General features: G+C 41.7%; 35 protein-coding genes, 1 tRNA gene and 1 pseudogene (1 of these 37 only partly in view). 10 read left to right on the top strand and 27 right to left on the bottom strand.

What is annotated here, in order from left to right; all coding sequences use genetic code 11:
* The 17 genes and pseudogenes from E4635_RS11455 to mraZ all read right to left on the bottom strand — a co-directional run.
* A pseudogene (locus E4635_RS11455) lies at positions 1–6,327 on the bottom strand (DUF11 domain-containing protein); the annotation flags it as partial.
* A gap of 11 nt (positions 6,328–6,338) precedes the next feature.
* Positions 6,339–7,079, bottom strand: coding sequence for a hypothetical protein (locus tag E4635_RS11450; RefSeq protein ID WP_135526821.1), 741 nt, complete (start codon positions 7,077–7,079; stop codon positions 6,339–6,341).
* A gap of 804 nt (positions 7,080–7,883) precedes the next feature.
* Positions 7,884–7,957, bottom strand: a tRNA-Arg gene (locus tag E4635_RS11445).
* Between the two features lie 48 nt (positions 7,958–8,005).
* Positions 8,006–8,455 (bottom strand): GatB/YqeY domain-containing protein, encoded by a 450-nt coding sequence (locus E4635_RS11440; protein WP_135526820.1) that lies wholly within the window; start codon positions 8,453–8,455, stop codon positions 8,006–8,008.
* 159 nt (positions 8,456–8,614) lie between these two features.
* Complete coding sequence (gene ftsZ, locus E4635_RS11435; protein WP_135526819.1) at positions 8,615–10,573, bottom strand: cell division protein FtsZ; 1,959 nt, start codon at positions 10,571–10,573, stop codon at positions 8,615–8,617.
* A gap of 42 nt (positions 10,574–10,615) precedes the next feature.
* Positions 10,616–11,989 carry a cell division protein FtsA gene (ftsA, locus tag E4635_RS11430; RefSeq protein ID WP_135526818.1) on the bottom strand — a complete coding sequence of 458 codons (1,374 nt, stop codon included), beginning with the start codon at positions 11,987–11,989 and terminating at the stop codon, positions 10,616–10,618.
* 6 nt (positions 11,990–11,995) lie between these two features.
* Positions 11,996–12,718, bottom strand: a complete 723-nt coding sequence (locus tag E4635_RS11425) for a cell division protein FtsQ/DivIB (RefSeq protein WP_135526817.1) — start codon at positions 12,716–12,718, stop codon at positions 11,996–11,998.
* Positions 12,708–14,054, bottom strand: coding sequence for a UDP-N-acetylmuramate--L-alanine ligase (murC, locus tag E4635_RS11420; protein ID WP_135526816.1), 1,347 nt, complete (start codon positions 14,052–14,054; stop codon positions 12,708–12,710). The genes E4635_RS11425 and murC overlap by 11 nt, the downstream gene beginning before the upstream one ends.
* A 5-nt stretch (positions 14,055–14,059) precedes the next feature.
* On the bottom strand, positions 14,060–15,154 hold the full coding sequence (murG, locus tag E4635_RS11415; protein WP_135526837.1) for an undecaprenyldiphospho-muramoylpentapeptide beta-N-acetylglucosaminyltransferase: 1,095 nt from the start codon (positions 15,152–15,154) through the stop codon (positions 14,060–14,062).
* 8 nt (positions 15,155–15,162) lie between these two features.
* Positions 15,163–16,452 carry an FtsW/RodA/SpoVE family cell cycle protein gene (locus tag E4635_RS11410; protein WP_135526815.1) on the bottom strand — a complete coding sequence of 430 codons (1,290 nt, stop codon included), beginning with the start codon at positions 16,450–16,452 and terminating at the stop codon, positions 15,163–15,165.
* Between the two features lie 26 nt (positions 16,453–16,478).
* Positions 16,479–17,810 carry a UDP-N-acetylmuramoyl-L-alanine--D-glutamate ligase gene (gene murD / locus E4635_RS11405; protein WP_135526814.1) on the bottom strand — a complete coding sequence of 444 codons (1,332 nt, stop codon included), beginning with the start codon at positions 17,808–17,810 and terminating at the stop codon, positions 16,479–16,481.
* 3 nt (positions 17,811–17,813) lie between these two features.
* Positions 17,814–19,046: a phospho-N-acetylmuramoyl-pentapeptide-transferase gene (gene mraY / locus E4635_RS11400; protein WP_135526813.1), complete on the bottom strand. Its 1,233-nt coding sequence runs from the start codon at positions 19,044–19,046 to the stop codon at positions 17,814–17,816.
* 8 nt (positions 19,047–19,054) lie between these two features.
* The gene (locus E4635_RS11395; protein WP_135526812.1) at positions 19,055–20,515 is read right to left on the bottom strand and encodes a UDP-N-acetylmuramoyl-L-alanyl-D-glutamate--2,6-diaminopimelate ligase; all 1,461 of its coding nucleotides are present in this window, start codon (positions 20,513–20,515) and stop codon (positions 19,055–19,057) included.
* The gene (locus tag E4635_RS11390) at positions 20,515–22,524 is read right to left on the bottom strand and encodes a penicillin-binding protein (RefSeq protein WP_135526811.1); all 2,010 of its coding nucleotides are present in this window, start codon (positions 22,522–22,524) and stop codon (positions 20,515–20,517) included. The genes E4635_RS11395 and E4635_RS11390 overlap by 1 nt, the downstream gene beginning before the upstream one ends.
* Positions 22,515–22,856 (bottom strand): FtsL-like putative cell division protein, encoded by a 342-nt coding sequence (locus tag E4635_RS11385; protein ID WP_135526836.1) that lies wholly within the window; start codon positions 22,854–22,856, stop codon positions 22,515–22,517. The genes E4635_RS11390 and E4635_RS11385 overlap by 10 nt, the downstream gene beginning before the upstream one ends.
* Positions 22,856–23,764 (bottom strand): 16S rRNA (cytosine(1402)-N(4))-methyltransferase RsmH, encoded by a 909-nt coding sequence (rsmH, locus tag E4635_RS11380; RefSeq protein WP_169630256.1) that lies wholly within the window; start codon positions 23,762–23,764, stop codon positions 22,856–22,858. The genes E4635_RS11385 and rsmH overlap by 1 nt, the downstream gene beginning before the upstream one ends.
* The gene (mraZ, locus tag E4635_RS11375) at positions 23,739–24,212 is read right to left on the bottom strand and encodes a division/cell wall cluster transcriptional repressor MraZ (RefSeq protein WP_135526809.1); all 474 of its coding nucleotides are present in this window, start codon (positions 24,210–24,212) and stop codon (positions 23,739–23,741) included. The genes rsmH and mraZ overlap by 26 nt, the downstream gene beginning before the upstream one ends.
* A 386-nt stretch (positions 24,213–24,598) precedes the next feature.
* On the opposite strand from mraZ, the gene E4635_RS11370 reads away from it, so the two are divergent.
* Positions 24,599–25,360, top strand: coding sequence for an alpha/beta fold hydrolase (locus E4635_RS11370; RefSeq protein WP_135526808.1), 762 nt, complete (start codon positions 24,599–24,601; stop codon positions 25,358–25,360).
* Positions 25,361–25,381: 21 nt separating this feature from the next.
* Complete coding sequence (gene yihA, locus E4635_RS11365) at positions 25,382–26,002, top strand: ribosome biogenesis GTP-binding protein YihA/YsxC (protein ID WP_135526807.1); 621 nt, start codon at positions 25,382–25,384, stop codon at positions 26,000–26,002.
* A gap of 47 nt (positions 26,003–26,049) precedes the next feature.
* On the opposite strand, the gene gldC is transcribed toward yihA, so the two are convergent.
* Both gldC and gldB read right to left on the bottom strand, forming a co-directional pair.
* On the bottom strand, positions 26,050–26,385 hold the full coding sequence (gldC, locus tag E4635_RS11360) for a gliding motility protein GldC (RefSeq protein WP_169630255.1): 336 nt from the start codon (positions 26,383–26,385) through the stop codon (positions 26,050–26,052).
* Positions 26,385–27,341, bottom strand: a complete 957-nt coding sequence (gene gldB / locus E4635_RS11355; RefSeq protein ID WP_135526806.1) for a gliding motility lipoprotein GldB — start codon at positions 27,339–27,341, stop codon at positions 26,385–26,387. The genes gldC and gldB overlap by 1 nt, the downstream gene beginning before the upstream one ends.
* 98 nt (positions 27,342–27,439) lie before the next feature.
* Here gldB and nadE point away from each other — a divergent pair, with 98 nt between their 5' ends.
* Both nadE and E4635_RS11345 read left to right on the top strand, forming a co-directional pair.
* Positions 27,440–28,246 carry an NAD(+) synthase gene (gene nadE, locus E4635_RS11350; protein WP_135526805.1) on the top strand — a complete coding sequence of 269 codons (807 nt, stop codon included), beginning with the start codon at positions 27,440–27,442 and terminating at the stop codon, positions 28,244–28,246.
* A gap of 85 nt (positions 28,247–28,331) precedes the next feature.
* Complete coding sequence (locus E4635_RS11345) at positions 28,332–28,961, top strand: response regulator transcription factor (protein ID WP_135526804.1); 630 nt, start codon at positions 28,332–28,334, stop codon at positions 28,959–28,961.
* Here E4635_RS11345 and dnaG read toward each other — a convergent pair.
* From dnaG to E4635_RS11310, 7 genes are all read right to left on the bottom strand, one after another.
* Positions 28,958–30,949 carry a DNA primase gene (gene dnaG, locus E4635_RS11340; RefSeq protein WP_135526803.1) on the bottom strand — a complete coding sequence of 664 codons (1,992 nt, stop codon included), beginning with the start codon at positions 30,947–30,949 and terminating at the stop codon, positions 28,958–28,960. The two genes, E4635_RS11345 and dnaG, sit on opposite strands and share 4 nt — an antisense overlap.
* A 132-nt stretch (positions 30,950–31,081) precedes the next feature.
* A complete protein-coding gene (locus E4635_RS11335) occupies positions 31,082–32,323 on the bottom strand; it encodes a hypothetical protein (protein ID WP_135526802.1) in 1,242 nt (413 codons plus the stop codon).
* A 178-nt stretch (positions 32,324–32,501) separates the two neighbouring features.
* A complete protein-coding gene (locus tag E4635_RS11330; RefSeq protein ID WP_135526801.1) occupies positions 32,502–33,770 on the bottom strand; it encodes a hypothetical protein in 1,269 nt (422 codons plus the stop codon).
* A 236-nt stretch (positions 33,771–34,006) separates the two neighbouring features.
* Positions 34,007–35,050: a hypothetical protein gene (locus E4635_RS11325; RefSeq protein WP_135526800.1), complete on the bottom strand. Its 1,044-nt coding sequence runs from the start codon at positions 35,048–35,050 to the stop codon at positions 34,007–34,009.
* 34 nt (positions 35,051–35,084) lie between these two features.
* Positions 35,085–35,756, bottom strand: a complete 672-nt coding sequence (locus tag E4635_RS11320; protein ID WP_135526799.1) for a hypothetical protein — start codon at positions 35,754–35,756, stop codon at positions 35,085–35,087.
* A complete protein-coding gene (locus E4635_RS11315) occupies positions 35,743–36,303 on the bottom strand; it encodes an RNA polymerase sigma factor (RefSeq protein ID WP_135526798.1) in 561 nt (186 codons plus the stop codon). Before E4635_RS11315 ends, E4635_RS11320 begins: the two co-directional genes overlap by 14 nt.
* Positions 36,304–36,456: 153 nt before the next feature.
* Positions 36,457–37,437, bottom strand: a complete 981-nt coding sequence (locus tag E4635_RS11310; protein WP_135526797.1) for a polyprenyl synthetase family protein — start codon at positions 37,435–37,437, stop codon at positions 36,457–36,459.
* A gap of 128 nt (positions 37,438–37,565) precedes the next feature.
* On the opposite strand from E4635_RS11310, the gene E4635_RS11305 reads away from it, so the two are divergent.
* From E4635_RS11305 to E4635_RS11280, 6 genes are all read left to right on the top strand, one after another.
* Complete coding sequence (locus tag E4635_RS11305; RefSeq protein WP_135526796.1) at positions 37,566–38,393, top strand: hypothetical protein; 828 nt, start codon at positions 37,566–37,568, stop codon at positions 38,391–38,393.
* Between the two features lie 172 nt (positions 38,394–38,565).
* Positions 38,566–39,450, top strand: a complete 885-nt coding sequence (locus E4635_RS11300) for a hypothetical protein (RefSeq protein ID WP_135526795.1) — start codon at positions 38,566–38,568, stop codon at positions 39,448–39,450.
* Between the two features lie 221 nt (positions 39,451–39,671).
* Complete coding sequence (locus E4635_RS11295; RefSeq protein ID WP_135526794.1) at positions 39,672–40,112, top strand: hypothetical protein; 441 nt, start codon at positions 39,672–39,674, stop codon at positions 40,110–40,112.
* 129 nt (positions 40,113–40,241) lie between these two features.
* Positions 40,242–40,763, top strand: coding sequence for a hypothetical protein (locus tag E4635_RS11290; RefSeq protein ID WP_246020756.1), 522 nt, complete (start codon positions 40,242–40,244; stop codon positions 40,761–40,763).
* On the top strand, positions 40,736–41,524 hold the full coding sequence (locus tag E4635_RS11285) for a sensor histidine kinase (protein WP_135526792.1): 789 nt from the start codon (positions 40,736–40,738) through the stop codon (positions 41,522–41,524). The genes E4635_RS11290 and E4635_RS11285 overlap by 28 nt, the downstream gene beginning before the upstream one ends.
* A gap of 3 nt (positions 41,525–41,527) precedes the next feature.
* Positions 41,528–42,166: a response regulator transcription factor gene (locus E4635_RS11280; protein ID WP_135526791.1), complete on the top strand. Its 639-nt coding sequence runs from the start codon at positions 41,528–41,530 to the stop codon at positions 42,164–42,166.
* A 1-nt stretch (position 42,167) separates the two neighbouring features.
* Here E4635_RS11280 and rlmN read toward each other — a convergent pair whose 3' ends face one another.
* Positions 42,168–42,355, bottom strand: partial view of a 23S rRNA (adenine(2503)-C(2))-methyltransferase RlmN gene (gene rlmN / locus E4635_RS11275; RefSeq protein ID WP_135526790.1) — the end only. The gene runs 856 nt beyond the window's last position; 188 of the gene's 1,044 nt are visible here — the last part of the coding sequence; its start codon lies off the right edge, out of view — the gene reads right to left on this strand; the stop codon is at positions 42,168–42,170.

The following is a 42,355-nucleotide window of genomic DNA, read 5'->3' as shown; positions in this document are numbered from 1 at the left end:
CGGGTTTCCGTTTAGGGTGTCGTTGCCGATCACACTGCCTGGAAGGATCGTCACTGCCGAGCCGGAGCTTACCGTCACAGCTGGATCGATTACTGCATCAATCACATTATTCACAATCACCGTTGCGGTAGCCGTATCGCAGTTCGCAGGAACAATAGAAAGTCCTGTCGCCGGATCTGCTTCGCACAGTTGGTACGTGATAACATAGGTTCCTGATGGTGTATTTGCTGCTACAGAAACAATTCCGTCAGCATCCACACTTAGTGGGCCTGCCGCTGCCGGAGTGACATTCGTGTTGGCAATCGTTACCGGATTTCCGTTTAGGGTGTCGTTGCCGATCACACTGCCTGGAACGATCGTCACTGCCGAGCCGGAGCTTACCGTCACAGCCGGATCAATCACTGCATCGATTACATTATTCACAATCACCGTTGCGGTAGCCGTATCACAATTCGCAGGAACAACTGAAAGTCCTGTCGCCGGATCTGCTTCGCACAGTTGGTACGTGATAACATAGGTTCCTGATGGTGTATTCGCTGCTACAGAAATAACACCGTCAGCATCCACACTTAGTGGGCCTGCCGCTGCCGGAGTGACATTCGTGTTGGCAATCGTTACCGGATTTCCGTTTAGGGTATCGTTGCCGATCACACTGCCTGGAAGGATCGTCACTGCCGAGCCGGAGCTTACCGTTACAGCTGGATCAATCACTGCATCAATCACATTATTGACAATCACCGTTGCAGTAGCCGTATCACAATTCGCCGGAACTATTGAAAGTCCTGTTGCCGGATCTGCTTCGCACAGTTGGTACGTGATAACATAGGTTCCTGATGGTGTGTTCGCTGCTACAGAAACAATTCCGTCAGCATCCACGCTTAGTGGGCCTGCCGCTGCTGGGGTTACATTTGTATTGGTAGTCGTTACCGGGTTTCCGTTTAGGGTGTCGTTGCCGATCACACTGCCTGGAAGGATCGTCACTGCCGAGCCGGAGCTTACCGTCACAGCTGGATCAATCACTGCATCAATTACATTATTGACAATCACTGTTGCGGTAGCCGTATCACAATTCGCAGGAACAACTGAAAGTCCTGTCGCCGGATCTGCTTCGCACAGTTGGTAGGTAATGACATAAGTTCCTGATGGTGTGTTTGCTGCTACAGAGATAACGCCGTCAGCATCCACACTTAGTGGGCCTGCCGCTGCTGGGGTTACATTCGTATTAGTAATCGTTACCGGGTTTCCGTTTAGGGTGTCGTTGCCGATCACACTGCCTGGAAGGATGGTCACTGCCGAGCCGGAGCTTACCGTCACAGCCGGATCAATTACTGCATCAATCACATTATTCACAATCACCGTTGCGGTAGCCGTATCGCAGTTCGCAGGAACTATTGAAACTCCTGTCGCCGGATCTGCTTCGCACAATTGATATGTAATGATATAAGTACCTGATGGTGTGTTTGCTGCCACAGAAACAATTCCGTCAGCATCCACGCTTAGTGGGCCTGCCGCTGCTGGGGTTACATTTGTATTGGTAGTCGTTACAGGATTTCCGTTTAGGGTGTCGTTGCCGATCACACTGCCTGGAAGGATCGTCACTGCCGAGCCGGAGCTTACCGTCACAGCTGGATCAATCACTGCATCAATTACATTATTGACAATCACCGTAGCGGTAGCCGTATCACAGTTCGCCGGAACTATTGAAAGTCCTGTCGCCGGATCTGCTTCGCACAATTGGTACGTGATAATATAGGTTCCTGATGGTGTATTTGCTGCTACAGAAACAATTCCGTCAGCATCCACGCTTAGTGGGCCTGCCGCTGCTGGAGTGACATTCGTGTTGGTAATCGTTACCGGGTTTCCGTTTAGGGTATCGTTGCCGATCACACTGCCTGGAAGGATCGTCACTGCCGAGCCGGAGCTTACCGTCACAGCTGGATCAATCACTGCATCAATTACATTATTGACAATCACCGTAGCGGTAGCCGTATCACAGTTCGCCGGAACTATTGAAAGTCCTGTCGCAGGATCTGCTTCGCACAGTTGATAGGTAATGATATACGTGCCTGATGGTGTATTCGCTGCCACAGAAATAACGCCATCAGCATCCACGCTTAGTGGGCCTGCCGCTGCTGGAGTGACATTCGTGTTGGTAATCGTTACCGGGTTTCCGTTTAGGGTATCGTTGCCGATCACACTGCCTGGAAGGATGGTCACTGCCGAGCCGGAGCTTACCGTTACAGCTGGATCAATCACTGCATCAATTACATTATTGACAATCACTGTTGCGGTAGCCGTATCGCAGTTCGCAGGAACAATAGAAAGTCCTGTCGCAGGATCTGCTTCGCACAGTTGGTACGTGATAACATAAGTTCCTGATGGTGTGTTTGCTGCCACAGAGATAACGCCGTCAGCATCCACGCTTAGTGGACCTGCCGCTGCCGGAGTGACGTTCGTGTTGGTAATCGTTACCGGGTTTCCGTTTAGGGTGTCGTTGCCGATCACACTGCCTGGAAGGATCGTCACTGCCGAGCCGGAGCTTACCGTCACAGCTGGATCAATCACTGCATCGATTATACTTATTGGTGCTGTTGTTGCTGTAGAGGTATTGTTACCAGGGGTCGGATCAATCTCTGTCCCTGTAATGGTTGCTGTATTGGCGTATGGTCCTGCTGCGTTTACGCTTGCCACGATGGTAATAGTCGCCGTAGCACCATTGGCCAAAGTACCGATGCTCCAGTTCGGAGCCGTCCAGGTACCTGTGGATGGGGTCGCGCTTACAAAGGTATACCCTGCCGGAAGCACATCGTTCACGCTCACGCCCGTAGCATTGCTCGGTCCTGCATTGGAAGCCGTTAGGGTGAAGGTTACATTACTGCCCACGTTCGGGGTTGGGTTGCTTACTGTTTTCACAATGGCAAGGTTGGCCTGTGCTACAGGGACCGGGGTCACCGTAGAGGTATTGTTGCCAGGGGTCGGATCAATTTCGCTTCCTGTAATCGTTGCCGTATTGGCATAAGGTCCCGCTGCGTTTACGCTTGCCACGATGGTAATAGTCGCCGTAGCACCATTGGCCAAAGTACCGATACTCCAGTTCGGGGCTGTCCAGGTACCTGTGGATGGGGTCGCGCTTACAAAGGTATACCCTGCCGGAAGCACATCGTTCACGCTCACCCCCGTAGCATTGCTCGGTCCCGCATTGGAAGCCGTTAGGGTGAAGGTTACATTGCTGCCCACGTTCGGGGTTGGGTTGCTCACTGTTTTGACAATGGCAAGGTTTGCCTGTGCTACAGGGACCGGGGTCACCGTAGAGGTATTGTTACCAGGGGTCGGATCAATTTCGCTTCCTGTAATCGTTGCCGTATTGGCATAAGGTCCCGCTGCGTTTACGCTTGCCACAATGGTAATAGTCGCCGTAGCACCATTGGCCAAAGTACCGATACTCCAGTTCGGAGCCGTCCAGGTACCTGTGGATGGGGTCGCACTTACAAAGGTATACCCTGCCGGAAGCACATCGTTCACGCTCACGCCCGTAGCATTGCTCGGTCCCGCATTGGAAGCCGTTAGGGTGAAGGTTACATTGCTGCCCACGTTAGGGGTTGGGTTGCTCACTGTTTTGACAATGGCAAGGTTGGCCTGTGCTACAGGGACCGGGGTCACCGTAGAGGTATTGTTGCCAGGGGTCGGATCATTTTCTGTCCCTGTGATGGTTGCCGTATTGGCATAAGGCCCTGCTGCGTTTACGCTTGCCACAATGGTGAGGGTTGCCGTAGCACCATTGGCCAAAGTACCGATACTCCAGTTCGGGGCCGTCCACGTACCTGTAGATGGGGTCGCGCTTACAAAGGTATACCCTGCCGGAAGCACATCGTTCACGCTCACGCCCGTAGCATTGCTCGGTCCCGCATTGGAAGCCGTTAGGGTGAAGGTCACATTGCTGCCCACGTTAGGGGTTGGGTTGCTTACTGTTTTGGTAATCGATAAATTCGATTGAACCACTGGAGTTACTGTTGATGTATTATTACCAGGAGTAGGATCAGTTTCTGCTCCTGTAACAGTTGCCGTATTCGCATAAGAACCCGTTGATCTAACTGTCGCTACAATAGTTAAAGTAGCACTTCCGCCATTGGCTAAATTGCCGATAGTCCAGTTCGGAGCTGTCCAGGTTCCTGTAGATGGAGTGGCACTTACAAACGTATAGCCTGCCGGTAAGACATCATTCACTACAACACTCGTAGCATTACTTGGTCCTGCATTTCCTACTGTAATAGTAAAAGTCACATTGCTTCCTACACTTGGATTCGGATTGCTTACAGTTTTAGTTACTGATAGATTGGATTGAACAACCGGGGTAACTGTAGAAGTGTTATTGGCATTATTAGAATCCGGTTCCACACCAGAAATAGTTGCAGTATTAGCATATGTGCCCGTAGCTCTTACCGTAGCAACAATAGTCAAAGTAGCACTCGCACCATTAGCCATATTACCGATGGTCCAGTTCGGAGCCGTCCAGGTGCCTGTAGATGGGGTCGCGCTTACAAAGGTATAACCTGCAGGCAAGACATCATTAACAGAAACACCATATGTATTATAAGGGCCGTTATTTGTTGCAGTAATCGTAAAAGTCACATTGCTACCAACGCTTGGATTTGGATTACTCACAGTTTTTACAACCTGAAGGTCTTCTGAACAATATTCCGTTACAAAATTTCTTGTTACCACTGAAGAACCTCCACAAGCGGTAGGCAAAGTATATCGAACTACAACAGTCCCCAAGCCGGTAAAATTCAATAAATTACCCACTAAAGTTCCAGGTCCGCTCAAAACTACCAAGGTTCCTCCGGCTGGCGAAGGCTCCAATAATACGGAAGATCCTGCACAATAATTTGAAGTAGGACCGGTTCCTGTGGAAATAGGCTGGATGATAGGAATGGATTCCGCTCCGCAAATTTGTACCGGAGCTGTGGAGAATGTATAAGATGCTTCGTTCCCGGATCCCGTACTACCGCTTCCCATACTTCCGTTGATCCTGTGTCCAACATATCCAAAATTAGGATCACAGTTTTTGACCACCATTGAGGTGTGTCCTCCTGTTTCGACCGTTAATATAGCATCTGCCGCGGCCAGTCCTCCTGGCATAACCGGATCAGAAGGATTTGCTGCCGTACCGATACAGTTGTTGTCATTCGAACCAAAAGCGTACATATTCCTGGTCGTATTGATAACATTAACAAATGCAAATTGCCCATCGTGTTCTTGCGGGCTTATCCATTTAATATCGCTCATGACAGGATTTCCGGCAGAAGGATATGTGGGCTGAACCCAAGCCAACCTGCTGATGGTTGTACGATCTCCCAATTGTCTGGTACCGTTTTCTCCCAAAGAGTACAAATTCCCATTGGTTGCCAACACATAATAAGAATGGTTGGATGTAGCGGTATTCATGGTAGCACCGATCATTTTTGTCGTGATACCAACTGGCAAAGTCATTTGTGTCGCTCTGGTCTGCGCCGCGATACCTGCTGTATTGTTTCCTCTGTATACATTGGTACCCCAAGTATATACTGTTCCGTCGGATTTTAATGCCATTAAAGCTCCGGCAGCACCTCTGCAGACTACTACATTGGTAAGAAACGGGTTTCCTACTGCATCTGTGGTAACACGAGACCATGTTGTAGCATTCCCTCCCGCTCCATTGGCCCGTACATTAGCATTTTGCGAAAGCACCCAAACATCTCCGCCACAAGTGGTAATGGCAATCGTCTGGTGGGTTACGAACATCATCTTTACATCGCCCGGCACCATTCCTGTAGGCAATCCGTTAGCGTTCCCGCCAATGGTCACTTTTTGGAATACCGTGCTGGAAGTAATGGAGTTGTCCAATACCTGTCCTTCATTAGACCAGGCGTACAAACCATCTGTGGCCAATAATATTCCCTGGCCGGTATTTACGGAATTACTTCCCAACCCCACTTTTAAGGGAGTAGCAGTCCCTAATGCCGGATAATTGGTAGCATTGATGGTTATAGGCGAAAATAAGTTAGTGGCACCGTCATTTGCAATTCTTTCGCCCCAGGTCTGGAATGATCCGTTGGCGGTCCTTACAATTGTGGTGTGGAAACTTGAAATATAGTTATCATATTCGATAGTTGCCGCGTTATTGTTTGAATCTACTCCGAAATTGGATAAATCCGTACTCGCACATCCTACCGGAGGCGTGGCACACTGTGAGTTTGATTTCTGGCTGAATAGGAAAAATATCAAAATCAGACAAAATAATTGCCTGAATTTCAATACGCTATTAACTGCTAAATAATTTTTTATCATAACTGAAATGATTAATGTATTATCTGAGGGAGGTTATAGGTGTGTATTTGATTGTTGAAATCGGAAAAATCAAACATGAGGTAAGATTCTGCGTTTACGATTCCGGATACTTGATAAGTAAGCAATTGTACCCCGTTTTTGATTTCAACATTTTCGGTGGCGGGCTTGGCTTTCATCGAAACTCCGATACCTGCTATAAATAAGCCGGGTGCCGCTAATTTTGTTATGGAATTATCTTTGGTAGAAATCCCTACAGGTACGGTAATGATCAAATTGTCATAATTCCTGCCTCTCTCAATTTTTTCCGAAAAAGCGATTTTTGAGAAATCGAACGTCATTTTTACCGGATTTACCTTAATGAGCATTTTCTCATCAAAGGAAGGATGGTTGCATTCATCACTATGTTTTTTATTTTCGAAGAAACGGATTTCATACTGGCCGGCCTTTTCGAATACATACTCATTGATTTCGCTGCCCCTTAGATTGGCTGTTGTTTTTTCTGCCGTATTGGTTACAGACCATGTTGTCGTATTTTCTACCTTCCCGAAAAATATTTTCTCTCCGAAAGAAATTACCTTATAGAATCTTTCTCCGGCGGGATTAGTATCGGCTTTGCCTAAAACATAATTATTCTGGGCTGTTGCGCCAAAACCTATCATGAGTAACAGGCACAATAAAAAATGCCTGGCGGTTGTTTTCATCGCCGTGATTTTATTTGTACTGCCAACCCAATTGTAATTATTGTATTCCATGCTTGTTTTGTTTTTCAATTGCACCTATTTACGTTGATTCTTGCTTTTTCGTTTTAAGATTTTACTTAAAAGCAATAGGATGTCATGGCATCGCCTAATTAATGTTCAGTTATTTTTTCAAACCCAAAATGTTTGACAAAATTTATTCCTGAAAATTAATGGGGATATGCATCACTATTTAATCGGTCTACTTAAGAATAAAATCGATTTTCACATGTATAATATCCTAAAGGATTTTTAGGTGGAGCTGGCACTCGATTATCATGCAAAATGACTGCGGGGTTTTCAAATCTTTCCCTCATAAAAGTACTTTTACGCATAGGCAGAATTTTAGTTAGTGAGTTGTTTATTGTTTTTTCGCAAAAGTATATTAATATTTACTACGGTTTTACCGTAATAATACCCAAAAAACAAAAATCAGGGGAATAATCGATAAAATGCAGATAAAACCGACAAAACACATAAGATTTGGACTACTAAAGGGCAATTTTAACACTAAAAAAAATCAATTTTAGTTCCAAAACCCAAAAATATATCTCCTTAATACTTAGGCAATTGAGAAAAACAACGTCGGAAATGATTTCTTAAATTTAACATTTTAGGTCAAAATCAGTCGAAAAAAAACAAAAAAGAAGCTGGAAATCTATTCAAAAAAGAGTTGGAAAAAGGTCAAAAACTGATCTGATAATACCCTTTTCGGAAGGGCATAACAAAGGGGTAAATCATCGGGTAAACCATACCGAAATAAAAAAATTTTAGCCTTCATCAATCGAATCAGGCTAAAATTTTTCAATGTTATGGAAGTGACCGCGGAGGGGTTCGAACCCCCAACCCTCAGAGCCGAAATCTGATATTCTATCCAGTTGAACTACGCGGTCGAATTATTCCGGAAAATTAGTAAAATATACTTCCGGAATCAAATTTTATTATACTAAAAGTTTTTTAACAATGGCTGAAATTACTTTTCCTTCTGCCTGACCGCCAATTTCAGCAGTAGCCAATCCCATTACTTTTCCCATCGAAGCGATACCAGATGCTCCGGTTTCGGCAATGATTTTAGCAACGATAGCTTCCACTTCGGCTTCTGACAACTGTGCCGGAAGGAATTTTTCAATAACCGCTATCTGTGCCATTTCAGGCTCTGCCAGGTCAGCGCGGTTCTGCTCCATAAAGATAGCAGCACTGTCCTTACGCATTTTAACCAATCGCTGCAGGATTTTGATTCCGTCTGCTTCCGAGATTTCCTCTTTGTTCCCTGACGCGGTCTGTGCCAGTAAAAGTTCGGATTTTATGGCGCGCAACGCTTCTAATGCAACAGTGTCCTTTGCTCTCATGGCGTTTTTCATTTCGTCCATGATCTGTGTTGATAAGCTCATATTGTAACTATTGTTATATTAAATGTTAGATGATAAACTTTGGATAAAAGGGCTAAAATGCCCAAACCCACCCGTTTTTTAAAATCCTCGGCGAAGATAAAAAAATAACCCGAAATAACCATTAGAAATTTCGGGTTATTAAAGTTTCGCTTATGCTAATTAATCTACGTTGTCGTGCAAAAAGGAATTGTTGGAACGCAACTGGACGTCATCGTTACTATCCAATCCCAGCGACATGCGCGATCTGTTATTGTCTATAGGGTTGTTCGAAATATCGATTCCCATTCGTTTGTATGCCGGTTCTTTTTCAAATTCATCCACGCGGGCTGCATTGTTATGGAACTTATAATTGAATTCCTTCATTTTGCGGCGGCGCTCTTCAGCCCTCATTTTTAATGATTCTTCGATAGACATTTCCACCGGGGAAATATCGTTTACCGGATTCTGGGTGGCATATTGCGGCGCTACGTCAACTTTCTTAACCGTTATGTTCAATTCTTCAGGAGTGGTTTCCGCTACAACGGGTTCAGCCTTTTTAGATTCGAATAAATGGTTTTCAATTTCCATATATTCTTCTAACGAATGCTTGATCATGCCATTTTGGGTTACTTCGGTAACCGGAACGAATTCTACCGCTTCGTTTACTTTTATCTCTTTAATTTCGTTCGTAAGATCAAAGATAAGCTTGTCTGCATGAACCGTTTCTTCTGCTTTTTGAATTGGCAAATCGAAGGTCAAAGCAATCTGATCTTGCTCTTTCACTACGAATTGCGGATCGATAACCTCGATTTCTTTTACTTCCGGTGAAGTGAAATAGAAGTCATTGGCATCGATATTTTTTGGAGAAACGATTTCGAAGGTAACATCCAGGTTTTTAATAAGTTCGGTTGTCGGTACCAGATCCATCGCGAAAATCGGCTCTACCATATCCGGGATTTCCTCTTCCAGGGAAAAAACAATTTTCTCTTCCTCTTTCGGGGTTTCGGCCGTTAAAGGTTTTTCTGTTATTCCGTTGGAGGAAAAATCAAATCCTTTGGCTTCAAATGCCTGCGTCAAGTCACGAACAATCCTTTGCTCGTCCTCTAAAGCATGTATTATTTTTTTAGGTTCGGTGTTTACAATTTCGTTTTGCTGTTCTACACAAAAACCGGTAGCAATAATGGTTACTGCGATGGAGTCGCCAAGGGTTTCATCTTCTCCAACCCCCATAATGATGTTGGCATTGAATCCGGCTTCCACCTGGATATGGTCATTGATTTCCCCGATTTCATCGATAGTAATCTCATTAGTACCAGAAACGATAAGCAACAATACGTTTTTGGCACCTGTAATTTTATTATCGTTCAACAATGGAGAATCCAATGCTGAAATAATGGCTTCTTTAGCCCTGTTTTCTCCTTCGGCAACAGCAGAACCCATAATGGCGGTACCCGAATTTGACAGTACCGTTTTAGCATCCTTCAAGTCGATATTCTGCGTGTAGTGGTGGGTAATAACTTCTGCTATACCGCGGGAAGCCGTTGCCAACACTTCGTCGGCTTTGGAAAAACCGGCTTTGAAACCTAAGTTCCCGTATACCTCACGCAACTTGTTATTGTTGATGACGATAAGCGAATCTACTTGTTTCCTTAATTTTTCAACTCCTAACAGAGCCTGTTCCGAACGCACTTTCCCTTCAAACTGGAAAGGGATCGTCACAATCCCAACGGTAAGGATATCTCTTTCTTTGGCCAATTGGGCAATTACCGGCGCAGCTCCTGTTCCGGTCCCACCGCCCATACCGGCTGTAATAAAAACCATTTTCGTATTTCCATCGAGCATTTTTTCGATATCCTCAATACTTTCAATAGCTGATTGCTGTCCTACATTCGGGTTTGCCCCAGCGCCCATTCCTTCGGTCAGGTTAATACCCAACTGGATTTTATTTGGCACAGCGCTGTTTTGCAAAGCCTGTGAATCTGTATTACAAACTACAAAATCCACACCTTTGATACCTTGTTTGAACATGTGGTTAATAGCATTACTACCTCCGCCACCTACTCCAATTACTTTGATTACATTTGATTGGTTCTTTGGTAAATCAAATGAAATGCTTCCAAATTCTGAGTTGCTTTCCATACTATTTGGTTTTTTTTATTGTATTATATTCAACAGCGCAGATTACTCGGCGTTGTCTAAGAAATCTTTAATTTTATCAATATACTTGTCGAAAAAGGACTTGCGAATCGTTTTTTCGGTGCTTCTTGAGTCCGCTTTCACTTCTTCCAGCACTTTTTCCGTTTCCTGTCGGATCACTTCCTGTTCCACAATTACCGGTTTCTGGATCAGGACGGGTTCCGGGATGTAATTATCCTGTGGTACCGCACTTACGGTATTGTTCCGTACACTGTTCATAACCAGACCTACTGCCGTAGCATACAACGGACTTGAAATCTCTTCGCTTGAATTCCCGGCCAAATGCTCGTTCGGATAACCGATACGGGTATCCATACCTGTAATGTATTCGACCAATTGCTTGATATGCTTCAATTGCGAACCGCCACCTGTTAAAACGATGCCGGCGATTAATTTTTTACGCGGGTCTTCATGCCCGTATGCCTTGATTTCGGTATATACCTGCTCGATGATTTCCACCACACGGGCGTGGATTATCTTAGACAGGTTTTTTAATGAAATCTCCTTCGGATCCCTTCCGCGCAATCCCGGAATGGATACGATTTCGTTGTCTTTATTTTCTCCCGGCCAGGCAGAACCAAATTTCACTTTCAATAATTCGGCCTGTTTTTCGATGATGGAACAGCCTTCCTTGATATCTTCCGTAATTACGTTTCCGCCGAAAGGCACAACTGCTGTATGGCGGATGATCCCGTCTTTGAATATGGCCAAATCCGTAGTTCCTCCTCCAATATCGATCAAAGCCACACCGGCCTCTTTTTCTTCCTGGCTTAAAACAGCATCAGCCGAAGCCAATGGCTCCAGCGTTAATCCTGACAAATCCAAGCCCGAACTTTTTATGCAACGCCCTACATTCCTGATGGACGATGCCTGCCCGACAACCACATGGAAACTGCTCTCCAAACGGCCACCGTACATCCCGATAGGCTCTTTTATTTCAGATTGCCCGTCGATTTTAAATTCCTGCGGCAATACATGGATGATTTCCTCGCCAGGCAACATGGCCAATTTCTGGACCTGGTTGATCAATACATCGATATCATGCTCGCTGATTACCTCTTCCGGATTGTTCCTCGAGATATAATCGCTATGTTGTATACTGCGGATATGCTGGCCCGCGATGCCCACTACCACATCTTTGATCTTGTAGCCGGAATCGCTTTCCGCTTCTGCAATTGCTTCCTGGATGGATTGGATGGTCTGTGTGATATTATTTACCACACCTCTGGCCACACCGAGACTTTTAGATTTTCCAACCCCTAAAATTTCTAGCTTTCCATACTCATTTTTCTTGCCTATCATAGCTACAATTTTAGTTGTACCTATATCAAGTCCTACTGCTATATTCTCTCTTTCCATACTATTTTATTTTGTACAAACCACCTGCCTGGTAAATTTCAGGTTGATTTCCTTATATGAATCTATCAAAGTGTCCTGTACAGCTTTTTGAAAAAACGCTTTATAGTTATTAAATTTCCTTTCCATTTGGATGGTTCTTCCAAAATCAATGTCATAACTATAGTTCCTGTTCTTCATAATTATGCTTCCGTCAGGTAAAATCTTAAGCCCGATGATGTTTTTTTTCAAAAAATCATCGTTGTAAATAGCCTGCAAAAGTTCGATACAATTCTTGCTGTAGCGATTGTTAATATCGCCAAAAACAAGCGGAACTCTTGCCGTAAAATTACTTGAAAGAGGCATTTTACCTCCCTTATAATCAATATAAAAGGACGTATTATTGTTAAAAACCCTAGCAATTGGGGTCTTTTGTTTTACTATGGTTTTTAACTTTCCATCAACGCTCACATACACCTCTGAATTATCAATCATGCTGTGTTTATTGATAGTTTGCTCAATATTCTTCAAATCTAGTTCATCTTTTTGGATGACGGAAGTGCCCCCAAAATTTTCTATTAACAACTTATTAACCATCTCATGGGTCACGAACGGGCTGTCGGAATCCAAAAATTCGATAACCGGTTTTGAAATTTTCCTGTGCTCATTTCTTTTGGAAGTAAACGAATACAAAAAAACCACCAATCCTAAAATGGCAATCAGTTGGATGTTTATGATGATATTATTTCGCATCTAACGCTTTTTTTATATCTGAAACCATTTCTCCTATATCACCGGCGCCAATCGTGACAATTACCGGAGCATCCGAAGCCGTAAGGGCTCCGATCAGATCTTCCTTGCGGATCAGTTTCCTGTTCGGGTTGTCCATTTTGTTGAGCAGCCACGCGGAAGTAACCCCTTCTACAGGCAATTCCCTGGCAGGATAGATATCCAGCAGCAAAACTTCATCAAATTGCGATAGGCTTGCTGCAAATTCATCTGCAAAATCCTTCGTCCTGCTGAACAAATGCGGTTGGAAAACAGCCAGTACTTTTTGTCCCGGATACAATTCGGAAACGGCCTGGTATACCGCATTGATTTCTGTCGGATGATGGGCATAGTCATCAATGTAAACAAAATCAGGCTTTCTGATCTGGAATGAAAAACGACGTCTGACCCCTTTGAAGGTTGCTAGTGCTTTAGCGATAGATTCGGTTGGGGTTCCGAAAGTCCTTGCCATCGCTAAAGCCAGCAAAGCATTGGTTAAGTTGTGTTTTCCAGGCAAGCCGAATTTTAGGTCTTTTATATCTTCTGTTGGTGTTTTTACATCAAAAACATACCACCCGTCTATAATCCTGATATTGTATGCGGTAAATTCCGAATCATCATCTGCTCCTACCGTTACACCTTCCAGAGGCAAACCGTTGATGACAAAAAGATGGTCCTTATCTTCTACTTTACCGGCAAATTCTTTAAACGAAGCCTTGATCGCCTGGTCATCTCCGTAAATATCCAGATGATCCGCATCCATTGAAGTGACGCAGGCAATATTAGGATGAAGATGCAGGAAAGAACGGTCGAATTCGTCTGCTTCCACTACGGTAACGGTTTTTCCCGTTCCTATTAAATTGGAATTGTAATTCTCAACGATCCCACCAAGGAAAGAAGTCACATCGGCACCGCTTTCATACAAAATATGCCCTAAAATGCTCGAGGTTGTTGTCTTTCCGTGTGTTCCGGCTACAGCAAAGCAAAATGTATCTTTTGTGATAATCCCTAAAACTTCTGCCCTTTTTTTGACCACATAATCCCTTTCCAGGAAATAATTCCATTCCGAATGCGACCTTGGTACGGCCGGAGTAATGATTACCAGTGTATTTTCGGCAAAATAATCTTTCGGGATCAGGTCGATGCTGTCTTCAAAATGAATCAGGATACCGCTTTCAATCAATTCATTTGTCAAAATCGTAGGCGTTTTGTCATATCCGGACACATTCTTGCCAATAGCCTTGAAATAACGGGCCAGGGCACTCATTCCGATACCTCCGATACCTATAAAATAAACGTTATGTATTTGATTTAAATTCATTCTTCTTATTCAATTAGCTTAACTATTTCGTCAACAATCTGTTTCGTTGCATTGGGCAAAGCCAATTCTTTTATATTCTTGCTTAAATCGTCCTGTTTCCCTTTATCTTTCAGTAAGGATTCGAAAACAATACTGAATTCCGATTCCAATTCCGATTCCTTCAGCAAAATGGCAGCATGTTTGTTAACTACAGCCTGCGCATTTTTGGTCTGGTGGTCTTCCGAAACATTGGGAGACGGTATAAACACAACCGGTTTTCCTACCAGGCACAATTCGGAAACCGAAGAAGCACCTGAGCGTGAGATCACGATATCGGCAGCGGCATACACCAAATCCATCCGGTCTATGAACGACAACACCTGTACGTTTTCTTTGTCTGAAAAATGCTTGAATTCTTCAAAATATAATTTCCCGCATTGCCAGATAACCTGGACATTTTGTAATAACATCCCATCCAATTCTTTGGCAATCAGCTGATTTATCCTTTTAGCACCAAGGCTTCCGCCGAGGACCAGTATTGTTTTTTTGGAGGCATCCAAATTAAAATAGGCTACCGCTTCTTCTCTTTTATCACTTACCGAAATCAAATCCTGGCGCACCGGATTCCCTGTCAGGATCATTTTTTCTTTTGGAAAGAACCGTTCCAGGTTTTCGTAGGCGACACAAATTTTATCTGCCTTTTTGCTCAATAATTTATTGGTGATCCCGGGATACGAATTCTGCTCCTGGATTACTGTAGGGATCCCAAGCATCGAGGCCACCTTTAAAACGGCTCCGCTGGCAAACCCTCCGGTTCCAATAACGGCATCCGGCTTAAATTGTTTTAGTATCCGTAAAGATTTACTCAAACTTGAGAGCAATTTTAACGGGAACATGGCATTTTGCATCGTCAGTTTCCTTTGGATGCCTGCAATCCATAAGCCTTTGATGGGATATCCCGCCTGAGGCACTTTTTGCATTTCCATCTTGTCTTTGGCCCCAACAAAAAGGATATCCGCTTTTGGGAAACGGGCTTTGAGTTCATTGGCAATGGCAATCGCCGGATAAATATGTCCTCCGGTACCGCCTCCGCTGATTAAAAATTTCGGATTCTCTTTCATCATTTCCATTATTTATTCAAAACAGCATTCATTGGATTGACCGCGTGGTCTTCAATTGAATAATTCTCTTCATTAATTTCCCTGTCTTCTTCCAATTGTTTGTCGATCAATTTCTGCAATGCTTCTTCCCTTTGTTGTTTTTCGAGGTTCTCCTGAACAATTTCCTCTTCTTTTTTCGTCACATTCAAAATAATCCCAAGCGCCGCACAGGTCATCCAGATGGAAGTTCCACCGCTACTTATCAGCGGCAGTGTTTGTCCTGTGGTAGGCAGTAATTCTACAGCAACACCCATATTGATAAAGGCCTGGAAGATTATGGGGAAACCCAGTCCCGCCACTATCAGCTTGCCGAATAAAGTGGGCGCCTTATAAGAGGCGATGATGAACCTGATAAAAAGCATCAGGTACAGGAACATTACTGTAAATCCTCCGAAAAGCCCAAATTCCTCGATGATGATGGCAAAAATAAAATCGGAAGAGGATTGCGGCAAAAAGTTCTTTTGGATGCTTTTCCCCGGCCCTAACCCGTAGACTCCTCCGGAGGCTATGGCGATTTTGGCTTTTTCAATCTGGTAATCGTCTTCGCCCGGTTTATCGGAAGCAAAGTTCTCTATACGGCTGATCCAGGTATCCACACGATTGGGGAAAGCATCCGGGAAGGCTTTCACAACCAAAACGAAAAAGGCAAAGGCCACGATACCGAACCCGACAATAATCCCGATATTCTTAATCGGATATTTCCCGATAAACGTTAGCATCAGGACCATAGAAAAAATCAAGGCCGTAGTGGAAAAGTTTGCCGGCAAAATCAGCATCAGGGTAAAGAAAACAGGCGCCCAAAGCTCGAATAGCGATTTTTGGAAAGTCATTTCCTCCAGTTCCGTTTTAGACAAATACCGTGCCACATACAACAACAGTGAAATAGAGGCAAAAGCCGACGGCTGGAACGTAATCCCCAAGAACGGGACTTGTATCCATCTGCTGGCATTCGCCCCCTCAATCATTGTTCCTTTAAGTAGTGTATACACCAATAATATCCAGGCTAATGGCAATAAAATCCTGGATATGCTCCTAAAGTAATGGTATGGTATTTTCTGTACCTGGTACATGATGATGAACCCCATAAGCAGGTGCACAAAATGTTTGATCAGGTATACCAATGTATTTCCCGTCCCGTGCTTAAGATAAGCCAGGTTACTACTTGCGCTGTATACAGGCATAAATGAAAACAACGCCAAAAGCGCCACGAATGACCAGATGACCCTATCTCCTTTAAGATTATGTATTAGCGTTTTCATATTTTCAGATGCGTTTTCTTTATCTTTTATAAATTTTGGACAGCTTGCTTGAACTGTCGCCCTCTGTCTTCATAATTTTCAAACAGGTCAAAACTGGCACAAGCCGGCGATAACAAAACCGTATCCCCTTTTTCCGCGATTTTGTAAGCCTGCCTTACCGCTTCGGTCATAGAACCTACTTCTACCAAAATGTCTACCACATCGGCAAAAGCCTCGATGATTTTTTTATTGTCAATGCCCAGGCAGATAATGGCTTTTACTTTTTCGTTTACCAAAGCCATCAGTTCCGTATAGTCGTTTCCTTTATCGACACCACCAACAATCCAAACAGTCGGCCCGGTCATGCTGTCTAATGCAAAAAAGGTTGCATTTACATTGGTCGCTTTCGAATCATTGATATATTGTACGTTCTGGATTTTCAATACCTTCTCCAAGCGATGCTCTACGCCTTGAAAATCAGACAAGCTCTCACGGATGGTTGCTTTCCTGATTTTTAACAATTGGGCTACCGATGAGGCGGCTAAAGCGTTTTTTACGTTGTGTTTCCCTTCTAGGGATAAGTGTGATGTTGGCATAACAAAGGGGTCGTTGCTGGTATTTATATTGATATTGTTTTCTGTCTCGTAAGCGCCGGTTTCAAATTGTTTTGTCAGTGAAAACGGGATTAATTTTGCTCTTGTCTTGTTGTTTTTCAACCAATTTTTGATGGCCTGGTCGTCGTCGTCATAAATCAGGTAATCGTCCTCGGTCTGATTCATGGTTATCCTGAATTTTGAAGCTATATATTCGTCATAATTGTAATTGTACCTGTCCAGGTGGTCCGGGCTTATATTAGTGATTATCGCAATATGCGGTTTGTAATTTATAATCCCGTCCAGTTGGAAACTGCTTAACTCGAGCACATACACCTCGTGTTTGTCTTCGGAAACCTGCCAGGCAAAACTTTTACCGATATTCCCTGCCAGTCCTACATTCAATCCGCCTTGCTTGAGCAAATGGTAGGTGAGCATGGTGGTGGTGGTTTTTCCGTTGCTTCCGGTAATCCCGACCGTTACGGCATCTGTAAACTGGTTTGTAAATTCAATTTCAGAGATGACAGGAATGTTTTTTTCCTTTAATTTTTTAATGATGGGCGCCTTATCGGGAATCCCAGGGCTTTTCATCACTACATCTGCATTGAGTATCAATTCTTCGGTATGCTGCTCGTCCTCGAACTTGATTTTATGAAGCAGCAATACTTCTTTATAATTGTTTTTTATTTTCCCGAAATCGGAAACAAAAACCTCATATCCTTTTTTCTTACCGAGAATGGCCGTGCCTACACCGCTTTCTCCTCCGCCTAAAACTACTAATCTCATATACTATCTTAGTTTTAAGGTTACAATAGATACAATGGCCAGCAAGATCCCGACGATCCAGAAACGGGTCACGATTTTACTTTCATGATATCCTTTTTTCTGGTAATGATGGTGTAATGGCGACATCAGGAAAATCCTTCTGCCTTCCCCAAATCTTTTTTTGGTGTACTTGAAATACGATACCTGCAGGACAACCGATAGATTTTCGGCCAAAAATATTCCGCAGATTACCGGAATCAGCATTTCTTTACGGACAGCAATGGCCAAAACAGCAATAATCCCACCGATAGTCAAACTTCCCGTATCACCCATAAAAACCGCTGCCGGGTAACTGTTATACCACAAGAACCCAACCAATGCCCCAACAAAAGCAGCAATAAAAACAGTCATTTCCCCAGAGTTGGGAATAAACATAATGTTCAGGTAATTGGAAAAAATAATATTCCCCGAAACAAAAGTGAAAACCCCCAGGGCTATGACCGAAATAGCGGAAGTCCCCGCGGCAAGCCCGTCTATTCCATCTGTAAGGTTGGCTCCGTTTGAAACGGCTGTGATGATAAAAATGACAATAGGAATAAAAATCAGCCAGGCGTAATCCTGGTATCCGTCGCCGGCCCAGGCCAATAATTCGGCATAATCAAATTCGTTGTTTTTAAAGAACGGAATGGTTGTAGCCGTTGATTTTTCTTCCAATGAAACCGGATTGATAGTATTTTGAGTGGCATTTACCACTACGACATTGTTTTTCACTCCTTCCTTGCGAATGGTCACGCCCGGATGGAAATACAAAGTAGCACCCACGATAATCCCCAGGCCAACCTGTCCGATTACCTTGAAGATACCTTTCAGCCCTTGTTTGTCTTTTTTGAATATCTTGATATAATCGTCTATAAACCCGATAGTTCCCATCCAAAGCGTGGTCACAATCAGAAGGATGACATAGATATTGTCCAGTTTTGCCAATAAAACAACCGGCAGTAATGTTGAAAAGATAATAATCAGTCCACCCATGGTAGGTGTACCGGCTTTTTCTACCTGTCCATGAAGGCCGAGTTCCCTAACGGTTTCCCCTACTTGCTGGCGGCGCAGGTAATTAATGACCCGTTTACCAAAAATAGTTGACAACAGCAATGACAATATGATTGCCAAAGCCGATCTGAAAGTGATATACTGAAAAACCCCCGTTCCCGGAACGTCTAAAGTTTTATCTAGATATTCAAATAAGTAGTATAACATATATTTGGTTATTTGTTTAGTTGTTCTAAAATTTCCTTCACGATTTCCATATCATCAAAATCATGGCGGACTCCGTTTATTTCCTGATAGGTTTCATGTCCTTTTCCTGCAATGAGGATGATATCGTTTGGCTGCGCTAACTGGCAAGCTGTTTTTATAGCCTGTTTACGGTCTGTAATGGCTATGTACTTTTTAAAATTAACCGCTGTGATCCCGGCTTCCATTTCGGCGATAATCGTTTCCGGGTCTTCCGTCCTGGGATTATCCGAAGTCAGGATCGCTTTGGTACTCATCTCCGTAGCGATATTGGCCATGATAGGCCTTTTGGTTTTATCCCGGTCGCCACCGCAGCCTACAATCGTAATTAACTGTTCGTTTTTGGTACGGATATCATTGATGGTACTCAACACATTTTCAAGGGCATCCGGAGTATGGGCGTAATCTACGATAGCCGTTATTTTTTTTTTGGAAACAATAAACTGGAACCGGCCGGAAACACTTTCCAGTTCTGATAACAGCCGCAATGCGTCTAATTTTTCGATTCCCAATTCGATGGCAACTGCATAAATAGCCAATAAATTATAGGCATTGAAAGTCCCTATCAGCCGAACCCAAACCTCCTGTTCGTTCACTTTGAGCAACAAACCACTTAGTTGGTTCTCGATAATGACCGCTTTATAATCCGCATATGTTTTTAAAGCATACGTGAGTTTTTTAGCTTTTGTATTCTGAAGCATGACCGTACCATTCTTATCATCGATGTTTGAGATCGCGAACGCGTTTTTAGGCAAACCGTCAAAAAACGATTTTTTCACATCGCGGTATTCTGCAAATGTCGGATGGTAATCCAGGTGGTCGTGTGACAGATTGGTAAAAACCCCGCCGGTAAACTCAAGCCCTTCGGTACGTTTTTGATGGATTCCGTGGGAACTCACTTCCATAAAGCAATAATCACAGCCTGCTTCAATCATTTCATTCAGGTAATAATTGATGGTCAGCGAATCCGGAGTGGTATGCGTCGCCTTGTATTCTATGGTGTCGACCATGATTTTTACCGTAGAAAGCAATCCCACTTTGTACCCCGCTTTTTGGAACAATTGGTATAAAAGGGAAGCAATCGTAGTTTTTCCATTGGTCCCGGTTATCCCAACCAACTGGAGTTTATGTGAAGGATTATCATAAAAATTAGCGGCAAGATGCGCCAATGCTTCATTGGTATCTTTTACTTTTACGTAGGTAACCTGCTCTGATACCTGGTTTGGAAAAGTATCGCAGATGATCACGGAAGCACCTAAAGAAACGGCTTTTTCTATAAAATCATGGCCATTTGAAACCGAACCGCGGATCGCCACAAAAACATCATTCGATGCTACCTTGCGGGAATCAAAATGAATGGCATTCACTTCAACATCTGTTGAGCCGTGAACCGCTTCAATGGCGACTTTGTAAAGTATTTCTTTTAATAGCATTATGATAATTCTAAAATTATAGTATTGTTTTTTACAATGGGCTGCCCGGCCTGGATGGATTGCTTCTGCACTTTTCCAATACCGATGGCTTTTACTTTCATCCCAAGGTTTTCGAGCAATGCCACAGCATCCATGCCTGACATTCCTTTTAAATTAGGAATTGTATTTGGCCTTTTGTTCAATTTGTCGTTGTACGCCACATAATCCTTATCCTGAAGGACATTGTGCTTTTTCAGGTTCTTTACTTCATTGGTGGAAGGCACATCGGTAAAAACTTTTTGTGCGATCCTTTTGAAAACAGGGCCTGCCACATCGGCACCATAATAATTATTTTTGGATGTATTAGGCTTGTGGATCACGACAATGCAGGAATATTTCGGATTATCGGCCGGGAAATACCCCACAAAAGAGGACGCATAATACATATTCATATTTCCATCAGCCCGATTGTAGCCTACTTGCGCTGTTCCCGTTTTTCCTGCCATTGAAAAATCTTTAGAATAGAGCTTCGAACCGGTTCCTTTTTTAACGACATTCTCTAAAACCGCTCTCACTTTTTTCAGCGTTTCTTCCGAACAGATGCTAGGGTTTATAACCTGTTTGTCAAATTTTTTGATAGTCTTGTTCCATTCTTTCACTTCCTGGACAAACATCGGCTTGACCATTTCACCATTATTGGCAACAGCATTATACAAGGTCAATGTTTGCAACGGCGTTACTGAAACCCCATACCCGAAAGCCATCCAGGGTAGGGAAATCCCATTCCAGCCCTTTTGGCCGGGTTGTGGTATTTTAGGAATTCCCTCTCCTTTAAATGGCAACCCAAGAGGTTTATTCAACCCCATACTGTTAATTCTGTCAACGAACTGTTTTGGGTTGTTTTTGTAATTTTCATAAACGGCCTGGACCATTACGGTGTTTGAAGAAACTTCAAATCCCCTTGCCACGGAAACTTTGCCATAACCTCCATCATGCGAATCGCGGACTTTCCTTCCGTAATAAGAAATTATCCCGCCTTTACTGTCATATACTTTGGAAGTATCTATTTTTTCATCATCCAACAATGCAATCAGGTCTACCAACTTGAATGTCGATCCCGGTTCATGGGATTCCTTGACAGCATAATTTTCGGTTTCATAATAAGTTCCGTCATTCGTATCCCTTCCTAAATTTGAAATGGCTTTGACAGCACCCGTTTTGGTCTCCATAACCACAACACAGCCGTGTTCCGCCTCGTAAAGCTCTAATTGTTTCAGCAAGGCATGGTGTGCGATATCCTGGATGTATACATCAATGGTCGATACAATGTCATAACCGTCACGTGGTTCCACTTCATTGTTGTCACGAATGGGTTTCCATTGTCCTTTGGCGATTTTCTGTTTCAGGATTTTACCGTCTTTTCCGTTAAGGTAGTAACCGAAGGCTCCTTCAATACCAACAGGTTTTAAATTCCCGCTTTCGTCATAACGCTCATAACCAATGGTCCTTGCAGCGATTTTACCGATTGGATGCTCACGGACTGTTTTTTGTTCGATGATGATTCCTCCTTTATAAGCTCCTAAATTGAATAATGGAAAACTTTTTACCGTCATGTATTCGGTATAGCTCAAATCGCGGGCTACCAGGAAATACCGGTTTTTATTGGCCCTTGCTTTCCTGAATTCGTTCAGGTACATGCCCGAAGGTTTGTGCAGCAATTTTGAAAGCGAATCCGACAATGCCTTTACATTATCATCGAAATTATCCTTGCTTGGCGCCAAAGCATCAAAACGGATCGTATAATTAGGTATGGAAGTGGCCAGCAAACTTCCGTCGGACGAATATACATTGCCCCTGTTGGCCGGAATCACAAAGTTTTTAACCGAACGCTCTTTGGCTAATTTACGGTAATAGTCGCCCTCAACCCACTGAATATTAGTGAGCTTAACCCCTATTGCCGTTACCATAACCAGGATAACCAAGGCAACAACGTAAACGCGTTTTAAAATATTTCTATTTTCTACTGCCATAGTTTTTCAAAAGCTGTTTTTTCTTTGGTTACTTTTATTTTTTTAGGCGGAACGGAAGAAGGCAAAATCCCTCTCTCTTCCATTTTTTCTGCCACAGTCGATTCCATTTTTATTTTCATCAATTCCGAACGACGGTCTACGAATTCCGAACGCAGTTCCTTCACTTCATTGGTCAGATCGGAAATCTGGTAAATCTTTTTCTCATAACTATGCGTATTGGCAATCATTATTATAGCCAGTAAAATCAAAAAAACAATGAATCTCCAGTTTTTGACTGAGTCCTCATTGACCAAAAATCTTGCTTTTAATATGCTGTAAATTCCGTTCTTCATCATTTCTTTTCAGCTATCCTTAATTTAGCACTCCGGGCCCGGTTGTTGATTTTGATTTCCTGGTCTGACGGGACAATCATTTTTCCTATCAATTTAAACGGCACTTCAAACCGTCCAAAAAAGTCTCGTTCGGGTTCGCCTTCAAACAAACCGTTTTTCATAAACCTCTTCACCAGCCTGTCTTCCAGGGAATGATATGAAATAACGCTCAGCCTTCCTCCTTCATTGAGCACTTCCAATGACTGTTCCAGAAATTCCTTCAACACTTCCATTTCCTGGTTCACCTCGATTCGGATGGCCTGATACATTTGGGCCAAAATTTTATGTGCCTTGTGATTCGGCAAAAACCGGCTCAAAACCTGTTTCAGGTCTTCGGTATTTACAATTGTTTCTTTCTCACGGGCCTCGATAATAACCCTGGCAATGGCGGGAGCGTTGCTCAATTCTCCGTAATCGTAAAAAATACGTTTTAAGTTGGCCTCATCGTATTCATTGACCACTTTAAAAGCGCTCAGCTCGTTTTTTTTGCTCATCCGCATGTCTAGTCCGGCTGCAAAACGGGTGGAAAAACCTCTTTCCGCCACATCGAACTGGTGGGAAGAAACCCCTAAATCTGCCAAAATCCCGTCTACTTTTTTGATACCGTTGAAACGCAGGAACCGTTTGATATACCTGAAATTTTCCTGGATCAAAGTAAACCTTTCATCCGCAAGCGCATTTTCCCAGGCATCTTCATCCTGGTCGAAAGCGAAAAGTTTACCGCCTTCTCCCAGCCTGGATAGTATTTCCTTGGAATGGCCTCCTCCGCCAAATGTCACATCAACATACACACCGTCCGGCTTGATATTCAAACCGTCAACTGTTTCCTTAAGCAAAACCGGATTATGATATTCCATCGTCATCATCATTTATATTTCCCATTACGTCTTCCGCTAAATCCGCAAAATCGACAACACTATCGTCAATTGCTTTTTCATACAGGTCCTTATCCCAAATTTCAATAATATTGACAGCCGAAGACAACACGATATCTTTCGAAACGGAAGCAAAAACAGCCAAATCCTTCGGAATCAGCAATCGCCCAGTGGCATCAATCTCAATTACCCTTACACCTGCCGTGAAACGACGGATGAAATCATTATTTTTCTTTACGAAACGGTTCAGTTTATTGATTTTCCGCATCATCAAGTCCCACTCCTGCATCGGATACAATTCCAGGCACTGTTGAAAAACCGAACGCTTTAATACAAAACCATTTTCCAACGATTCAGCCAATTGCTTCTTCAAAGGGCCAGGCAACATCAGCCTCCCTTTGGAATCAACCTTACATTCGTATGTTCCGACAATGGTATTCAAGCAGTTATGATTTTCGTGTATACTGGACAAATATAAAAAATTATTTACCACATTTTACCACAAATTACCACTTTGTTGATAAGTTTTGCCGTTTTGAAACAAAAAGAATAGCCGGATTAATTTTTTGCTAAATTTATATTTACTGAAATTTTATCAGCCTTTCGGTTTATTTTGGGAATTATTCTTAAAAAAAACACAATTTTTAAGGCAGGATTTAGCTTTCATTCAATAAAATCACCAACCAAAAACTTATTACATCCTGAAAACTAAACAGTTAACTTATCAACACAAAAAACAAAGCTTTTTAAGAAATGAAGGGCAAAAATTCTTATTTCACTTTTTAATTCTATATTTGCGATATAAACGAATAAACAACTGAAAGAACAGTGAATAACTTAAAGAAGGACGGTAAATACGAGTATTTTGAAGCTGGAGAAGGCACTCCAATTATTATTTTGCACGGTTTGATGGGAGGTTTAAGTAATTTTGACGGAGTAGCTGATTATTTTCCCACAAAAGGATATAAGGTAGTGATCCCACAATTGCCGCTATACACACAGAACATACTAAAAACCAATGTAAAAGCTTTTTCAAAATACGTAAAGGATTTCATTACCTATAAAGGTTTTGACCGCGTTATCCTTCTTGGGAATTCGCTTGGAGGGCATATCGCCTTATATTTCACCAAAATGTACCCGGAACGCGTTGCAGGGCTTGTCATTACTGGAAGTTCAGGCCTTTATGAAAGCGCCATGGGGGACAGTTACCCGAAACGAGGCGATTACGAATACATCCGAAAGAAAGCCGAAGATGTTTTTTACAATCCTGAAATTGCCACCAAAGAAATCATCGATGATGTTTACAACACGGTAAACGACCGTATCAAATTAATAAAAACACTGACCATCGCCAAGAGCGCCATCCGCCACAATATGGCGAAGGATTTGCCGAAAATGCATGCGCCGACCGGCATTATCTGGGGAAGGAATGACAAAGTAACACCTCCTGACGTAGCGGAAGAGTTCAATAAACTGTTGCCAAATTCGACCTTATACTGGATTGAAAATTGCGGGCATGCGGCTATGATGGAACATCCTGAGGAATTCAACCGTCTTTTGGAAGAATGGTTAAACAAAGTAGGGCTTTAAGCCTTTTGAAAAAAATAACGAATGAAAATCAATACCGCCGAATTTATTATCAGCAATTCTGATGTAAGTAAATGTCCGAAGGATCCTTTACCGGAATATGCTTTTATAGGAAGGTCAAACGTAGGGAAATCTTCATTGATTAACATGCTGACCAATCATAAAAATTTGGCAAAAACTTCGGGAAGACCTGGAAAAACACAGCTAATCAATCATTTCAAGATCAATTCGAATTGGTTCCTTGTCGATTTGCCGGGATATGGCTACGCCCGTGTTTCCAAAAAAACCAAAGAAACTTTCCAGCAGTTTATCACGGATTATTTCGAAAAAAGAGAACAATTGGTTTGTGCTTTTGTCCTGATAGATATCCGGCTTGAAGCACAGAAAATCGATTTGGAATTCATTAATTACCTGGGCGAAATAGAGTGTCCTTTCTGCATTATTTTTACCAAAGCGGACAAAATCAGCAAAGGGAAAACCGAACAGCATATTGCCGCTTACCGGAAAGCCTTATTGGCCAACAACTGGGAAGAAATGCCACAACATTTTGTAACTTCTTCCACCGAAGGAACCGGAAAAGAGCAGTTATTGGAATACATAGACGACGTCAATACAGAGGTTTTTAAAAGCTACGATGAGTTTTAAAATCTCATTTATCTATACTAAAAAAAGCGTTCTTCCGAACGCTTTTTTTATTTTTTCAATTCCAGTTTTTCAGCAAAATAATCGCAGAAATCCTTCATGGTATCGGTCATCCTTTCATCTGCCGTAGCGCGGTGATAAGTGTCTGCCATCGCTACAAGTGTCTGGTGGAAAAAAACTTTCATTTCATCAACAGGCATGTCTTTGGTCCATAAGTCGATACGCATGGTTTCCTGTGCCTTGCTGTCCCAGATGGAAAGCATCATCGCTTTTGCTTCCTCAGCCTCGACACCGCCATCCTGGGCTGTCCAGCTTAATTTTTCAGGAACACGGTTTTCATCCAGTTCCACAAGGAATTTTATTTCGGAGGTAATTGTATTTGCCATTATTTTTTAGGTTTGTATTTAGATTTTTGAAATATTTCTTTAGCGTCCATGACCATCATTTGCTGCATCGGCACATCATTGTTTTCCATAAAAGAACGCACAATCTGCCAGCCTACCCAAGCGCCAATCCTTCCCGGGGTTTCGTTATCCGACACCAATCCGAATTTTGAAAAAGGAGCCGGCGCAATGAAACGCTGCCCTAATTTCGGGTCGGTGCTGTAGAGCAGTTTTTCTTCTACGAAAAAGCGCCAGACATCCGTATCATGTTCCTCGCACCATTTTATCTGCTCGGGCGTATAGCAGATTTTATCCTCATCTGAATACTCAGGAAGCAATAAATCTTTCATATACAATTGCTTGCCCGCATAAACCATCATCGAAAGCAAATCTTTTTCCGTTGGAGGCTTTACTTTTGTTACCGAAAAACTCTGCACAATATCCGGCAGGATTTGAGATGGCTCAAACGTTTGCTTCATATAATTAGGGTATTCGTAAAATTTATGGTTTTTGCCCAAGTACAATTCCAATGAGATGATAAGCATTTTATCGGTGTAGATGACCTTGTATTCCGTATCCATTTCCTGGATGACCGTCACCACTTTTGGAATCTTTGTCTTTGGGTAATAGTATTTAATGTACCGGAAAACATCTTCAATTCCAGCCTCTTCCTTCTCGAAATTACCGTACTTTTTCTCGACTTCGGCATACAATTCCCGCCAGAGCGGATTGGTCATTTTATTAACCAGGACCGTGTCGGAAATCCCTTCGGGGAAGAAATAAGGATACTCCATTTTGAGTTTGGATAATTGGTTGGGAGGCGTTTCAAAAAAAGCCTTATCGTACCGGTCTACCGTTATTTCGACCGGAATTTCTTCAGCTTTCTCTTGGACTTTACTCTTTTCAGAACAGGAAACGACCGCAAAAGCGACCATTGCAAACAGTAGTATTTTTTTCATTGAATTTTGCTTTATCAAGCCTATATTTACTAAAACGATTTCTGCTTAAAATTATTATTTTTGCAAATATACATTCGTTTTTAAAACATTGAGTTCCCATGCAGAAAATTAGCACCCTTAATACCGAAAAAGTAAACATCCATATTGTAAACTGGCTGAAAACCTATGCCGAAAATGCCAAGGTAAACGGCTTTGTGGTGGGTATTTCGGGCGGGATCGATTCGGCAGTAACCTCTACCCTGTGCGCCCAGACCGGTTTGACGACCCTATGTGTCGAAATGCCGATCCATCAGGCGCAAAGCCACGTAAACAGGGCACAGGAACATATTGCCCAACTTAAAAAACGATTTGGGAATGTTTCAGATGTAAAAGTAGACCTGACTCCTGTTTTTGAAAGCTTTAAAAACGAAGCCCCAACATCGGAAAACGAAACAAAACTGAACTTATCCCTGGCCAATACCCGGGCACGTTTACGGATGACCAGTTTGTATTATGTAGCAGGCATCAACGGTTTGCTTGTGGCCGGAACCGGGAACAAAGTAGAGGATTTCGGGGTTGGTTTTTTTACCAAATATGGTGACGGCGGGGTCGATATAAGCCCTATTGCCGATTTAATGAAAAGCGATGTCAGGGCACTTGCCACGTATCTGGAGGTACCGGAATCGATATTAAAAGCGGCACCTACCGACGGACTGTTTGGCGACGACCGAAGTGACGAAGACCAGTTAGGCGCTAGTTATGAAGAACTTGAGTTTGCCATGAAGGCTTTGGAAGCCGGAAAAACCACAGAAGATTTTACAGGTCGCGAAAAAACCGTCTTCGAAATATACAAACGGCTCAACACAATTAACCAGCACAAAATGAATCCGATCCCGGTTTGCATTATTCCTGAAAAATATAAGTAAATTATTACTTGTTTTACAGCTCGTTATAAAAATATTGCTTATCTTTACTGTTCGTTTTAGTCTAATTATTTTTAAACTTTGAACTATGGTAAAAATAGGTCTTGCTGACAACCATCCTGTTGTACATTACGGCATAAAATCGTACTTTAAAGAACATGCTGACATCTCTTTAGTGGGGATTGTAGATAACTTTGATATGGTAGAAGAAATGCTGAAACGGAAAGAAATAGATATATTACTTTTAGATTTAGAACTCGAAGGACTTTCAAGCATTAACCTTATCAAAGCTTTATTAAAAGATTATCCAAGCCTTAAAATTGTTTTATTCTCCAACCTGAACGAACAGATTTATGCACCAAACGCGATAAAAGCAGGTGTCTCTTCCTTTGTTCAGAAATCAGAAAAACTCGATGTTTTAGCTTCAACTCTTATTAAAGTGAACCGCGGCGCTGTTATTTTCAGTGAAGCTGTGAAAAAGAATATTGCTTTGATTTCAAAACAGGCAAAATCCGAAAGATTGTATCGAAAATTATCCAGCAGGGAAATTGAAGTGCTTCGTTATCTGTCAAACGGAAAGAAAAACAAAGAAGTTGCCGAGGCTTTAAACCTGAATGAAAAAACAATCAGTACTTATAAATTAAGGCTTCTTGCAAAATTAAACGTAACCAACCTGGTAGATTTGGTCAATAAAGCCAAAACCCTGGAAATAGTTTAACTGTAGCGGGACATTACGCGCCCGAGTTTGCCGGAAAAATTATTAATCAGTTTAGAATAATCCATAGCCATGGAAAGATTCTCGGAATTATCAGCATCTGTTTCATTAGAGATAGATGCTTTTATTTCTTCAATTATCTTGTTGACCAAAAACCACCTCAGGGTCAGGATCGTTTCGGAAACATATTGACTTATCGTTTGGTCCTTTTGCTTTACATAAATCTGCTGGGCTTCCCAATTGTGCAAAGCCACCCTTTCATCATCCATTAATATAGTCGTTACTTCCTGGGACAATTCCGGAGAAAGCCGCATTAGGTACTGCTCGGTTTCAAAGCTTTCATTTTCATTGAAATACTGGATCAGGTCATTGTATATTTCCCTGAAAACAGGCGTTGCCAATTCTACCTCATCTTCCTGAAGGCTTAAATAAATACGCTGGAAAACCTTGTATTTATTGATTTCTTTTACCTCATGCAATTCCCCATCATCATTTGCCTTGAGAAGTACATCCTCAAAATCCTCCTCCACACTACCGTACAACAATAATATTTCGATAATTTTCCGCTCCAGTTCGTAAAGCACGTCAACTTTCACATGCACCTGGGCATTTTCATTCTTATGGATTTCAAATGCTTTTTGTTCAGAAACCCTCGCTGTTTTTTCCTTTTTCCCGGCATCGGAAATATCTTTCTGGATGAGCTGTGCCAGGGTATTAAATACCACTTCTTCCGAAATATCCATGATGCGCGAACATTCCTGGACGTAAATTTCACGTTTGATCCGGTCCGGTATTTTAGAAATACTGGTCACCATATCCCTAATGAGCTCGGCTTTTTTTATCGGGTCGTTTTTGGCTTCCTTCATTAATAAAGAAGCTTTGAACTGTATAAAATCCATGGCGTTTTCATCCAGGTACCGCAGTAATTGGTCATGGGGTGTTTTCTTGGCAAAACTATCCGGGTCTTCTCCATCGGGGAAAGTACAAACCTTAACATTCATGCCTTCTTCCAGGATTAAATCGATCCCTCGGACTGAAGCTCTCAATCCTGCAGCATCCCCATCAAAGAGTACCGTAATGTTTTTGGTCAGCCGGTTGATAAGCCGTATCTGGTCTGGCGTAAGGGCCGTTCCTGAGGAAGAAACCACGTTTTCAATCCCGGATTGATGCATTTGGATTACATCGGTGTAACCTTCGCATAAAAAACAATTGTCCAGTTTTGCAATAGATTGCTTGGCATGGAAAATCCCGTAAAGCACTTTACTTTTATGGTAAATCTCGCTTTCGGGAGAATTCAGGTATTTCGCTGCTTTTTTGTCATTTGCCAAAATACGGCCGCCAAAACCCAAAACCCTTCCGGACATGCTTTGGATAGGGAACATTACACGGCCTTTGAACCGGTCCAGGTGCCTTCCGTCTTCGCGCAGGATCGTCAGACCGACCTTTTCCAGGTAATCCAGCTTGTAGCCTTGGCCCAATGCTTCTTTGGTAAAAGCATCCCAAGCTTCCGGGGAATACCCCAAACCGAATTTCTTGATCGTTTCGTTGGTAAAACCTCTTTCCTTAAAATAAGAATAGCCTATCGCCTGGCCTTCGTTAGAATTCAAAAGGGTGCTATTGAAGAATTTCTGGGCAAATTCAGAAACCAGGTACATGCTCTCTTTTTCACTTGCTTCGGCCTTTTCTTCCTGAGACTGTTCTGTTTCCTCTATTTCGATGTTGTATTTTTTAGCCAAATACCGAATGGCTTCCGGATACGAAAAATGCTCGTGTTCCATGATAAAAGCAATGGCATTCCCTCCTTTTCCGGAACTGAAATCCTTCCAGATCTGCTTTACGGGAGAAACCATAAAAGACGGTGATTTTTCATCGGAAAAAGGACTCAGCCCTTTCAGGTTGCTCCCGGCCCGTTTGAGCAATACGAAATCGCCGATAACCTCCTCGACGCGGGCGGTTTCAAATACGGAATCTATGGTTGCTTTTGAAATCAATTGGTACAGATTGAAAATTGGAACGGTTCAAAGATACAAAGTTAGTTGGGATATTATAAAAGGAAAAAGCGCTTAAAAAAGCGCTTTGACATTTCCGTATCCGGCAGAAATCAAATCCGGGGTTGAAGAAATCTATTTCAATCTGAAATCCGGTTTCTTTTTAACATCTTTATTGATGAATAAATTGTTCAAGCCTAAACTTGTCACGTTTAACAATTTATCGTTTTTCATAAACCAGTTGTTTACGCCTTCCACTTTCTGCAATGCTTCATTGGTGAACAATTCCGCGCAGCTGTCTATGGTAGAATTTACAACTTTGATTTTTTTGAAATTATCTCCTTCTAAATATTTGTCATCCAATGCGATAAAACTGGAGAAACCTGCCACAAGGCATTTATCCATCTCCAGGAATGAATCCGTTTTTAAGGAAATCGCTTCTTTGATAAGCCCCATACTGTTCTCCTCATCATTCAACAAGGTTACATTATTCAACTTGATGAGCGTTTTCTTTTTAACAGGATCGTAATTCTCGATTTTGTCGTAAGAATCGATTTCGAAACACCTGGATCTTGTATTGTCTGAAATAAAAGGATTTCGTACCGCGATACTATTGTTTACAGTACATTGGATTCCCATTGAAAAATCGAAATCATCGTCAAAAGCCCTGTATGAAATCACATTGTTAAGTACAACGGTCCCTCCGAAAGCTTCAAAAGAATCATCATTGGCGAAACTCACCTGGACAAAATCAACTTTTGTTTTGCTTCCTACGGCCGCAAGTGTCAATCCGTTCAACGAAATTTTCGGGTCGATTTTTTTCCCGGCAAATTCAATCCTTACATATCTTACAACACCGGAATCACCATTGTCATTATTCCCTCCAAAAGTATTGTACAAAGGGTTCGGATCGTAAAAAGAAGAAGCCACGCCACCAAACCTGTTGATTGGCGCATCACCCATTAATATCAGTCCTCCCCAGTCTCCGGGTTTCCTGTCGGCAGTAGATTTGTTTGAGGTAAAGATAATCGGATCGGTTTCAGTACCTTCAGCCATGATTTTGGATCCTTTTGTAATAGTCAGGGTACCATTGGAATCGTAATCGCCACGGATAACAGTACCTGCTTCAATAGTCAGCACTGCATTATTGGTCACATGGACCGTACCCATGATCAGGTATACATTTTTCTTTGAAAGTGTCGTGTTTTCTTTGATGTCCCCAACCAAAATCTGGGTAGCCGGGCCGTATTCTATGGTCTTGGGCCTAAAATTCGTCCAACCATTAAACCAATTTGACTCACCCACGATACCGTGGTTTTTTTGGGCATTAGCTACAGAGAACGTAACTAAAAGGAATGCTACAATTTTACTTTTCATTTGGGGGTCTAGATTTATTACTAATTCGGCCCCAAAATTACGCTATCAACTAGAATAGTATTGTTAATACTTTGTTATAAAACAAATGTGGTTAACTAATTTTGGGGAGGCAAATATAACTAAAAAAAGTGTTTCACAACGGAAACACTTTTAACCAATGCAAATAATTGATAATAAATTAGTTCACAGCAAGTCGGCTAGTGATAATATTGTTCTCTTTCAACCTGAAATCGGGTGTTTTTTTAACATCGGATTCTAAAAATAATGCTGTTCTTAACGTTTTTGAAGTCATGATATTAAACTTTTCGTTATTATACCATTCCACAATTTTCTTCGGGCTGGAACCGGATTCGTATTCTATATAAGCCGCACAGTTATTGAATACCACATCCTGCAAGGCTATTTTCTCAAAACTTGAGATCTTGTCCTCGAGCAATAAACATTGGTTAAACCCGGAAACAATACTGTTCTTCAGCTCCAGCGAACTGTCATTGCGGATATAAATGGCTTCTTTGACCAAGCCCTGGTCGTTCTCTTCATTGTTTACCAATGTCATGTTTGTGGCAACAATGTTGGTCAGTTTTTTGGTGGCATCCAAATTTTCGATTTTGTCATAGGAATCAATTTCAAAACACCTGGACCTGGAAATATCCGAGGAAAAAGGATAACGGATCGCAACGCTGTTGTTTATTTTGCATTGTGCCCCTTGCGTAAAATCAAAATCGTCGTCTGTGGCACGGAAAGAAATCAGGTTATTGAGTTTTAAATCGCCACCATAACATTCGAAAGAATCATCATTGGAAAAACTAATCTGGACGTATTCGATTTTTGTTTTGTTGCCCACACCGGCAAGTGACAATCCGTTCAGTTCTTTTTGAGCATTGAGTTTCCTTCCTGAAAATTCAATCCTTACATATTTTAATATTCCGGAATCACTCTCGGCATTCGAACCACCGTAAGTGTTGAATTTAGGGTCCAGGTTCAGGTCCAGGAAACCTACCCCGCCAAATTTATTGGTAGGAGCATCACCAAATAAAATTAATCCTCCCCAGTCGCCGGGTTTTCTCTCGGAAGCATTTTTATTGGACGTGAAAACAATAGGATCCGTTTCTGTGCCCTGTGCGATAATTTTAGCGCCTTTGGCAATGACCAGTGTCCCACAAGTATCAAAATCCCCGCGGATGGTTGTTCCAGGTTCAATAGTTAGTGTAGCATTGCCAGCCACATAAACCACACCCATTAAAAGATATGTGTTCTTTTTATAAAGTGTTGTATTGGTACTGATTACACCGTTAAGAATATTCGTAGGTTCGTTGTAGTCAATCGTTTTAGGCTTAAAGCTTGTCCAATTGTTAAACCAATTGGTTTCTCCTGTTATCCCTTTTACCTGCGCCTGTAAAGAAAAGGCCGAAAGAAGGGCAAAGGCCAGTAATTGTATTTTTTTCATGGTTACCAGTTTATGGGGTTTGTTCCTGACAAAAGTATTTCCCGAATGTTAAACCAGTAATTTCTGAATATTAATTATCTGTTATTAAAATTGCATTCTTTCCAAAAAACACAACCATATCTTTCATTTGAGTACAAAATTAATTGTAAAAAGCAAAAAAAGCAAGAAATTATACAATTGAAAATAAAAAAAGCGCCTCATTGCTGAAGCGCCTTAACGTAATAAAACTAAAACAATTAATTCAAATCGAAACGCACTCCTAATGAAATGTTATTTTGCTCATAAGCATTATTTTTAAACAATGGGTTCAGGTCATATTTTATATACAAACTGGTTTCCTTGTATCCGATATAAGCACCAACTCCGTACACAAAATCATTGGTATTGAAGTTCCCTTTTGTTTTTTGCACCACCGAATTGCCTACCTCATCTTCAAATTTCAAGGTTTGCTTTGTTTTCAGGTTCACTCCGGCAAAACCTCCCAGTCCAAAACGGGCACTCTTGTGTGTCCTGAAAAACGGCTTGTCATCTTTGATCTGGTTGCCTGAAAAATCAAACTCCAAATACATCGGCACAACCAAATTGACATTTTTAAAACGGGAATCTTTTAAGTGCATAGCTGCTACCTCAAGGTTTGTCTGGTTTCCGTTTTCAACAAAATACCGGTTATCTGTAGCTCTTAAGGTATTGTACATTACCGAAAAACCATAAGTAAGGTGCAATAAATTGTTGGCTTTTAAAATCCTGGTATTATAGGTAATCCCCCATTCGTAAAAATGTGACCCCATATACCTGAAATTGGAATGGGCCAGCATTCCGTCATGCATCAGGTTGTTTACCCCAACAGCATAGACAAATTGCGAAGTAGTCCTTTTCTCCGATCTTTCCACCGTATCGTTTTTAGCTTTGGTATTGTCAAAAATCGCTACAAATGTCTCGCCGGCAGACATGCTCTTTTCGCTAAGTGTCCCGTCTACTTTTTGTTTTACCAGTTCGGTAAGTTTCGCTTCCTCTACAGCCACTCTTTTTTCAATCTGGGCGGCAGTCGCTTCAGCCAGTTTCTTTTTTTGCTCATCGGCTTCGGCTTTGGTGATGTTTCCTTTGTCAAGTTCCACATTTACGGCTTCAACAGATCTTTTCAAGGCATCTTTTTCTGCTTTGGTTATATTGGAAATGCTGCTGGCGATTAATTCCGCTTTTGTTGAAAATGTTTTCTGAGCGTATATTTTGCTCATCATAGCACATAGGAGTACCACTAAGTAAATGGTTAAATTTCTCATGATTATTCTTTTTTAAAATTGATAAATGTGATTGTTATTCCCGGTTGCGGGAGGCGACAGATTCTCGGGCGCTTTTTAAGTTTTTCGAGATTTTCTTGATCGCTTTTTGCCTGAAAGTAAGCTCTATCTCGCCGTCGACTTGCGAAAGTAAAGTACTTGCATTTACTTTTATTTTAGGTTTGTCCTGAATTTGCTCTTCCTGTTTTTCCGGGTCGGTAGCAGCCAAAACTTCCGGATTGACCATTATTTCTTTTATATTTTCTTCCTTTTCCTGAACCGTTGCTATGGCATCCTTATTTTCAGCTTCCGGCATAACAAATGGCTGTTTTTCTATCGTTTCAGCATTGGATTTTACCGTTTGCTTCCTGTTTTTCACTGAAACAATGGCTTTTTCATTTTTCTTTCCAGGCTCCAGGAAGGTTTCATCCTTTTCTGCTGCTTCTTTTTTAGTAACATTACTTTCCACTACGGTTTGATTTCCTTTTATTTCCGGCGAAGGCTTTTCCTGTTGGAAAAAAAACAACCCGGCCAATACAAAGCCAATGATACTTGCGGCAACAAAAAGCCATCGGAAGCTGCGTTTTGGTTTTTTGTTTTCCTCAACCGAAAGCATCGCATCCAACCTGTCCCAAGATTGTGCTGAAGGCTTGATTTCCCTTGCATTCAGTTTTTCCCGTATTTGATTTTCCAATTTATTCGGTTCCATTGTCGTAATTTTTTAATTTCCCTATTTGCTCCTGGAGCATTTTCCTGGCATGTGACAATTGTGATTTTGACGTTCCTTCACTGATATTCAGCATTTTTGCAATTTCCTGGTGTTTAAAACCTTCGATAGCATATAAATTGAAAACCATTTTATAACCATCCGGAAGATTGTCGATCAGGAACTGTAAATCTTCCACTGAAAAGCGGCTTTCAATATCGTTGAAACTTTCTTCAAAATAACATTCGTCTTCAATGAACTTCACTTGTTTCTGGACCCTGATAAAAGAAATGCTTTCGTTGATCATCGTCCGTCGGATCCAGCCTTCAAAACTGCCTTTGTGCTCAAAATTCCCAAGGCTTGTAAATACTTTCATAAAAGCCGTAATCATAACATCTTCAGCCTGGTGCACATCTTTTATATATTGCCGGCAAACGCTTAACATCTTGGGCGAATATTTAGAATAAATCTTCTGTTGCGCATGCCGATTATTTTCGACAGCCAGCCGGATCAATTCTTTTTCTTCCTGATGTAAATTAATAACTTTCAAAAAAACAAGTATTAAAGTGTTTCTATTGATATAGACGAGTAAGGTTGCAAAATAGTTGCATGGGGTATTGAAAAAAATTGAAATAAAATCGTTTACAAATCGAATTCTTCAGTAAAATCAATGCTTTACAGCGAAAAAAAATATGCGTAATTTTTATTTCTTTCTTTCAATTACGTAATTCACCATTAGGATCAAGGCTTCTTTATAAGGGGAATTGGGGAAAGTCCCGATAAGTTGCAGCGCTTCCTGCTGGAACTGCATCATTTTTTGTTCGGCGTAGGCCAGGCCGTTATTGCCCTTGACAAAAGCAATCACTTCCCTAACCCTTTTTTTGTCTTTGTTGTGGTTTTTGATCGAATTGATCAGCCAGCTTTTTTCTTTGGGCGAGGAATTGTTCAGGACGTGGATAAGCGGCAGCGTCATTTTCTGCTCTTTGATATCAATCCCGGTAGGTTTGCCGATGGCTTCTTCGGAATAATCGAACAAATCGTCCTTGATCTGGAAGGCCATCCCGATAAGTTCCCCGAATTTCCGCATTTTTTCTATCTGTGCGTTGTCGTCCGGATTAACGGAACAGGCTCCGAGGGCGCAGCAGGCCGCGATCAAGGTTGCTGTTTTTTGCCGGATGATTTCGTAATAGACTTCTTCTGTAATATCCAGGCGGCGTGCCTTTTCAATCTGGAGCAATTCTCCTTCGCTCATTTCCCTCACCGCCACGGAAATGATCCTAAGCAAATCAAAATCCCCATTGTCTATGGAAAGCAGCAATCCTTTGGACAATAAATAGTCCCCAACCAGGACAGCAATCTTATTTTTCCAAAGCGCATTGATGGAAAAAAAACCCCTTCTGCGGTTACTGTCATCCACCACGTCATCATGGACCAATGTCGCAGTATGGATCAGTTCAATCACCAAAGCGCCACGGTATGTCCTTTCCAGGACTTCTCCACCCGAAATCATTTTGGCCGTCAGGAAAACGAACATCGGTCGCATCTGTTTGCCCTTCCGGTTAACAATATAATAGGTGATCCGGTTCAGAAGAGCCACTTTTGAGGTCATTGACTGATAGAACTTTTTCTCAAAAAGTTCCATTTCTTCCAAAATCGGTTGTTTTATTTGCGAAGTGATATCCATTTGCCATCCAAAGATAACATTTATACCCTTAAGTTGCAAAATGAAAAAAATGTTAAAATAAAAAAATAAAAAAAGGAGTTTTTACGTTGTAATTCATTGAAATACAATAATTTAAAAAATGCCTACTTATGAAAACCAACATTTTTACTTTATTTATAGCGATAGGGATTATGGCTATAAGTTGCAACAAAGAGGATGCTTCCACAAATTCCCAACAAGGAATTTCAAAGGAAGAAATTGCCATGGAAGGCAAGCTAGACAAATCAATTGACGACGTTGACAATATTATCGAAGAAGGTTTTTTAATGCAATCAGGATCAGGCGGGAAAGCGCTTAATTCTTCCCGATTCCTCTCCGATTGCGGTACCATATCTTCTACCCTTACCGGCAGTACGTGGTCTGTTACGATCGATTTTGGGGTAACCGGCTGCACGCTTTGGAACGGGAATGTTTTAAAAGGGAAAATCATTTTAAGTTTTACCAATGATTTCCAAGCAATGACAAAAGTGATTTCGTATACTTTTGAGAACTTTTACCACAACGATATTTCTTTAAACGGAAATAAAACCTTTACGCGGGTAAGGGCGAATGCCAATGGAAACCCGGAATCCAGATTCGATGTAAACCTCACTCTGGTCCTTGCCAATGGCGATACCTATAGCAGGAACGGGCTTCGCGTTAGGGAATGGACTGCCGGTTACGACACTCCCCATACGCTGTCCGATGATGTTTATATCATTACCGGGAACTGGACGGCGACTTCTCCGCAAGGGACAAAATCAGCATCGGTAACCGTTCCGCTGAAAAAATTAGGCAACTGCCGATATATTGTGGCGGGAGTCCTTGTATTTACCCGAAATGAAAGCGAGGCCACTATTGATTATGGAAGCGGCGGATGTGACGATCAGGCCATGCTTTCGATAGATGGCGGAGCAGCAACTGCCATAACGTTATAAAACGAAAGATACAAAACGGGAAGCCCTTCTTTTTGCAGGGCTTCTTTGTTTTAAAATGGCATAATCCATTTTATTCCAAGTACTTGAAAATTAAAATTGAAAAAAAAATACTTTTTTATTTAAACCTTTTGCCCATTTATGCATCTAATAAAAAACCTTAAAAAACTATGCTATGAAAACCAGATTTTTAATGCTTACCCTGATTTTGTCTTTAGTGTTTGCCAGCTGTACAAAAGATACCGAAACAGCCAACGAACCTGCAATTACTGCTGAAGAAGCTACGATAAATGCCAAGATCGATGTCGCAAACGATGACGTTACCGACGTTGCCGCTGAAGAAGAAGCCAATACGTATACCAACAGCACTTCGGGCAGATCGGAAAGTTTTACCGTTACCCCTTTTACGATTTGCGCTACCGTAACAAGGGTACCTGCTTTTGGAACGGTGATTACTCCTGGGACAGTGGTTACCAAAACCATCGATTTCGGTACAACAGGCTGTACTTTGCCTAATGGGAATGTATTGAAAGGCAAAATCATCATTTCCTTCACCTACGAACCTGCCGCAACATCTCATACCATTACCTATACTTTTGATAATTTCTACCATAACAGCATCAAGTTTACAGGAACAAAAACATTTACAAGAACCATGGCACCGGAAACACCAAACGCCCCAAGCCATCCTATCGTAACGATGAACATGGACCTTACGGCTACTTTTCCAAACGGGAATGTTTATACAAGAGTCGGACAGAGAGTGCGTGAAATTATTGCTGGTTACGGTACTGTTTCCTGGACGGACAACGTGTATAAAGTAACCGGAAGCTGGACCACCACTTTCCCGAACACATCGATTCAAACCAGCACCATTACCACTCCTTTGATCATCAAAATGAGTTGTGTGGCCGTGAATAAACCATTGCTTGTACAAGGAATCATCACTTTCCAAAGAAATAACCATACCGCAACCCTGGATTATGGGAATGGCGATTGTGATAATGTAGCTGTCTTTACCATAGATGGCGTGTCCTTTACCATTATTATCGGGAATTAGAAACCCTAAACTTGCCTAGTTGAAGGCCCAATCCTGTCCTTTCAGGGTTGGGCTTTTTCATGCGTTGCCGGAATTGCATAAAACTCAAAAAGACAATTAATTTAAAGACAATTAGTTAGATCTTCCTCTAAGGGTTTACCACCCTAAAAAAAGGGTATATTTCCCCTTGTATGGCCACCTCCTTAATATGTAGATTTGCCTAAACACAAAACTATTTTATTATGAAATCAGAAGACACTAAAACGGCTGTTTTACCAAAACAATTGATAAGTACTGCAAAAGCGAAAGAACTCAACCAAAACTTTATAACCAAACGAGCGGATTTAAACAAAAAAGCAATAGGCAAAGAAGATGCTAACGCTATTTGGTATTCGTTGGAAGAACTGGAAAACTATATCGAATATATCAAAAGCTCCGGGAGCGAAAAAGGGTTTGTTGTAGATGGCATCCGCTTTTATTTTGGGGTATATTCAGAATCGGAAGGGAAAGGGAAAGCCGGGTATACTACCTTATTCCTATCGCCAACAGGAAAAAGCATTAATGAAAAAAGAGCTGTGGAACTGACTGAAGAAGAAGCCGGGAATTCTCAAGACATCGCTTTGATCGAACCGTTGAATTTCGGATCAATGGGCAACCCTCCTAAAATGGAATATGGAGTTTAATTTATGTTAGAAAATCTAAGATTTTATATTGTTTTTTTAGCTTTATTGTCAGGTATTTGCGGCTTAATCTTTTGGCACAAACTCCCTAATAGTAAAGCTAAATTATTCTTACTTTCAATATGGTTTTCGGTGTTTACCGAAATTGTCGGCAAATATTTTACGCTCTGGACCGGATTATTGAACTATTATGTATTCAATTTTTACATACTGGTGATGTTCTTCATCTATATTGTCCTGATAAAATCCTTATTGAAAAAAATCGTTCATAGAAATATCGCCTCATTTCTAATGCTCATTTATATTGTTTTTTACATCCTGAACTATTTTTTCTTCCAAAACGAATTTGGGCAGATTTTTACCAATAGTTACGCCGTAGGAGTAATATCAATAGTCATTTTAAGCTTTTTGTACCTGTTTGAACTCTTCAGTTCCAATCTTGTCCTGGATTACAGCAAGTCTATTTTTTTCTGGTTCATACTGGGAATCCTGATTTTTTATGTTCCTTACCTGCCATTTATGCTGTCTTTGGATTGGTTTTTAATCGATTATAACTCATCCGTCTATGATTTGATAATATTTTTCCTAAATTTACTCATGAATTTTTGCTTTTCAATAGGATTTATATGCAGCGAGAAGAAATACAATTACTGATCATTTCATTCAGCATAGTTCTGTTTTCGCTATTGCTGACTTTGTTCGTCCTCTTTTATTTCTTCCAAAAGAAAAAATCTAAGTTCCTGATCGACAAAATGGAAGCCGATTTACTGTTCCAATCCGAATTGACAAAATCGAAAATAGAAATCAAGGAGCAAACCCTTACAAACGTAAGCCGGGAACTGCACGACAACATTGGGCAGATTCTTTCTGTAGCGCTGATGCAGATGAATATCCTCATTGAAGATGAAAACAAATACACCAAGGAAAACTTAGTCAACCTTAAATTTTTAGTCAACAAATCATTAGACGAGATCCGGATTCTTTCCAAATTGATGAATGGCGACATTGTCCTTAAATCCAGCTTTATAGAAGCGGTTTCCGATGACCTGGAAAGGATCAAGCAACTCAAGAAAATCAAATGCAAACTCAACATAACCGGGGAACCGCAAGAAATAAACAAGGAACACGATACCATTATTTATAGGATTTTGCAGGAATCGATCTCCAACATCCTGAGGCATTCCCACAGCGAATCAATAACCATAAATATTTTTTTTACTGAAGACAACTGCAAAATCAGCGTCATAGATTTTGGAAAAGGTTTCGATTATAAAAACGGCTCGAAAGGATCCGGGCTTACCAATATCAAGACCAGGGCCGAACTTATCGGTGCTTCTTTTACAATACATTCGGAAATCAGTAAAGGTTCAGAAATAACAATCGATTATCCTCTTAAAAGAGAAGAAAATTTCTAAAAAATGGAAAAAATCAAAATCACAATTGTAGATGATCATTTATTATTTTCCCAGTCATTATCTTTTTTGATAGGTTCTTTTAAAGAATTTACTGTCATTGGGAATTATAATAACGGAAAAGAATTCATCAGCTCTTTTTCCGAAAACACGGAAAAGCCTGACATCGTTTTACTTGATGTGAATATGCCCATAATGGACGGCCATGAAACCATAAAATGGCTCAAGGAAAACAATCCGGAGCTTAAAGTACTGGCACTTTCGGTTAACGATGACGAAGATACCATCATGAAAATGATTACCAACGGGGCCAAAGGCTACCTGCTTAAAGACACGCATCCCAACACCTTCAAGGAAGCCCTGATGGAAGTATACAACAAAGGATTTTACTATTCTGAAATGGTTTCAGGGTTCCTGATCAACAAACTGGGCAACAATGAAAATAAAATTACATTAAAAGACCGCGAAGTCGAATTCATCCGGCTTGCCTGTTCCGAAAAAACATACAGGGAAATCGCTGACGGCATGTGCCTCAGTCCTAAAACCATAGACGGCTACAGGGAAAATTTGTTTCAGAAACTGGAAATCAAAACCAGGATAGGCTTGGTTTTATACGCCATCAAACACAAAATCGTCTGTATCTGATTTATCCTTCCTTATTGGCTAACTGGCCACAGGCGGCATCAATATCCTTACCTCTGCTGCGGCGTACTTTGGCTACAATGTCATGTTGCGCCAAGGCTTTGATATAATTGTCAATAACCTCGGGTGCGGCTTGTTGGAATTCGCCGTCATCTATAGGATTGTATTCGATCAGGTTGACCTTGCAGGGTA

This window comes from Flavobacterium humi (genome assembly GCF_004745595.1).
GTDB lineage: Bacteria > Bacteroidota > Bacteroidia > Flavobacteriales > Flavobacteriaceae > Flavobacterium > Flavobacterium humi.
The sequence above is the reverse complement of the archived record's forward strand: the minus strand, read 5'-3'. Positions and strand labels throughout refer to the sequence as shown.

Coding starts and splice junctions, on each gene's coding strand:
- murC (WP_135526816.1), bottom strand. CDS start 14,054: ATGAATTTAAATCAAATACATAACGTTTATTTTATAGGTATCGGAGGT.
- E4635_RS11310 (WP_135526797.1), bottom strand. CDS start 37,437: ATGGATATCACTTCGCAAATAAAACAACCGATTTTGGAAGAAATGGAA.
- yihA (WP_135526807.1), top strand. CDS start 25,382: ATGAAAATCAATACCGCCGAATTTATTATCAGCAATTCTGATGTAAGT.
- E4635_RS11450 (WP_135526821.1), bottom strand. CDS start 7,079: ATGGAATACAATAATTACAATTGGGTTGGCAGTACAAATAAAATCACG.
- mraY (WP_135526813.1), bottom strand. CDS start 19,046: ATGTTATACTACTTATTTGAATATCTAGATAAAACTTTAGACGTTCCG.
- E4635_RS11285 (WP_135526792.1), top strand. CDS start 40,736: ATGCAGCGAGAAGAAATACAATTACTGATCATTTCATTCAGCATAGTT.
- E4635_RS11280 (WP_135526791.1), top strand. CDS start 41,528: ATGGAAAAAATCAAAATCACAATTGTAGATGATCATTTATTATTTTCC.
- E4635_RS11330 (WP_135526801.1), bottom strand. CDS start 33,770: ATGAAAAAAATACAATTACTGGCCTTTGCCCTTCTTTCGGCCTTTTCT.
- gldC (WP_169630255.1), bottom strand. CDS start 26,385: ATGGCAAATACAATTACCTCCGAAATAAAATTCCTTGTGGAACTGGAT.
- E4635_RS11410 (WP_135526815.1), bottom strand. CDS start 16,452: ATGAAAACGCTAATACATAATCTTAAAGGAGATAGGGTCATCTGGTCA.
- E4635_RS11385 (WP_135526836.1), bottom strand. CDS start 22,856: ATGAAGAACGGAATTTACAGCATATTAAAAGCAAGATTTTTGGTCAAT.
- rsmH (WP_169630256.1), bottom strand. CDS start 23,764: ATGATGATGACGATGGAATATCATAATCCGGTTTTGCTTAAGGAAACA.
- ftsZ (WP_135526819.1), bottom strand. CDS start 10,573: ATGGAAAGCAACTCAGAATTTGGAAGCATTTCATTTGATTTACCAAAG.
- E4635_RS11345 (WP_135526804.1), top strand. CDS start 28,332: ATGGTAAAAATAGGTCTTGCTGACAACCATCCTGTTGTACATTACGGC.
- E4635_RS11335 (WP_135526802.1), bottom strand. CDS start 32,323: ATGAAAAGTAAAATTGTAGCATTCCTTTTAGTTACGTTCTCTGTAGCT.
- E4635_RS11395 (WP_135526812.1), bottom strand. CDS start 20,515: ATGCTATTAAAAGAAATACTTTACAAAGTCGCCATTGAAGCGGTTCAC.
- ftsA (WP_135526818.1), bottom strand. CDS start 11,989: ATGGAAAGAGAGAATATAGCAGTAGGACTTGATATAGGTACAACTAAA.
- gldB (WP_135526806.1), bottom strand. CDS start 27,341: ATGAAAAAAATACTACTGTTTGCAATGGTCGCTTTTGCGGTCGTTTCC.
- E4635_RS11300 (WP_135526795.1), top strand. CDS start 38,566: ATGAAAACCAGATTTTTAATGCTTACCCTGATTTTGTCTTTAGTGTTT.
- murD (WP_135526814.1), bottom strand. CDS start 17,810: ATGAGATTAGTAGTTTTAGGCGGAGGAGAAAGCGGTGTAGGCACGGCC.
- E4635_RS11320 (WP_135526799.1), bottom strand. CDS start 35,756: ATGGAACCGAATAAATTGGAAAATCAAATACGGGAAAAACTGAATGCA.
- E4635_RS11295 (WP_135526794.1), top strand. CDS start 39,672: ATGAAATCAGAAGACACTAAAACGGCTGTTTTACCAAAACAATTGATA.
- murG (WP_135526837.1), bottom strand. CDS start 15,154: ATGAAAGAGAATCCGAAATTTTTAATCAGCGGAGGCGGTACCGGAGGA.
- E4635_RS11305 (WP_135526796.1), top strand. CDS start 37,566: ATGAAAACCAACATTTTTACTTTATTTATAGCGATAGGGATTATGGCT.
- E4635_RS11390 (WP_135526811.1), bottom strand. CDS start 22,524: ATGGCAGTAGAAAATAGAAATATTTTAAAACGCGTTTACGTTGTTGCC.
- E4635_RS11325 (WP_135526800.1), bottom strand. CDS start 35,050: ATGAGAAATTTAACCATTTACTTAGTGGTACTCCTATGTGCTATGATG.
- E4635_RS11440 (WP_135526820.1), bottom strand. CDS start 8,455: ATGAGCTTATCAACACAGATCATGGACGAAATGAAAAACGCCATGAGA.
- nadE (WP_135526805.1), top strand. CDS start 27,440: ATGCAGAAAATTAGCACCCTTAATACCGAAAAAGTAAACATCCATATT.
- E4635_RS11425 (WP_135526817.1), bottom strand. CDS start 12,718: ATGCGAAATAATATCATCATAAACATCCAACTGATTGCCATTTTAGGA.